Genomic DNA, 56,620 nt, shown 5'->3' with positions numbered 1-56,620 from the left:
CGGTGCTTCACGACCGGGTCGTGGTGCACGATGACGCCGCGGCCGGCGCACACGTCGCACGCCTCGCTGAACGTTTCGAGCAGGCCGAGTCCGAGCTTCTTGCGGGTCATCTGCACGAGGCCCAGCGATGTGACCTCGGCGACCTGGTGCTTCGTCCGGTCGCGGCTGAGGCACTCGATCAGGCGGCGCAGCACGAGGTCGCGGTTCGATTCGAGCACCATGTCGATGAAGTCGACGACGATGATGCCGCCGATGTCGCGCAGACGCAGCTGGCGGACGATCTCCTCCGCGGCCTCGAGGTTGTTCTTGGTGACCGTCTCCTCGAGGTTTCCGCCCGAGCCGACGAACTTGCCGGTGTTGACGTCGACGACCGTCATGGCCTCGGTGCGGTCGATGACCAGCGAGCCACCGGACGGCAGCCAGACCTTGCGGTCGAGCGCCTTCTCGATCTGCTCCGTGATCCGGAACACGTCGAAGGGATCGCTCTCGTCCTCATACGACTCGACGCGCTCGAGCAGGTCGGGTGCGACGCTCTCGAGGTAGGCGCGGATCGTGCGCTGGGCCTCCTCGCCCTGGATGAGCATCTTCGTGAAGTCCTCGTTGAAGACGTCGCGGACGATCTTGACGAGAAGGTCGGGCTCGGCGTGCAGCAGCGCCGGTGCCTGCTGGCTCTCGACCTGCTTGCGGATGTGCTCCCACTGGCTGGTCAGCCGCTGAACGTCGCGCGTGAGCTGGTCTTCGGTGGCACCTTCGGCCGCCGTGCGGACGATCACGCCGGAGGACTCGGGCAGAACCTCCTTGAGGATGCGCTTCAGCCGCGTGCGCTCGTTGTCGGGCAGCTTGCGGCTGATGCCGTTCATCGAACCGCCGGGCACGTACACGAGGTAGCGGCCCGGGAGCGAGATCTGGCTGGTCAGACGAGCACCCTTGTGGCCGATCGGATCCTTGGTGACCTGCACCAGGACGCGGTCGCCCGCCTTGAGCGCGAGCTCGATGCGACGCGGCTGGTTGCCCGTCTCGACGCCGTCCCAGTCGACCTCGCCGGAGTAGAGCACGGCGTTGCGGCCACGGCCGATGTCGACGAACGCGGCCTCCATGCTCGGCAGCACGTTCTGCACGCGGCCGAGGTAGACGTTGCCGATCAGCGAGGCATCCTGGTTGCGCGCGACGTAGTGCTCGACGAGCACGCCGTCCTCGAGGACGCCGATCTGCGTCCGACCGTTCTTGGAACGGACGACCATCTTGCGGTCGACCGACTCACGACGTGCGAGGAACTCGGCTTCGGTGACGACCGGACGCCGACGACCGGCATCCCTTCCGTCACGACGGCGCTGCTTCTTCGCCTCGAGGCGCGTCGACCCCTTGATCGCCTTGGGCTCGGTGATGTACTCGACGACGCGCTGGCGAGGCTGGCGCGGCTCATCACGCTGCTCGCGCGACTCACGCGGCTCACGCTGCTCACGCGGCTCGACGTCGTCGGAACCACCGCGACGGCGACGGCCACGGCGTCCGGCAGGCTCTTCGAGCTCGCGGTCGGCGATGCGGTCGAACACGCGCTCTCGGCCCGGGCGAGCCGGAAGGGGCAGCACCTCGGGGGCGTAGAAGTGCAGCTGCGTCGAGACCTGGGAGACGAAGACCTCGGGCAGCAGCCCCAGCGACACAGCTGTCAGGGGCTTGGGTGCCTCAGGCTTCTCCGGAGCGGACTCGGCGGCGGCCTCTTCGGTAGGAGCGTCAGCAGCAGCGGCGTCCGCAGCAGAAGCGTCCTCAACGGGAGCTGCCTCGGCGGGAGCCTCCTCAGCAGGAGCCTCCTCAGCAGGAGCCTCACCAGCAGGAGCCTCCTCAGCAGGAGCCTCACCAGCAGGAGCCTCGTCAGCAGAGGTCTCAGCGGTCGAACCCGCGCCGTCTTCCGGAGCGTCGGACGTGCCGTCGGCCTCCGGAGCGTCGGCGACTACCTCTGCGGGTGCATCAGCATCCGCAGAGAAGTCGAGGGTAGGGGCGTCGTAGTCATTGTTGTCATCGGCCATCTCTGGCTTGCTCCTCGCGCGGACACTTCGTGTTCCGCTAACTCTCATGCGGCACCCGCAGGTGCCGCGAACTCATTCGGTGTGCGACCGGCTCATGGCTCTGATCACGAGGGGCATACGGCCCCGAAGTCTGCGTCGATGCCCACCGCGACAGGGTCGAGCGATGCATCACAGGCCATTATCGCACCAAGTGCGCCGGTTCGCGGCATCGTCGGGACTCCGCGTCGTTTTCTCCGGCGCGCTCACGCCCGATACATAGCGATCGCTGAGAGAATCCACACATGAGCGAGCAGCGCACCCGCCCCGTCGTCTATGCCGTGTGGTTGATCATCGCGAGCGTCATCGGCTGGTTCGCCGCTTTCCAGCTCACGGTCGAGAAGTTCGTCCTTCTCGAGAACCCGACCGATGCTCTGGCCTGCGATGTGAGCCCCTTCATCCAGTGCAGCAAGAACCTGGGCTCGTGGCAGGGCGAGATCTTCGGATTCCCCAACCCGCTGCTCGGGCTGACCGGATGGATGGCGCCTCTGGTCATCGGCGTCGCGATCCTCGCTGGAGCCCGTTTTCCCCGATGGTTCTGGGCGGCGTTCAGTGCCGGCATCACGTTCGCATTCGGTCTCGTGTGCTGGTTGATCGGCCAGAGCCTGTATGCATCGAATCTCGGGGTGCTGTGCCCGTGGTGCATGGTGACCTGGGCTGTGACCATCCCGACGTTCTTCGCGACGATGCTGCATCTCACTCGCAACGGCACGTTCACGCAGAACGAGAAGGCCCAGGAGCGTGCGGACAAGCTCATGGTCTGGGTTCCGCTGGCGACCATCCTGGCCTACGCGGTCATCATCATGATGGCTCAGCTGCAGGGTCTCGACTTCCTCGGCGAGATGGCCCGCATCATCTTCTGATCCCACGATCCGACGATGAAGCCCGCCGCACGATCTCGCGCGGCGGGCTTCATCGTGAGCGGATCGGTCAGTCGAACCAGATGCCGAGCTCGCGTGCGGCCGACTCGGGGCTGTCCGAGCCGTGCACGAGGTTCTGCTGCACCTTGAGGCCCCAGTCGCGACCGAAGTCGCCACGGATCGTGCCGGGTGCGGCCGTGGTGGGGTCGGTCGTGCCGGCGAGCGACCGGAAGCCCTCGATGACGCGGTTGCCCGCGAGGCGGATCGCGACGGAGGGGCCCGAAAGCATGAACTCGAGCAGGGGCTCGTAGAACGGCTTGCCCTCGTGCTCGGCGTAGTGCTCGGCGAGCACGTCGCGGTCGGGCTCGACCAGGCGGATGTCGACGAGGGAGTATCCCTTCGCTTCGATGCGCGCCAGGATCGTGCCGGTGAGGCCGCGGGCTACACCATCGGGCTTTACGAGGACGAGGGTTTCTTCGGTGGCCATGTCATTCACTCTCTGTCTGAGTCTCAGTCGTGGGCCCGTCAGGACGTCGTGCGTCCAATCGGGCCCCCATGATCGTCGCATACCCCCACATGCCGCCGAAAACGACGACGACGAGCAGGATCGCGGGCACCAGGATAGCCGCCAGAGCGATGACGACCTGCAGGATCCACCCTGCGGTGATCGCCCAGGGCTTCGTGATCATCCCGGCCACGGCGATGCACGCGAGTCCGACGACCGCGCCGCCGACGATCCCCCACCACTGCGGGATGCCGGCAGGCAGCGACTTCAGCCCGAAGACCGTGAGACCTGCGAGGAAGACGACGATGGACTCGAATCCGAGCACGATCGGCGCCAGCTTCTGCACCAGCGTGCGGGGCGGACGCGGAGGACGCGCAGCCGGGGAGGCGGCGGTCACGCGTGCCACCCGGACTTCCAGTCCTCTGCCTCGGCGAGGGCGATCGCCTCGCCTGCGAGCACGACCGACCCGGCGATCACGACGGCTCGGCGGTCGGACGATGCCGCCCACTCCCGTGCGGCATCAGCAGCCTCCGCGAGGGTCGGATGCACGGTCGCCCGCTGTCCCGTCGCTTCGACGAGGTCGGCGATGAGATCTGCGTCGCTGGCGCGGTCGGACTCCGGCGCGGTGGCGAAGACGTGCGCCGCTGCGGGCGCGAGCTTCGCGACGATGCCGGCGGCGTCCTTGTCGCCGAGCACACCCAGCACGACGCCCCACTCGTCGAAGTCGAAGCTGTCGTCCATCGCGAGCACGAGCGCGGCGGCGCCGTGCGGGTTGTGCGCAGCGTCCACGATCACGGTCGGAGCGATCCCCAGCAGTTGAAGGCGTCCGGGCGAGGTCGCCCCCTGGAGCCCCTCGGAGATGATGTCGGCGGCGATGGGCTGCTCGGCACCCCCGATGAGCGATTCCACGGCGGCGACCGCGAGGGCCGCGTTGTGCCCCTGGTGCGCCCCGTACTGCGGCAGGTACTCCTCGACGTAGGCGCCCGCGAGTCCGCGGATGGTCAGCAGCTGTCCGCCGACGGCGAGCTTCTGATCAGCGAGTCCGAACTCCTCGCCCTCGAACGCGATCGTGGCGTTCTTCTCTGCGGCGACGCGACGCAGCACCTCGGCGGCCTCCGCAGGCTGGTGCGCCGAGACGACGGCCGCGCCTTCCTTGATGATGCCTGCCTTGACCTTCGCGATCTCGGCGATCGTGCTGCCGAGACGGTCTGCGTGGTCGATGTCGATGGGCGCGAAGACCGCCACATCGCCGTCTGCCGTGTTGGTCGAGTCCCACTCGCCCCCCATGCCCACCTCGAGCACGAGCACGTCGACAGGGGCATCGGCCACGGCCACGAAGGCGAGCACGGTGAGCAGCTCGAAGAACGTGAGCGGCTCTTCACCCGCGGCCTCGAGCTCGGCGTCGACGATCTCGACGAAGGGCTCGATCTCGTTCCACGCGTCGACGACCTCCGCATCACCGATCGGCTCGCCATCGATCATGATGCGCTCGGTGAAGCGCTCGAGGTGCGGGCTGGTGAAGAGGCCGGTGCGCAGACCGTGGGCGCGCAGCAGCGTCTCGATCATCCGGGCGGTCGACGTCTTCCCGTTCGTGCCCGTGATGTGCACGACGCGATAGGTGCGCTGCGGGTCGTCGAGGTACGTGAGGATGCGCGCGGTGCGCTCCTTGCGCGGCTGCACCCAGCGCTCGCCCGCACGGCTCAGCAGCTTCTCGTAGACGGCATCGGCCTTGTCACGCGCGCTCATGCGGTGGGCTCCTTGATCGTGACGTCGATCGTGACGATGATCGGACGCTTGTCGGCGCCGAGCGCGGTCGCCCCGCTGCGGAAGACGCCGTCGCCCGGGCTGGTGACGTCCTGCACGAGAGTGCTCATCTCGTCGGTGCCGTGCACCGCGAACGCCACAGCGAGGGTCTCCCCCGCGATCAGCTCTGCATGCGCCTGCAGCGCCTCGGCGTCGGCCGGGCTCACGTTGAGCGCGAGCACGATGCGGTCGCTCACGTCGAGATCAGCGTTCTTGCGGGCCTCCTGCACGACGCGGATGGCGTCGCGCGCGAGCCCCTCGGCCTCGAGCTCGGGTGTGGTCTGCGTGTCGAGCAGCACGAATCCGCCGCTCGGCACGATCGCGAGGGCCTCCCCCTCGGGGCGGCCGGTGGTCTCGAGCACGAGGTCGTACTCGCTGGGCTCCAGCGCGATGCCGCCGGCCGTCACGATGCCATCGGTCTCGGACCAGTCGCCGTTCCGCGCGCCCTGGATCGCCTTCTGCACGTCCTTGCCCAGGCGCGGACCCGCCGCGCGGGCGTTCACGCTGAGGCGGTGATCGATGCCGTAGTCGGCTGCCGTAGTCTCGGTCGCCTCGACGAGCTCGACCGACTTGACGTTGAGCTCCTCGCGGAGGATGTCCTCGAACTGGCCCAGCGTCCCGGCCAACGGCGACACGACCGTGAGACGAGCGAGCGGCAGGCGCACGCGCAGCTTCTCCTTCTTGCGCAACGCGTTGCCGACGCTCGACAGTTCACGGACGGCATCCATGGCATCGCGGATCTCGTCGGCGGCGGGGAACGCGGTGTCGTCCGGCCAGTCCTGCAGGTGCACACTGCGTCCGCCTGTCAGGCCCTGCCACACGCGCTCGCTGATGAGCGGCACGAGCGGGGCCGCGACACGGGTCAGCGTCTCGAGCACGGTGTAGAGCGTGTCGAAGGCGTCGGTGCTCGAGCCCTCCCAGAACCGGTCGCGCGAGCGACGGATGTACCAGTTGGTGAGCACCTCGGCGAAGTCGCGCAGACGAGCGGATGCCGTCGTGGAGTCGAGACCTTCGAGATCGGCCCGCACGTCGCGCACGAGATCGCCGAGCCGAGCCAGGATGTACCGGTCGAGCACGTCGGTCGAGTCGGTGCGCCAGGTCGCCTCGTACCCGCCCGGCTTCGCCGCGTTCGCGTACGTCGCGAAGAAGTACCACGAGTTCCACAGGGGAAGCAGGAACTCGCGGACGCCGGAGCGGATGCCCTCCTCGGTGACCGCGAGGTTGCCACCGCGAAGCACCGAGCTCGACATGAGGAACCAGCGCATGGCGTCAGAGCCGTCACGGTCGAGGACCTCGGAGACATCGGGATAGTTGCGCAGCGACTTCGACATCTTGTAGCCGTCGTTGCCCAGCACGATGCCGTGGCAGCTGACACCGGTGAACGCCGGACGATCGAAGAGCGCGGTCGACAGCACGTGCATGACGTAGAACCAGCCGCGCGTCTGTCCGATGTACTCGACGATGAAGTCGGCGGGAGCGTGCGTGTCGAACCACTCCTGGTTCTCGAACGGGTAGTGCACCTGCGCATACGGCATGGAGCCCGAGTCGAACCACACGTCGAAGACGTCCTCGATGCGGCGCATCGTGCTCTTGCCGGTGGGGTCGTCGGGGTTCGGACGCGTGAGGTCGTCGATGTAGGGGCGGTGCAGGTCGATCTCACCCTCGGGGTTGCGCGGCAGCGTGCCGAAGTCGCGCTCCATCTCTTCGAGAGAGCCGTACGCGTCGACGCGCGGGTACTCGGGGTCATCGCTCTTCCAGATCGGGATCGGCGAGCCCCAGTAGCGGTTGCGGCTGATCGACCAGTCGCGCGCGCCCTCGAGCCACTTGCCGAACTGACCGTGCTTGACGTTCTCGGGCACCCAGGTGATCTGCTCGTTGTTCGCGAGCAGGTCGTCCTTGATGTCGGTGACGCGGATGAACCAGCTCGACACGGCCTTGTAGATCAGGGGGTTCCGGCAGCGCCAGCAGTGCGGGTACGAGTGCACGTAGCTCTGCTCGCGCAGCAGACGCCCCTCGGCACGGAGCAGGCGGATCAGCGGCGTGTTCGCGTCCATCCAGAGCTGTCCGGCGACGTCGGTGACGTTCGGCAGGAAGCGTCCTCCGTCGTCGAGCGACAGGATCGTCGGGATGCCGGCGGCGCCGGCGACCCGCTGGTCGTCCTCACCGTAGGCGGGAGCCTGGTGGACGATGCCGGTGCCGTCGCTGACCGTGACGTAGTCGTCGACCAGGATGCGCCAGGCGTTCTCGGTGCCGTAGGTCTCGGCATCGGCGTAGTAGTCGTAGAGCCGGTCGTAGGTGACGTCCGCGAGGTCGGCGCCGCGGACGGTCGCGTCGACTGCGCCGAGCGCGTCGTCGAGGCTCTCGTAACCGAGGTCCTTGACGTAGCCGCCGAGCAGCTCGCGCGCCAGAAGATACCGGTGGGACGACGCCTCGACAGCGGCATCCGTCGTTCCGGCGATCTGGTGCACGTCGGCTGCGCCACCGGGGCCGGCAGGCAGAACGACGTACTCGATGTCGGGCCCCACGGCGAGCGCGAGGTTGGTGGGAAGGGTCCAGGGCGTCGTCGTCCAGGCGAGGGCGCGCACGGCGGTGAGTCCGAGGGCCTCGGCCTTCGCACCGGTCAGCGGGAACGTGACGGTGACAGACGGGTCCTGACGGTCCTGGTAGACGTCGTCGTCCATGCGCAGCTCGTGCGCCGACAGCGGGGTCTCGTCGCGCCAGCAGTACGGCAGCACCCGGTATCCCTCGTAGGCGAGCCCCTTGTCGAACAGGGTCTTGAACGCCCAGAGCACGCTCTCCATGTAGCCGAGGTCGAGCGTCTTGTAGCCGCGCTCGAAGTCGACCCAGCGAGCCTGACGTGTGACGTAGTCCTGCCACTCGTGCGTGTACTTCAGCACCGAGTCCTTCGCCTTCGCGTTGAAGACGTCGATGCCCATCTCCTCGATCTGGCTCTTCTCGGTGATGCCGAGCTGCTTCATGGCCTCGAGCTCGGCCGGCAGACCGTGCGTGTCCCAGCCGAAGACGCGGTCGACCTTCTTGCCGATCATGGTCTGGAAGCGCGGGAACACGTCCTTGGCGTACCCGGTGAGAAGGTGACCGTAGTGCGGCAGGCCGTTGGCGAACGGCGGGCCGTCGTAGAACACCCACTCGTCGTTGCCCTCGCGCTGCTCGATCGAGGCGCGGAAGGTCTGGTCGGTCTCCCAGAAGTCGAGCACCTCACGCTCGATCTGGGGGAACCGAGGGCTCGGTGCGACGGAGGCAGCCTGGTCGGCGGCGGGGCCGAAGGAGGAACGCGGATAGGTCATGTCGTCTCGCAGGAGTCGTGGCGGATGCTGCTGCAAGGACGATCCGTCCGGAATCTCATCCCGGGGAACCGCGGTACCACCTCGCGTGCCGCGCCTCACGGCGGAGCCACTCTCACTGCGGCTGTGACGGGCCTGCCCCGCTCGGTTCTACTGAGCCGGGCCCTTTTCGAGACCGACCGTTCTTCCGAGAGCTCCCCGGTGATGTCCGGATCGATGCTCGTGTCTCCATTGTACGCGCGGCGGCGGGCGTGCGCTCCCGAAGGCCAGATGCACCTCGCAAGGCCGTTCAGCGGCAATCCTGCCTTCCGAAGCGCACACGGCCTTGAGACGCGCACACGGGCGCAAGCTCTGTCGCACCCACCCCCTACCCTCGAAGCATGGCCCGCTCCCCCGCATCCCCCGTGGCTCCCCGCGTCTCGCCGCCCGACCTTCCTCGCGAGTTCGCGCCTGCCGCAGCACATCGCAGCGCGGATCTGATCGCAGCGAGCCTCGACCTCGACGGCACGGTCGACCTCGCCCATGCCTCGCTCGAGCAGTGCACGGTCGCCGCCGACGCCGACACGGTCGACCTGACCGGTGCCACGCTCATCGACGTCGACCTCACCGGCGTCCGCATCGCGTCGCTCAAGATGCGGGATGCGAGCATTCGCCGCGTGCGCATCAGCGGGGGCCGCATCGGCACGCTCGATCTGAGCAGTGCTCGCATTGACGAGCTGCAGCTCAGCGACGTGCGGATCGACTATCTCAATCTCGGGGCAGCGAAGGCCACCGACGTCGAGATCCGCGACTGCGGCATCCGCACTATCGACATGCCTCAGGCCGAGCTCACTCGGATCCGCTTCAGCGGCACTCGGTCTGACGAGGTCGACACCCGAGCGATGCGCGCCACGCACGTCGACCTCCGCGGGCTCGATGCCTCGGCGTTCCTCGATGCGAACAGCCTGCGGGGCACGACGCTCACCGGATTCCAGGTGCAGCAGCTGGCATCGCTGCTCGCCGCGGGGATCGGCATCCAGGTCACGGACTGACGGGGCGGTTCGCCTCGAGCAGCTCCTGGGTGAACGGATGCTGCGGCGAAGCGAACACGTCGGTGACCGCTCCCTGCTCGACGATCACGCCGTTCTGCAGCACGAGCACCTCGTCGGCCACCGCGCCGACGACATCGAGGTCGTGCGACACGAAGATCATCGTCAGCTCTCGTTCTCGCTGGAGGCGCAGCAGCAGCTGCAGCACCTTTTCGCGCACCGAAGGGTCGAGAGCCGACACCGGCTCGTCGAGAACCAGCACCTCGGGGTCGGCTGCGAGCGCCCGTGCGATCGCCGCGCGCTGACGTTGCCCGCCTGACAGGGCGATCGGCCGACGGCCCGCGAGCACGGGATCGAGATCGACTTCGGCGAGAAGCTCCGCGACGCGAGCTGCTCGCAGGTGTCGAGGCACACCCCCGGCGGCGAGCGCCTCTCTCAGCGATCTCCCGATCGTCCACCGCGGATCGAAGGCCCCCAGCGGATTCTGGTGCACGAGCTGCACCCGGTGCTGCCCGATCCACCGCAGGGCGCCGTCATCCGCATCCTCGACGCCCACGATCATGCGCGCCAGCGTCGTCTTGCCGGATCCGGATTCCCCGACGATGCCGAGTGTTCGTCCGGCGGCCACGGAGAACGACGCGTCCTTCACCGCGACGAGGTCGCCGAATGCCTTCGTGACACCGGCGGCCACGAGCACCGGTGCGGGCTCCCCCTCGCGCTCTGCGCGCGGCTCGTGGATCGTGGCCGCGATGAGCTGTCGCGTGTACTCGTGCCGCGGCTTCTTGAGCACCTCATCGACGGGCCCGGACTCGGCGACGATGCCGTTGCGCATCACGAGCACCCGATCGGCGATCCTCCGCACGGCGGCGAAGTCATGACTGATGAACACGATGGCGGTGCCCGCGTCGGCGATGTCCCGCAACAGTCCGAGGATCCGCGCCTGCACGGTGGCATCGAGCGCGGTGGTCGGCTCGTCGGCGACGAGGACTGCAGGTTCGGCGGCGATGGCCGAGGCGATCAGCGCCCGCTGCCTGAGCCCTCCGGATAGCTGATGCGGATACTGACGGGCCCGTCGAGCCGCGTCGGGCATCCAGACGCGGTGCAGCAGGTCCTGCACCCGTTCGCGCAGCACAGCCCTCCCCGATGCGAGCCCGTGGAGGCGAAGCGGCTCGGCGATCTCCGATCCCACGCGTTGCAGCGGGTCGAGTGACACCAGTGCGTCCTGCGACACGAGTCCGATGCGGGCACCGCGCAGCGCCCGCCAGCCGCGCTCGCCGAGGCGGGCGGTGTCCGTGCCGTCGACGACGAGTAGGTCGAACGCCACGTGCGCGCCTGGCGGAGCGAGCCCGAGCAGAGCCCTGGCCGTGAGGCTCTTGCCTGCTCCCGACTCTCCGACGATCGCCACGCATTCACCTCGTGCGACCGACAGCGACACACCGTCGACCACGGGCGTCCCTCCGAAGTCGATGCGCAGACCCTCGAGTTGCAGCACGGCGGTCACGGTGTCAGCCCCTCTGCCCTTGCTCGCAGCACACGACCGACGATCGTCGCCGAGATCACGGTCACCGTGATCGCGATGCCGGGGAAGACGGCGATCCACCAGGCCTGACCGAGCACGTTGCGTCCGCCGGCGAGCATCAGCCCCCATTCGGGCGTCGGCTCCGACGGGCCGAGACCGAGGAAGCTGAGTCCAGCCGCGGCGAGGATGCTCGATCCGATGCCGATCGTCGCCAGGACGCTGAGCGACCCGAGCACACCGGGCACGACGTGCCTCACGAAGGCGGGCACCGGGCGCACTCCGAGGATGCGAGCGGCCTCGACATGCTCTGCGCCGCGCAACGTTCGCGTCTGCACGCGGGCGAGGCGGATGTAGACGGGCACGGCCGCGAGGGTGACGGCGATCGCGATGTTCAGGGGCCCTGGCCCCAGCACCGCCACCACCACGAGCGCGACCAGGAACTCGGGGAACGCCATCAGCACGTCATTCACCCGCATGAGTGCGGCATCGACACCCCGGGGAGCGAGCCCGGCCAGAGACCCGACGAGGAGTCCCGCCGCGAGGGCGACCCCCGTAGCGAGCAAGCCGATGCCGATAGAGCGCCCGGCTCCATAGACCACCCGCGAGTAGACGTCGCGCCCGCTCTGATCGGTGCCGAAGAGGTGGTCTGCGCTCGGCGGCAGCAGCGAAGCCCGCACATCCGTCTGCAGAGGGTCGTGCGTGGCGAGCACGCCCGGGAACACCGCGGCGAAAGCGAGCAAGACAAGCACCGCCGCGGCGCACCACAGCAGCACGATCTGCGCCCGTCTCACCGGGCGCCCCCTCGACCGGCCCGCAGACGAGGATCGATGAGCGGATGCAGCAGCTCGACCACGAGATTCACGACCACGAACACGATCGCGCTGAGCAGGATGATGCCGGTGATGACCGGCAGATCGCGGTTGCTGATGGCGGCGAGAGTCACCCGGCCGAGACCTGCCCTGGCGAAGACCGTCTCGACGAGGACCGCTCCTCCGAGCACGGATCCGGTCAGATAGGCGGCGAGAGTCACCGCATTGGCCGCGCCGTGCCTGAGGCCGTGCCGCAGAGTGAACCACGACGCGCTCGCACCCCGCGCACGCACAGTCTCGGCGAACGGCATCCGCTCGGCCTGCGCGAGGCCGTCGCGCAACACCTGGCTGAGCAGTGCGGCCACCGGCAGCGCGAGCGTGATCGCAGGCAGCACGATCGTCGCGGGGTTGCGCGCACCTGACACCGGGAACCAGCCGAGTCCGAAAGCGAAGACGCTGAGCAGGATCAGGCCGATCCAGAAGACGGGTGAAGAGAGGATGACGAGTTCGATCGCCGCGGCGACCGTGCGCCCGGTGCGACCTCGCACGAGCAGCGCGACGGACAGGGCGAGCACCACCGCCATGAGCAGCGCCAACGCGGAGAGCTGCAGCGTCGACCCCAGCTGGCGACCGATGACCTCGGCCACCGGCATCCGCAGTTGATATGACTCGCCGAGGTCTCCTCGTGCGAGCTGGCCGATGAACGTGACGTACTGCTCGAACGGGGGGCGATCGAGCCCCAGTTCCGCGCGGATGCTGTCTTTGACCTCTTCGCTGACCTGCGCCTGCGGTCCGAGCATGACGGAGACCGGATCACCCGGGATCACGCGGAACGCGAGGAACACCAGCGTCGCCGCACCCCAGAGGACGATGACGACGGATGCCGCGAGTCCGGCGACCCGGGTGACCGCTGCCTTCACCGCTGACGCCCTCTCGACGGATCCTGAGCGCCCCTCGGCTCTTGGCGCGCGCTCACGAAGATATCGCAGTGCTCACGGGAGGGGCGCTCGACGGTTCGGGCGTCAGCCGACGCTCACGTCATAGAACAGCGGCCGGCCGTAGAGGTCGTAGGTGAGCCCGTCCACCCGCTCGCCGACGGCCGTGATCGCCGACGGGCTGTACAGAGGCACGATCGCCGTGTAATCGGCGTTCCACTCCTGCAGCTGGGTGTAGATGTCGTTGCGCTGATCCTGATCGCTCGAGGCGACCGCCTGCTCGAGCAGCGCATCGATCTCGGGGTCCGTGACCTGCGAAGCGTTCTGGAATCCCTCGGTGTGCAGGTGTGCACGGAGGAAGTCGGGGTCGACCCCCGAGAATCCCCAGTCGGTCAGGTCGAAGGTCTTCGGCTCGTACTGCTCGTTGTAGGCACCGGGCTCGAGCGTTTCGCGAACGACCTCGAAGCCGATCGTCTTGAGGTCCGACTGGATCGCATTCGCGAGAGCCGCACGGTCGTCGGGAACCGGGGTCCACGCGATCCAGCGGGCGGAGAGACGTGCGCCGTCCTTCATGCGGATGCCGTCGGAGTCGCGCTCGGTCCACCCCGCCTCATCGAGCAGCGTGTTCGCCGCGTCCGCGTCGAACGGCCGAGCGCCCTCCAGGGAGGCGTCGTACCCGGGCGTCGTGGAGCCGAGCACGCTCCAGGCGCGGGGGAACTGTCCGAAGAAGATCTCCTCGACGGCCGCGTCCACGTCGATGCCCAGAGCGAACGCCTGGCGCACCTTCTCATCGGCAAAGACTCCGTACTTCTCGTTGAGGTACAGCGAGTACGGCAGCCCCGGGTACTCGATCGAGTCGACAGTGATGCCCTCGCTCAGCTCTCCGGCGAGGTTCGGGGGGATGTTGCTCGCCAGATCCGCTTCGCCGCTCTCGATGACTCCGGTACGGACCGACGCCTCCGGCTGGATCTCGACGCGCAGCGTCTCGACCTGCGGAGCCTTCTCGCCGTGCGGACCCCAGGCGTAGTCGTCGTTGCGCGTGTAGACGATCTCCTGATCGGGCGTGTACTCGGTCAGCTCGAACGGGCCGGTTCCCACGGTGATCCCCGGACCGCCGGCCTTGAGCTGGCCGTCGGACTCCTCCAGCGCGGCCGGCGAGTAGAAGCCGAGCTGCGGTGTGCTGGCCGCCTGCAGGAACGGCGCGTACGGCTGGGTGAAGCTCACCTTCACCGTGTGCTCGTCGACGACCTCGGTGCCCTCGTAGAAGTCGGCACCCATCATGCTGGCGGCCTGCGCGGACTTCGTCTCGGGATCGACGATGCGATCGAAGTTCGCCTTGACCGCCTCGGCGTCGAACGGCTCGCCGTCGGTGAAGGTGACGTCGTCTCGGAGTTCGAACGTGTACTCGGTGCTGTCGTCGGAGATCTCCCACGAGGTCGCGAGCCATGGCGTGAAGGAGCCGTCGTCCTCCTGGAACACCAGCGAGTCGAGCACCGCGCGCTGGACCATGCCCGAGACGTCGAGCTGGCTCACCTGCGGATCCATGTGCCCCGCCGAGAGGTTCGCACCCTCGATCGACCAGACGAGCTCACCGCCGTCGGACTCGGATGAGGGCGCGGCGCAGGAGCTGAGCAGGAGTGCGCTCACGGCGACGGTCGCGCCGAGCGGGATCGCGCGGCGCAGGAGGGAGATAGGCATGCTGTTCCTCGGGAGGGAATGCGGGAGATGACGCGGATGCATCAGTTCTTGGACTCGATCCAATTCTAGATCCTCCCCGGCGACGAGGGCGTCGACGTCGAGGGCGATTAGACTGTGGCACACAATCCACACTCAGGCACGCTCACACAGTGCCGCATACATCGCTCGAGGAGAACCTTCATGTCTGCCATTCCCGACAAGCCCGTACTCGAAGGTCTCGAAGCGAAGTGGGGTGAGACCTGGTCTGCACAGGGCACGTATCTGTTCGACCGCATCCGCGCCGCAGAGTCGGGGCGTGACGGCGTCTTCTCGATCGACACTCCCCCGCCGACCGCGTCCGGCAGCCTGCACATCGGCCACGTGTTCTCGTACACGCACACCGACATCAAGGCGCGCTTCGAGCGCATGCGCGGCAAGAACGTGTTCTATCCGATGGGCTGGGACGACAACGGCCTTCCCACCGAGCGTCGGGTGCAGAACTACTACGGCGTGCGCTGCGACCCTTCCCTTCCCTATCAGGATGACTTCACGCCGCCGTTCGAGGGCGGCGACAACAAGTCCAGCCGCGCCGCCGACCAGGTGCCGATCAGCCGCCGCAACTTCATCGAGCTCTGCGAGCGTCTGACGATCGAAGACGAGAAGCAGTTCGAGGCGCTCTTCCGCCAGCTCGGGCTCTCGGTCGACTGGACCCAGACGTACCGCACGATCTCGGATGACACGATCCGCCAGAGCCAGCTCGCGTTCCTGCGCAACCTCGAGCGCGGCGAGGCATACCAGTCGCTCGCGCCGACGCTGTGGGACATCGACTTCCGCTCGGCGATCGCGCAGGCCGAGCTCGAGGATCGCGACCAGCAGGCCGCTTATCACACCATCGATTTCCCGTTCGCCGACGGTTCCGGCTCGATCACGATCGAGACCACCCGCCCCGAGCTGCTGCCCGCGTGCATCGCGATCGTGACCCACCCCGAGGGTCCGCACAAGCACCTGATCGGCACGAAGGTGCGCACGCCCTTCTTCGGCGCCGAGATCGAGATCCACGGCCACCACCTCGCGCAGCCCGACAAGGGCACCGGTGCCGCGATGGTCTGCACGTTCGGCGACGTGACCGACATCATCTGGTGGCGCGAGCTGCGCACGGCTGCGGGCGACCACCTCCCGAACATGACGACGATCGGTCTCGACGGCCGTTTCCTCCCCGCAGCCCCGTCGATCGTGGCCGACGCCGAGGCCATCGACTGGTACGCGGCCGAGCTCGCCGGCAAGACGGTGTTCTCGGCCCGCAAGGCCATCGTCGAGAAGCTGCAGGAGACCGGCGACATGACGGCCGTCGGCAAGCCGTTCAACCACGCCGTGAAGTTCTTCGAGAAGGGTGACCGCCCGCTCGAGATCGTCTCGACCCGCCAGTGGTACATCCGCAACGGTGCGCGTGACGCGAAGCTGCGCGACGAGCTTCTCGAGCGCGGCACGCAGCTGGCCTGGCACCCGGACTTCATGCGCGTCCGCTACGAGAATTGGGTCGGCGGCCTGACCGGCGACTGGCTCGTGTCGCGCCAGAGGTTCTTCGGCGTGCCGATCCCGCTCTGGTACGGACTCGACGAGAACGGCGAGCGCGACTTCGACCGGGTGATCGCTCCCGACCACGCGAGCCTTCCCATCGACCCGACGACGGACGTCCCTGCGGGCTACACCGAAGATCAGCGCGGTGCGGCCGGCGGGTTCGAAGCCGAAGCCGACATCCTCGACACCTGGGCGACCTCGTCGCTCACCCCGCAGCTCGCCGGCGGATGGCAGCGCGACGACGAGCTGTGGCAGCTCACAGCACCGTTCGACCTGCGCCCCCAGGGTCAGGACATCATCCGCACCTGGCTCTTCTCGACCATGCTGCGCTCGACTCTCGAAGACTCCCGCTCGCCGTGGCGCAACGCCGCGATCTCGGGCTTCATCGTCGACCCCGACCGCAAGAAGATGTCGAAGTCCAAGGGCAACGTGGTGACTCCGGCAGACATCCTCGAGACCCACGGATCGGATGCGGTGCGCTACTGGGCCGCATCGAGCCGCCTGGGCATGGACGCCGCCTTCGACCCGCAGAACCCGACGCAGGTCAAGATCGGTCGCCGTCTGGCGATCAAGGTGCTCAACGCCGCGAAGTTCGTGCTGTCGTTCCCGGTGCCCGAGGGTGCTCAGGTCACCCATGCGCTCGACGCGTCGATGCTCACCGGCCTGGATGCCGTGATCGCGGAGGCGACGAAGGCGTTCGAGAACTACGACCAGGCCAAGGCGCTCGAAGTGACCGAGGCGTTCTTCTGGACCTTCTGCGACGACTACCTCGAGCTGGTCAAGGAGCGCGCCTACAACCAGAACGATGTGGGCCAGGCGTCCGCCGCTCTCGCGCTGCGTCTCGCCCTGTCGACGCTGCTGCGCCTGCTCACCCCGATCCTGTCGTTCGCGACCGAAGAGGTGTGGTCGTGGTTCGAAGAGGGATCGGTGCACACCGCGGCGTGGCCTGAAGCACTCGGCATCGAAGGCGACACTGCTGTGCTGTCGGCCGCGAGCGAGGCACTGATCGGCATCCGCCGCGCCAAGACCGAGGCGAAGGCATCGCAGAAGACTCCGGTCTCCCGTGCCGCGATCGCCGCCCCCGCCGCGAAGCTCGAGGCGCTCCGCGCTGCCGCCGACGACCTCCGTGCCGTGGGGCGCATCGCCGACCTCGAGTTCACCGAGGCCGACGAGTTCGCGGTCACCGCGATCGAGCTCGCGCCGGTCGAGGGCGCCTGATGCAGCTGGGCACGCGGTGGGCCACCGGCTCCGAGCCACCGGCATCCGTTCCCGCTGCGCTCCGGCCGGCGATCGCCGAGGTCGAATCGCGAGGTCTCTCCGGACACTGGACGCTCACCTGGCTCGAGGGCCGCGCGATCGCAGAGCTCGATGCGGGCTGGGAGGTCGTGCAGACCGGCTCCGGCGATGTGGTCGCCCGCCCCTTCGAGGACTGAACGCTCTCTGACGACGAAGCCCCCTGTCCGCATCTGCGGCAGGGGGCTTCGGTGCACCCGAGACGGTCAGCGCCGCGAGATCCCCATCTGCGCGAGCATGTGGTCGGCCGCGTGCGGATCCTGCGGCCCGGCCTGCTGCTGACGCAGGAGCTCCAGCATGAGCGTCCGCTTCTCCGCACGCTGTTCGATGCGATGCTCGACGAAGGCCGTGAGGTGTCCGGCGAGACCGAGCAGCTTTCGCTCAGCACGCGTCGGGGCGACGAGGTGGATGGTCGCGCTGGTCATGATTCCTCCGTGTTCACGTCAGCGGCATCGGAGAGCACCGGCCCCGACGCTGCGAGGTCGAAGAGCTCCGTGCGCATCGACACGCGACGCACGTCCGGCCCGGTCTGGCCGCGATAGCGCTCGACCGCTCCGTCGATCAGGGCCATGAGCTCGTCTTTGAGGTCCTCCATCTGCGCGGGGGTCATCTCGAGAAGCGTCGTGGCGATCAGGCCGGCGTCCTTCCATCCCTCGGGCACTTCCGTGTCCGGACGGTTCACGTAGGCCATCAGGGTCTCGTGACGCAGGCGGAAGAACTCGGACGAGACGATCTGAGCGGCGGCGCGGTTGGCTGGCGACATGCTCTGGCTCGGACCGGGGATGTCGATGCGCCCCTGTGGCAGCTCCCACCACCGCTCTCGAGCCGTGCCGCGCCCCTCGACCTCGTGGATCAGATCATGCGCGGAGAGCGTGCGCAAGTGGTAGCTGGTCGACCCCGAGGTCTCCCCCAGCATCGAGGCGAGCGAGCTCGCCGTCTGCGGCCCGTGCGCGCTGAGCAGATCGAAGATCCTCACACGCAACGGGTGAGCGAGGGCTTTCAGCGCCCCCGAGTCGAGCCGCCGCAACTGCTGTTCTTCTTCCATACCTGCGAAGATACTCTTGCAAAGGATTCTTTGCAAGCAAACATTTGCAAAGGATCCTCTGCGTGCAGTGAGAGGTCAGCTCACGGCAGCCCGCGACGTGACGAACGCCGCCACGCACCGCTCGATCTGCTCAGGCATGTGCGCGGCCGAGAGCTGCACTCGAATGCGCGCGAGCCCTCGGGGGACGACGGGAAAGCTGAACGCCGTCACGAAGATCCCCTGCGCCTGCATCTCGGTCGCGATGCGCGCCGTGAGACCGGCATCGCCGAACATGACCGGGACGATCGGATGCTCCCCCGGCAGCAGGTCGAAACCCTCCTCCGTCATGCGCCTGCGGAACAGAGCCGCGTTGTCCCGCAGGCGCGCACGAAGGTCGGCCGACCCCTCGACGAGGTCGAGCGCGGTGAGAGTGCCGGCCACGATGGCGGGGGCGAGCGTGTTCGAGAACAGGTACGGGCGCGAACGCTGGCGCAGCAGCGCGACGATGTCGGCGTGCGACGCGACATACCCGCCGGATGCTCCTCCGAGCGCCTTGCCGAACGTCCCGGTGTAGATGTCCACACGGGCGCCGACTCCGCAGAGTTCCGGAGTGCCTCGTCCGTTCTCACCGATGAAGCCGACCGCGTGAGAATCATCCACGAAGACCAGGGCGTCGTAGCGTTCCGCGAGATCGCAGATCTCAGCGAGGGGCGCGATGTAGCCGTCCATCGAGAAGACACCGTCGGTGACGATCACCCGGAAGCGCGCATCGGATGCCGCCTGCAGCTGGGCCTCGAGATCCGCCATGTCCCGGTTGCGGTAGCGGAGCCGACGAGCCTTCGAGAGTCGGATCCCGTCGATGATCGACGCGTGGTTGAGCTCGTCCGAGATGATCGCGTCCTCAGCGCTGAAGAGCGTCTCGAAGACTCCCCCGTTAGCGTCGAAGCACGACGAATACAGGATCGAGTCTTCGGTACCGAGGAACCCGGCGAGTCGTCGCTCCAACTCCAGGTGCTGCTCCTGCGTGCCGCAGATGAAGCGGACGCTGGCGAGCCCGTAGCCCCACTCCTGCAACGCCGCGGTCGCAGCATTCAGGATCCGCGGGTCATCGGCGAGACCGAGGTAGTTGTTCGCGCAGAAGTTGAGCACCTCCGCACCGTCGGCGGTGATCTCGGCGCTCTGCGGTCCGCGGATGCCGCGCTCGTGCTTCGTGAGCCCCGCCGCCTCGATCCCGGCGAGCTCGTCAGCCACATGCTTCTGGAATGTCCCGTACATCACAGCTCCGTCCAATCGAGGATGATCTTTCCCGTGCCGGCGGACTCGGCCGCGGCAAAGCCCTGTTCCCAATCCCTGGCGGGGATCACATCCGCGATCACCCGTCCGATAGAGTCGCGCAGAGTCGCGCTCGTCTGCAGCATCGCACCCATCGCGTTCCACGTCTCGAACATCTCGCGTCCGTAGATGCCCTTGATGGTGAGCATGTGCGTGACGAGCTTGCCCCAATCGATCTCGAATCCGGTGCTGGGCAGCCCGAGCATCGCTATCCGGCCGCCGTGGTTCATGTTGTCGATCATCGCCGGGAGGGCAGACGCCGCTCCGCTCATCTCGAAGCCGATGTCGAATCCCTCGCGCAGACCGAGTGCCTGCTGGGCATCACGGATCTCGCGGACGGAGACGTCGACGACCTCGTCGGCGCCCATGAGACGTGCCATCTCGAGGCGAGGCGCGCTCACATCCGTCGCCGCGATGAAGCGGGCCCCGGCGTGCCGAGCGACGGCGATCGCCATGAGACCGATCGGGCCGCACCCTGTGACGAGCACGTCCTCGCCGACGAGCGGGAACGTGAGCGCCGTGTGCACGGCGTTGCCGAGAGGATCGAAGATCGCGCCGAGCTCCGGCGCGACGTCGGCGTGATGCACCCAGACGTTCACGGCGGGCAGGGCGAGGAACTCGGCGAAGGCGCCGTCGCGCTGCAGCCCGAGGCCGACCGTGCGGATGCACATCTGGCGGCGTCCTGCCCGACAGTTGCGGCACGTGCCGCACACGATGTGCCCCTCGCCTGACACCCGATCACCGACAGCGATGTCGTGGACGAGCGGCCCGACCTCGACGACCTCCCCGTAGAACTCGTGGCCGGGGATGAGCGGGGCATCGATGGCGGACGCAGCCCAGTCGTCCCAGCGACGAATGTGCAGATCGGTGCCGCAGATCCCCGTGCGCAGCACGCGGATCACGACTTCGTCGGCCGCCGCGGTGGGGTCCGGACGATCCACGAGCTCGAGCCCGGCTGCGCGTTCGGCTTTGAACAGTGCCTTCATGTGTCGATCACATCGCACTCGACCATGTAGAACAATTGCCGAGTTCTGCATGGACTGTGTAGCGAACACTAATCTGAGGGGATGGAACTCCATCAGCTGCAGATTCTGAGAGAGCTCGGCGCGCTGGGAAGCGTCACGGCCGTCGCCGAGACGCTCAACGTCACTCCGTCGGCGGTATCACAGCATCTCGCAGCCCTGCAGCGGAGCTTCCGCACGCCGCTCACCCGCAAGGACGGTCGTCGCCTCACCCTGACCGCAGCCGGGCAGGCGCTCGCAACAGCAGGCGCCGAGGCGATCGACGCGATGGCAGCAGCGCGCAGCGCGCTGGACGACTTCGAGAACGACAGCGCCGGCGTGGTCACGATCAGCGGATTCCACAGCGTCGGGCAGGCGCTCTTCGGGTCGCTGATCCGTGAACTCGACGGTTTTCCCGCTCCACCGACCGTGCAGCTCACCGACGAGGATGTGGCTCAGAGCGAGTTCCCCGCGCTCACCGCCCGGTACGACCTCGTACTCGCGCACCGCATGGAGCATTCACCGCCCTGGCCGACGGATGGGGTGCGCAGCCTGGCGCTCGTGCGGGAACCACTCGACGTCGCCGTCGCGTCCTCCCACACTCTCGCCTCACGCGCGCAGGTGACATCCTTCGATGTCATCGACAGCCCCTGGGTCACGAGTCGCATCGGATACTCGCCCGACGACGTGCTGCGGGCGGTCTCGGCCGTGGCCGGACGTCCCGTCGAGATCCGCCACCGGATCAACGACTACGGCGCGGTCGCCGCAGTCGTAGCGGCGGGCGGGGTCTTGGGCATGCTGCCGCGGTACACGTCCCGCACGGTCGACGACCGTGACATCGTCCGGCTTCCGCTGCGGGGAGTCAGCACTCACCGGATGATCGATGTCCTCGCCAGACCCGAGAACCTGAGGCGGCAGTCCGTGCGCCTCGTCGTCGAGGCCCTGCAGCGGGTGATGGCTAGGCTCAGAGGATGACCGACGCCTCGAACCCTCTGCTTCAGCCGTCTGCGCTCCCCTACGGGCTCCCCGACTTCGCGGCGATCACGCCCGAGCACTATCTGCCCGCGTTCCAGGCCGCGTTCGACGAGCACCTTCATGAGATCTCGCGGATCACGATGGTGCGCTCCATGCCCACCTTCGAGAACACGATCGAGGCGCTGGAGCGCTCCGGAGAGCTGCTCGACCGCGTCGCGCACACTTTCTACACCGTCACATCGGCCGATGCGACACCCGAGATCCAGAAGATCGACGAGCAGCTCGCTCCGCTCATGGCGGCGCATCAGGATGCCATCACTCTCGACGGAGCACTGTACTGGCGCGTGCAGCAGGTGTACGCGCGCCTCGACGATCTCGAACTCGACGACGAGCAGCGGTACCTCGTCGAGCGACACCATCGCGAGATGACGCACGCGGGCGCCGCCCTGGACGACGACGCGAAGAGCCGACTCACCATGCTGAACCAGCAGCTGTCGACGCTGAGCAACACCTTCGAGCGCAACCTGCTCAACGACACGAACGATCTCGCGGTGGTGTTCGACTCCCCCGACGAACTCGAGGGCCTCAGCAGCGGCGAGCTCTCCGCCGCAGCTCGTGCGGCGGCCGATCGAGGCCTCGACGGGCGATTCGTCATCTCGCTTCCGCTGTTCACCGGGCATCCGCATCTCGCTCAGCTCCGCGACCGGGAGTCGCGCCGCCGCATCATGGCGGCCTCACGGTCGCGGGCGTCCCGCCCCAACACGAACGACAACCGGCCGGTGCTCGCAGAGATCGTGCGTCTGCGCGCCGAGCGCGCAGAACTGCTGGGCTACGCCTCGCATGCCGCCTATGTCACCGCAGATGAGACGGCCGGCACCCCTGCCGCCGTGGAGCGGATGCTGCGCGAGCTCGCCGCCCCGTCTGCGCGCAACGCCCGCGCAGAGCGCGAGACCCTGCAGGCGATCGTCGACGAGACCGAGGCCGCACCCTTCACGGTCGAGGCGCACGACTGGGCGTTCTACACCGAGAAGGTGCGCACCGCCCGCTACGCGATCGACACGAGCGCCCTGCGCCCGTGGTTCGAGGCCGAACGGGTGCTGCAGGACGGCGTGTTCTTCGCTGCCACACAGCTCTACGGCGTGACCTTCACAGAGCGGCGCGACCTGCAGGCCTACCACGCGGGTGCGCGTGTGTTCGAGGTGAGCGATGCCGACGGCAGCGCGGTCGGCCTGTATGTGCTCGACCTCTACACGCGCGACTCGAAGCGCGGCGGCGCGTGGATGAACCCCATCGTCAGCCAGTCCCACCTGCGCGGGACTCTGCCCGTCGTGGTCAACAACCTCAATGTGCCGCTTCCCGGCGATGGCGAGCCGACCCTGCTCACGCTCGACGAGGTCACGACGCTGTTCCACGAGTTCGGGCACGCCCTGCACGGCCTCTTCGCCGTGGTGACGTATCCGCACTTCGCCGGCACCAACGTCTTCCGCGACTTCGTGGAGTTCCCGAGCCAGGTGAACGAGATGTGGATCCTCTGGCCCGAGGTGCTCGACAACTACGCCCGTCACCACGAGACGGGTGAGCCGCTCGATCCGGCGATCGTCGAACGGCTGCGCGCGACGGAGACGTTCGATCAGGGCCACGCGACGAGCGAGTATCTCGCCGCGGCGTGGCTCGATCAGGCATGGCACCGCATCGACACGAAGACCTCCGTCGACGACGTGGCCGAGTTCGAGGCGGCCGCCCTCGCCGACATCGGACTCGACGATCCGGTCGTTCCGACCCGCTACTCGTCGACCTATTTCGCGCACGTCTTCTCGGGCGGATACAGCGCCGGCTACTACTCCTACATCTGGAGCGAGGTGCTCGACGCCGACACCGTCGACTGGTTCCGCGAAAACGGCGGGCTCACGCGCGAGAACGGCGACCGGTTCCGCTCACGTCTCCTCGGCGTCGGCGGGTCGAAGGACCCGCTCGACGCCTACCGCGACTTCCGCGGCCGGGATGCGGAGATCGCACCGCTCTTGAAGCGCCGAGGCCTCGAGGCGTGATCGCCCCGCGCGCCGTCGCCTGACGTCAGCGGTCGAGACGCTCCATCGCCTTGTACCAGGTGAGCTGGTGGTAGCTCTGCGCGAGTTGCTCGCCGAGGCCGTCGAGAGACACTCTGTGCACTGCGATCGCCTCGCTGTCGTCGAGCGACTGCTCGGCGACGCGCACGCAGCCTCTGGCGAGGAAGTGATGCACCCGATTGGTGTGGTTTCCGAAGTTCGCCCAGGTGGCTCCGAGATCGAGCATCTCCTCGGCCTCGTACCCGGTCTCCTCGCGCAGCTCTCTGACCGCCGCTGCTTGCGGCGATTCACCAGCCTCCACGCCTCCACCGATCGTACCGATGGCGACGGTCCCCGCGCCGTGACGATACTCTTCGACGACTATCGCGTTGTGATCGCCGTCGAGGGCGAGGACGGAGATCCAATCTCCGTACTCGAGCACGTAGTAGGGCGCGATCCGGTGATCGCTCGCATCACGGCAGTCGTCCGCGCGCACGCGGATCCAGCGATCAGAGACGACGGTCTCGCTGCCGACCACCCGCCAGGGCGACGGAGCGGGACTCACGCGCTCTTGCGCTTGCGCTCCATCACGATCGTCGGCGGAGCGCCCTCGTCGACGGCCGCCTGAGTGACGATGACCTTCGCGACGTCGTCTGCCGAGGGGATCTCGAACATGATCGGACCGAGCACGTCTTCGAGGATCGCGCGCAGTCCGCGAGCGCCGGTCTTGCGATCGACGGCGAGGTCGGCGATCGAGCGCAGCGCCTCTGCTTCGAACTCGAGCTGAACGCCGTCGAGCTCGAACATGCGTTGGTACTGCTTGACGAGCGCGTTGCGCGGCCCCGTGAGGATGTCGATGAGCGCGCTCTGGTCGAGCGGCGAGACCGAGGTGACGACAGGAAGACGGCCGATGAACTCGGGGATCAGGCCGAACTTGTGCAGGTCTTCCGGAAGCACCTCGCTGAAGAGGTCGAGATCCTTGCCCTTGTCGTGCAGTGGGGCGCCGAAGCCGATGCCGTGCTTGCCGACGCGTGCCGACACGATGTCCTCGAGGCCGGCGAACGCACCGGCGACGATGAACAGCACGTTCGACGTATCGATCTGCAGGAACTCCTGGTGGGGGTGCTTGCGCCCGCCCTGAGGAGGAACCGACGCGACGGTGCCCTCGATGATCTTCAGGAGGGCCTGCTGCACGCCCTCACCCGAGACGTCACGCGTGATCGACGGGTTCTCGGCCTTGCGGGCGATCTTGTCGACCTCGTCGATGTAGATGATGCCCTGCTCTGCACGCTTGACGTCGTAGTCGGCGGCCTGGATGAGCTTGAGCAGGATGTTCTCGACGTCTTCGCCGACATACCCGGCTTCGGTGAGCGCTGTGGCGTCTGCGACGGCGAAGGGCACGTTCAGTCGCTTCGCGAGCGTCTGCGCCAGGTAGGTCTTGCCGCAACCCGTCGGGCCGATGAGCAGGATGTTGCTCTTCGCGATCTCGACGCTCTCGGCCTTCTGCTCGGCTGTCTGCAGGGTGCCGTGCGCGCGGATGCGCTTGTAGTGGTTGTACACAGCGACGGAGAGAGCCTTCTTCGCAGGCTCCTGCCCGACGACGTACTCCTCGAGGAACGAGAAGATCTCACGAGGCTTGGGCAGTTCGAAGTCCGCCGTGCCGTCAGCGGAGGACTCCGCCATCCGCTCCTCGATGATCTCGTTGCACAGCTCGACGCACTCGTCGCAGATGTACACACCGGGTCCTGCGATGAGCTGCTGCACCTGCTTCTGGCTCTTTCCGCAGAATGAGCACTTGAACAGGTCAGCGCTTTCGCCGATACGGGCCATGCGCGTCCTCCTAGGGGGATCCTGAGATCGTCTACTGAGCCTAACCTCTGCATCCGACACCGGGACGCATTGGCGCGGGGTCTCCCATCACGAGTCCGCATCGCCCTGCATGCATCGAGGCCCGCCGCCTGCTCTCGCAGATGACGGGCCTCGTACTGCTGACTCGCGTCAGACCATGCTCTTGGTGTGCCAGACCGTCTTGATCTCGGTGAAGGCTCCGATGCGCTCGGGCGATGCGGTGACCGCGCCGGGTGCCAGCACTCGCTTGAGCGTCTCGGCTGCGGCGATCTGCATGTCGATCCACTCGAGGTCGCCGGCGCCTGCCAGGTCGAGCGCGTTGACATCCTGATGCGAGGCGAGCCACGGCGCCATCTCGGCCGGAGACCCGGTGAGCACGTTGACGACTCCTCCGGGCACGTCGCTTGTGGCGAGCACCTCGGCGAGGCTGATGGCGGACAGCGGGAACCGCTCGCTCGCGATCACGACCACCGTGTTGCCTGCCACCAGTGCGGGGGCGACCACCGATACGAGGCCGAGAAGGGCGGAGTCCTGAGGTGCGACGATCGCGACCACGCCGGTCGGCTCCGGCACCGAGATGTTGAAGTACGGCCCTGACACGGGGTTGGCGTTGCCCGCGACCTGCGAGTACTTGTCGCACCAGCCGGCGTACCAGACCCAGAGATCGATGGCCTCATCGACCTGCGCGGCGGCAGCGGATGACGAGACACCCTCCTGCGCTGCGATCTCGTCGATGAACTGCGCACGGCGCCCTTCGAGCACCTCGGCGACCCGGTAGAGCACCTGACCGCGGTTGTACGCGGTCGCACCCGACCAGCCCTTCACTGCCGCACGCGCTGCGACGACGGCGTCCCGTGCATCCTTGCGAGATCCCTGTGCCGCGTTCGCGAGGAACGCGCCCTTGGCCGAGAGCACCTCATAGGTGCGCCCCGACTCGCTGCGAGGGAACGCCCCGCCGATGGCGAGCTTGTAGGTCTTCGGAACGGTCAGACGCTTGCTCATGCTGCGGCTCCCTTCAGGTACGCGGTGAGCCCCTGGCGTCCGCCTTCGCGGCCGTATCCGGACTCCTTGTATCCGCCGAACGGGCTCGACGGGTCGAATCGGTTGAAGGTGTTCGCCCAGATGACGCCCGCCCGAAGGCGGTCAGCCACGGCGAGGATGCGCGATCCCTTGTCCGACCAGATACCTGCGGACAGACCGTACGGGGTGTTGTTCGCCTTCGCGATCGCCTCGGCCGGAGTGCGGAACGTGAGCACGGAGAGCACCGGACCGAACACCTCGTCACGGGCGATCCGGTGCGACGCCTCGACGCCGGTGAAGATCGTCGGAGCGAACCAGAAGCCCTTGTCGGGGATCGCGCAGTCCGCGGTCCAGCGCTCTGCGCCCTCGGCCTCGCCGATGTCGCTGAGCTCGCGGATGCGGGCGAGCTGGGCCGCCGAGTTGATCGCACCGATGTCGGTGTTCTTGTCGAGCGGATCGCCGAGGCGCAGCGTCGACAGACGGTTCTTCAGGCGGTCGATGACCTCGTCGTGGATCGACTCCTGCACGAGCAGGCGACTTCCGGCGCAGCAGACATGGCCCTGATTGAAGAAGATGCCGTTGACGATGCCCTCGATGGCCTGATCGATCGGCGCGTCGTCGAACACGATGTTCGCCGCCTTGCCGCCCAGCTCGAGCGTGACCTTCTTGTCGGTTCCTGCGACGGCCCGAGCGATGTCGCGTCCGACACCGGTCGAACCGGTGAACGCGACCTTGTCGACGTCGGGGTGGCGCACGAGAGCCGCACCGGTGGCACCGGCACCCGTCACGATGTTGACGACGCCGGCGGGGAGGTCGGCCTGCTGCAGGATCTCGGCGAAGATCAGCGCCGTCAGCGGCGTGGTCTCCGCGGGCTTCAGCACGACGGTGTTCCCTGCGGCGAGAGCCGGTGCGAGCTTCCACGCGAGCATCAGCAGCGGGAAGTTCCACGGGATGATCTGTCCGGCGACGCCGAGGGCGCGCGGGTTCGCGCCGAGTCCGGCGTAGTCGAGCTTGTCGGCCCACCCTGCGTAGTAGAAGAACCAGGATGCGACCAGAGGAACGTCGACATCACGACTCTCCTTGATCGGCTTGCCGTTGTCGAGGCTCTCGGCGACGGCGAGCTCGCGAGCGCGCTCCTGCACGAGACGGGCGATGCGGAACAGGTACTTGCCCCGATCGCGACCGCTCATCTTCGACCAGGTCTTCTCGTAGGCACGACGCGCGGCAGCGACCGCACGGTCGACGTCGTGGTCGTTCGCCGAGGCGATCTCGGCGATGTGGCTCTCGTCGGCCGGCGAGATCGTCGCGAAGCTCGAGCCAGAGCCGTCGACGAACTCTCCGTCGATGAACAGGCCGTAGCTGTCCTTGAGGTTCAGGACCGCCTTCGACTCCGGGGCCGGAGCGTATTCCAGGAATGACATATGCGGGGCTCCTAGTCGATCGTGACGTAGTCGGGGCCGGAGTAGTGGCCGGTGGTGAGCTTCTGACGCTGCAGAAGCACGTCGTTCAACAGGCTCGAGGCACCGAAGCGGAAGAGGTGCGGCTGAAGCCACTCCTCCCCCACGGTCTCGGCGACCGTGACGAGATACTTCACCGCGTCCTTGGATGCGCGGATGCCGCCGGCGGGCTTCACGCCGACGCGCTCGCCCGTTCCGCGATGCCAGTCGCGCACCGTCTCGAGCATGAGCAGAGTGGTCGGAAGCGTCGCCGCCGGCTGCACCTTGCCCGTGGACGTCTTGATGAAGTCGCCGCCGGCGAGGATGCCGAGCCACGAGGCGCGCTTGATGTTGTCGTACGTGTTGAGCTCGCCGGTCTCGAGGATCACCTTGAGCGAGGCTGACGAGCCGTCGGCGCGACGGCAGGCTTCCTTGACCTGGGCGATCTGGTCGTAGACGAGCCCGTATCGACCCGAGAGGAATGCTCCTCTGTCGATCACCATGTCGATCTCGTCGGCGCCTGCCGCGACTGCTTCCGCCGTGTCGGCGAGCTTGATCGCCAGCGACGACCGACCACTCGGGAAAGCCGTGGCGACGGCCGCGACCGAGATCAGGCCGTCATCGGGGTCACCGTGCAGCGCGCCCAGCGCCTCGACCGCGTCCCCCACCATGTCGCCGTACACGCACACGGCGGCGACCTTCGGGGTCGACGGATCGGCGGCATCCGGGTTCTTGGCCTTCGCGACCAGTGACCGCACCTTGCCCGGGGTGTCCGACCCCTCGAGCGTGGTCAGGTCGATCAGCTTGATGATCGTGTCGAGTGCCCAGGCCTTCGACGTCGTCTTGATCGACCGCGTGCCGAGGCCGGCAGCTCGCTGCTCGAGGCCGACGGCGTCGACGCCCGGGAGTCCGTGCAGGAAACGGCGGAGCGTGGCGTCATCCGGCTCACCGCCGAGAACGTCCACCGCCGTCCTGCGGCTGAGTTCTTGGGTCGTCATCGTTCCTCCAACAATGCTCGTGCTGTGGTCTCATCTGTCACCAGAACGCTGCACAGTCCGCTGGTGACGACTGTGCGCGCGATGTCATGTTTGGCGTCACCGGCGGTGACGAAGATCGAGCGCTTCGCCGCACGCAGGCGTCCGAGGTCGACTCCGACCGTCCGGGCGTCGAGCTGCGGGTCGACGATGTTCCCGTCGGCGTCGATGTAACGGCCGAGCACATCGCCCACGGCACCTCGACGCGCGAGCTCCTCGACATCGGATGCCGACAGGTAGCCGTTCTCGACGTGCGCGGAAGTCGCATCGCATGGGCCCGCGGTGAACAGGAACGCCTGCGCTTCGGCCGCTTCGACGAGAACGGCCGCGACGGTGCGGTCGGCTTCGATCGCCTGTTTGGTCTCGACGCGTTCGAGGATCGCCGGGCTCGGCAGGAGGGAGACGTGTCCGGATGCCCGCTGGGCGATGGTGACGGCGAGGCCAGCCGCCCCGCCGGAACGACGGTTGAGGCTCACTCCCCCGTTGAGCTGCACGACCGTGACTCCGGTCGCCCAGCCGTCCGGCAGCGATTCGGCCACGGCACGCAGCGTGCGCCCCCAGCTGACGCCGAGGGTGCGCGGCACGGGCCGCATCGCGGTGAGATAGTCGGCGGCGGCCTGAGCGACGCGCTCGAGCGTTCCATCATCGCCGTCCGGAGAGGGAACGACCACCGCGGCCGTGAGCCCGTGACGTTCGACGAGCTGGCGCTCGAGTCCGAGCCGACGCGCACGCGGGTGCACGATCTCGATCCGGACGATCCCGCGCTCGCGGGCCTGTGTGAGAAGCCGGCCCACCTTCCAGCGGGAGAGTTTGAGGAGGGCGCCGATCTCGTCCTGCGTCTTGTCCTCGTCGTAGTACAGCTCGGCGACGCGGACCATGATCAGTTCTTCTTCCATGGCATCCTCCTTCCTGCTGTCAGTTTACGTCGGCATCCCCGTTCGCGCATCAATCTGCTCATATGAGCATCTTGCCTCACAGTCGTCGCACATTCGCCGGAGACGACGAAAGGACGCCGACCCCGAGGGGTCGACGTCCTTTTCGCAGCGAGATGCTTACATGCGCTTGCGCGACGTGAGCACCTGGTCGACGAGGCCGTAGTCCAGCGCCTCGGCGGCCGACAGGATCTTGTCGCGGTCGATGTCGCGGTTGACCTGCTCCACCGGCTTGCCGGTGTGGCGGGCCATGGCCTCCTCGAGCCAGGTGCGCATGCGGAGGATCTCCGCCGCCTGGATCTCGATGTCGGACGCCTGACCGTGTCCGGCCTCACCCATCGCCGGCTGGTGCATCAGCACACGGGCGTTGGGCAGAGCGAGACGCTTGCCGGGGTGGCCGGCCGCGAGCAGCACGGAGGCAGCGGATGCCGCCTGGCCGAGCACGACGGTCTGGATCTGCGGCGCGACGTACTGCATCGTGTCGTAGATCGCCGTCATCGCGGTGAAGGACCCACCGGGCGAGTTGATGTACATCGTGATGTCACGCTCGGAGTCCTGGCTCTCGAGAACGAGAAGCTGGGCCATCACGTCGTCGGCCGACGCGTCGTCGACCTGGACGCCGAGGAAGATCACGCGATCTTCGAACAGCTTGTTATAGGGGTCCTGGCGCTTGAAGCCATAAGCCGTGCGCTCCTCGAACTGCGGGAGCACGTAGCGGCTGGAGGGCAGGTCGCCGGCAGAGCGGAAGGTGGGTGCGTACATGGGAGTCCTTTCGCTTTCCGTTACTTGATGTCCTGGTCGGTTCCGCCGCCACCGACGACGTCGGTGGCCGAGTCGCGGATGTGGTCGACGAAGCCGTACTCGAGGGCCTCGTCGGCGGTGAACCAGCGGTCGCGGTCACCGTCGGCGTTGATCTGCTCGACCGACTTGCCGGTCTGCGCCGCCGTGATCTCGGCGAGGCGGTTCTTCATCGAGGTGATGAGCTGCGCCTGCGTCTGGATGTCGCTCGACGTGCCGCCGAAGCCACCGTGCGGCTGGTGCAGCAGCACGCGGGCGTTGGGCGTGATGTACCGCTTGCCCTTCGTGCCTGCCGTCAGCAGCAGCTGACCCATCGATGCGGCCATGCCGATTCCCACGGTGACGATGTCGTTCGGAACGAACTGCATCGTGTCGTAGATCGCCATGCCCGCGGTGATCGATCCGCCGGGCGAGTTGATGTAGAGGTAGATGTCCTTCTCGGAGTCCTCTGCGGCGAGAAGGAGGATCTTCGCGCAGATCTCGTTCGCATTGTCGTCGCGCACCTCCGATCCCAGCCAGATGATGCGGTCTTTCAACAGTCGGTCGAAGACGCTCGTAGCGAGGAGGGGTTCTGCAGCCATGTCAGCTCCTGATTCCGTGTTTCAGTGATTCGAATCTACCGGCGACAACGCAGCGCTCAGGCCGTGTTCGCCGTCGGCATATCAGCCGTCGAGTTCGGCGATCTCATGGGCGTATGCGGTCATCGAGCGGTGGTATCGCGGGAGGTGCGGCACGAGTGCCAGCAGCGCTACCGAGAGTCCCTGCGACGGCTTTCCCGAACTCGCCAGGATCAGCGCATGCACGGTGGCGACGGCGTCGCGATAGGGGCCGTCGGCAGATCGCTCCTGTTCCGCGAGGATCACGGCGAGAGCGTCGTCGTAGGCGCCGAGGTTGCGCAGCGAGCTCGCCAGCTGGATGACGCACTGCGGGCGGTGCTCGTCGTCGAGTCCGAGAGCGAGAGCATGCCTGTAGAGCTCCACGGCCTCGGCGGGACGCCCGGCGGAGTCCCTGGCGCCGGCACGCTCGAACTGCGCTCGCGCGTCGTCGAACCCGCGCTCGGCAGCCAGCGCGTCGATCCGCGCGATCGTCTCTTCGCCGACTTCGTCACCCGATGCGTCAGCCCACACCTCATCGATGCGTTCGTCCCAGGTCTTCATCGTGTCCTCACTGTCGGGGTGTCGTCTTTCACGAGAAAGGGGCGGATGCCGCAGCATCCGCCCCTCTCATCGAGATCGTGTTCGATCACTCAGCCTTGTCGGCAGCCTTCTTGGCCGGGGCCTTCTTCGCTGCGGGCTTCTTCGCGGCCGGCTTCTCAGCGGCGTCGGCGTCGTCGGCCTTCTTCGCGGGAGCCTTCTTCGCAGCGGGCTTCTTCGCGGCCGGCTTCTCAGCGGCGTCGGCGTCGTCAGCCTTCTTCGCAGCGGCCTTCTTAGCCGGAGCCTTCTTGGCCGGCTTCTCGTCAGCAGCTGCGTCGGACTCAGCCTCGGCCTCGTCGTCGGTCACGACGAAATCGGACAGGTCGACCGGCTTGCCGTTGGTGTCGACGACCTTGACCTTGCCGAGCGCGATCGCGAGGGCCTTGTTACGGGCGACCTCACCGACGAGCGCGGGAAGCTGGTTGGACGACTGCAGAGCCTCGACGAACTCCTGCGGAGCCATGCCGTACTGCGATGCGGACTGGATGAGGTACTGCGAGAGCTCCTCCTGCGAGACCTGCACGTCGGCCTGCTCGGCGATCGTGTCGAGCAGCACCTGCGTGCGGAACTGCTTCTCGCTGGCCTCGGTCACCTCGGCGCGGTGCACGTCGTCCTCGAGGCGGTTCTCGCCCTCGAGGTGGTTGTGCACCTCGTCCTCGATGAGCTTCGGCGGCACGGGGATGTCGATCTGCTCGAGCAGCGTCTCGACGAGCTTGTCGCGCGCTGCGGAGCCCTGTGCGAAGACACCCTGCTGCGAGACGCGCTCGGCGAGGCTCGCACGGAGCTCGGCGATCGTGTCGAACTCGCTGGCGATCTGCGCGAAGTCGTCGTCGGCCTCAGGAAGCTCGCGCTCCTTGACGGCCTTGACGGTCACGGCGACCTCGGCCTCGGAGCCGGCGTGGTCGCCGCCCACGAGTGCCGAGCGGAACGTGGTGTCCTCGCCCGCGGTGAGCGACTCGATCGCGTCGTCGATGCCCTCGAGCAGCTCGCCGGAGCCGACCTCGTAAGAGACACCCTCTGCGCGGTCGATCTCGGCGCCGTCGATCGTGGCGACGAGGTCGAGCTCGACGAAGTCACCCTTCGCTGCCGGGCGGTCGACGGGAACGAGCGTGCCGAAACGGGCGCGCAGGTTCTCGAGCTCTGCGTCGAGCGCCGCTTCGTCAGCCTCGACGGCGTCGACAGTGACCGTGATGCCGTCGTACGACGGAATCTCGATCTCGGGACGGACGTCCACCTCGATGTCGACGAGCAGGTCGCCGGAGAAGTCCTTCTCGTTCGGCCACTGCGTGATGTCGGCGGCCGGACGTCCGACGACGCGGAGCTTGTGCTCGACGGTCGCGTCGCGGAAGAACTTGTCGAGGCCCTCGTTGACCGCGTGCTCGATGACCGCACCGCGCCCGATGCGCTGGTCGATGATCGGAGCGGGGACCTTGCCCTTGCGGAAGCCGGGGATCTGCACGTCCTGAGCGATGTGCTCGTAGGCGTGCGCGATGCTGGGCTTGAGGTCGTCGGGGGTGACCGTGATGCTGAGCTTGACCCGGGTCGGGGTCAGCTTCTCGACGGTGCTGTTCGCCATTCTGGTGTGCTCTCCTTGTGATTTCCGCGCTGAATCGCGGCTGTCAGGCCGTTGAAGCCATGTCGGGGCGACAGGAGTTGAACCTGCGACCTCCCGCTCCCAAAGCGGGCGCTCTACCAAGCTGAGCTACGCCCCGGGGAATCCGCTTGCAGATTCAGCCCCACCGAGTCTAACGGACACGAGCACCCGCGTCAGTCCGCTATGATCGATGAGTCGGGACAGACCACCACGTCTGGTCCGACATCGGGGCTGTAGCTTAGTGGTAAAGCCTCTGTCTTCCAAACAGATGATGCGAGTTCGATTCTCGTCAGCCCCTCACTCGACAAGGCCCCCGCGATCAGCGGGGGCCTTTGTTCTTCCCCGGGAGTTCTTCTGCGAGGCGACGCACTCATTAGAGTCGTGGTACGCCGGTTCCCCACGGAGGTCCCCACCGCATGACTGCACCCGTCGACGTGGCTTCCTCCGCCATCGGAGGCCACGCGCTCCCCCCGCGATTCGCCAGCGCGCCGAAGGCGACACCGAGGGGCCGGCAGCGACGCCCCGGGCTGATTCTGGGCGCTGTCGCGGTCATGGTCGTCGCAGTGACGGTCGGGCTGCTCCAGATCACTGCGAGCCTCGGCTATGACGAAGCGCGCGCCGACTTCGACGCCAGCCGAGCCACGACCGCGAGCACCGGGGAGGCGCTCCGACAGGAGCTCGGCGCGCTCGAATCCACTCTCGGTATCGCCGACACGCTCGTGCAGACCGACTCGGGCGTCCTCGTCGCTCCAGCAGCGCGAGATGCGCTGTCGTCCGCCGCGACCGATGCCCGCGAGGTCGTGACCCCCGCGGAGGATCTTCTCGACCAGGACCTGCCGGCTGCAGAAGCGAAACCCGGCGCCTTCTGGGAGCTCTTCGCAGCATCCGGAGAACTCGCCGCGCAGACGCGCGACCTCGACGATCTGGCTGCCGACCTCGACAGCGCGACGCCCCCGCTGACGGCCGCCGGTACGGCAGTGACCGACGCCGGCGCGGCCGTCCTCCGTTCTGCGGCCGATTCCGCACCGGCATTCGAGTCCGCGCATCTCTCCGCCAAGAACGATGCGGTGATCGCGCTGCGCGACGCCGCATCACGAGCATCCGACACGACAATCCTCGACCGATCGGCGGTCGAGACGCTGGTGTCGCTGCAGGACGCCGCGGCACAGGTCGTGGCGACCGAACAGATCGAACTCGCCGAGAAGGCAGGACCTCTGCAGACCGCGCGCACGGAGATCGAGGCGTTCGCTCGCTCGCTCGCCCCCGGCGTGCTGCTCGAGTTCGACTGGAACCAGGTCGTCAACAACGCGGGCTACAACGGCAGCATGGGCGGGCTCACGACGTGGTGGTGGGACGACCCCGACCGCGCAGCCATCGAGCTGTCGAACTCGGTCGCGGAGCAATGGCCCGCCGACCGCAGCAAGGCTCTCGTCGCCCACGAGGTCGGCCATGCGATCAGTGTGAAATGCGAGGACATGTACGACTCGTCGACCCAGGACAGCATCGAGAAATGGGCGACCGCCTGGGCGATCAGCATGGGCTTCACCGACGACGCCAACGGCGTCTGGGCCTACGGCTACCCGCCCCAGTCCTATATTGACGCCGCGTACGGGTGCCGGTGAGCACGCACGCCGCAGACGAGAGAAGCGGCCGCGATCGGATCGCGGCGGCTTCTGTCAAGAGATCAGATCGAGGTCACTGACCTCGACGCTCACGAAGCTGGGTGAGCGCATCCTCGAGAAGCTGGACGGCTTCTGCGTCGGTGCGACGCTCCTTCACATACGCGAGGTGGGTCTTGTACGGCTCCGGCTTCGCGAGCGCAGGCGGGTTCGCCTTGTCGCGACCGGCCGGCAGGCCGGACTGGGGGTGGTCGATCGTCTCGGGGATCTCCTCTTCAGGAAGCCCCGCGGCGAAGTAGCGGACCGTCTCATTGCCGAGACCGTCCCAGTACGAGACCGCGATGCGGTCGGCGTGGTAGCCGTGGTCCTGCTCGCCCATGGGGCCGGAACCGACACGGGTTCCTCGGATCGCATTGCCGCCGGTAGCCATCAGATCACCTCGAACTTCGTGATGAGACCGAGCGCCACGATCGCCACGAACCACGCCAGAGCGAGGACCACGGTGAAGCGGTTGAGATTGCGCTCAGCGAGACCCGACGAGCCGACAGCCGACGTCATTCCGCCACCGAACATGTCGGAGAGGCCGCCACCGCGACCCTTGTGGAGGAGGATGAGGAGAGTCAGCAGGACGCTGGTTATGCCCAGCACCACCTGCAGGACGAACTCGAGAATTTCCACGAGGAAGAGCCTTTCGCTGGGGCAGGATTGCCCCGGTAACGGTCAAGTATACGGTGCGGCGGGGCCGAAGCCCCGCCACACTCACACGCCTACGTGCTTCTCGAAGCGGATGATCGCGGCGAACTCGTCGACCACGAGGCTCGCGCCTCCGACCAGCGCGCCGTCGACATCGGGCTCACGCATGAAGCTGGCGATGTTGGCCGCCTTGACCGATCCGCCGTACAGGATCCGGGTGCGCGCCGCAGCGTCGCCACCGAGGACCTTGGCGATCACCTTGCGCAGCGCGGCGCAGACATCCTGCGCCTGCTGAGGCGTCGCGGCCTGTCCGGAGCCGATGGCCCAGACGGGCTCGTACGCCACCACGATGTCGGCATCCTTCGAGAGCCCCTGCAGAGCGGCTTCGAGCTGCCCGGCCGGAACCGCACTGGCGCCGAACTTCTCGAGGTCCTCAGCGGTCTCACCGACGCAGATGACCGGCGACAGGCCGTGCTTGAGCGCGGCCTTCGTCTTGGCCGCCACGACGTCGTCAGACTCCGCGTGGTACTCGCGACGCTCGGAGTGCCCGATGATGACGTACTTCACGTCGAGCTTCGCCAGGAACGCTCCCGACACCTCGCCGGTGTACGCACCGGAGTCGTGTGCCGAGATGTCCTGCGCGCCCAGCGCGAACGGGATCTTGTCCGCGTCGATCAGCGTCTGCACGCTGCGGATGTCGGTGAAGGGCGGGAACACCGCCACCTCGACCGATCCGTCCTCGTGCTTGGCATCCTTGAGAGTCCAGTGCAACTTCTGCACGAACGCGACCGCCTGCAGGTGGTCGAGGTTCATCTTCCAGTTTCCCGCGATCAGCGGGGTGCGGGTCTTTACGCCCATCCGAGCACCTCCAGGCCGGGTAGTTTCTTGCCCTCGAGGAACTCGAGGCTTGCGCCGCCACCGGTCGAGATGTGACCGAACTGGTCGTCGGTGAAGCCGAGCTGACGCACGGCCGCGGCAGAGTCACCACCGCCGACGACGCTGAGGCCGTCGACCTCGGTGAGCGCCTGCGCGACGGTCTTCGTGCCGCCGGCGAACGCCGGGAACTCGAACACGCCCATCGGTCCGTTCCAGAACACCGTCTTCGATTCGCGGATGACCTCCGCGAACCGCGCGGCGGTCTCCGGACCGATGTCCAGGCCGATGCCCGAGGTTCCGAAAGCTGTGCTCTCGATGGCATCAGCGGCCGTCACCTCGTGGTCGGCATCTGCCGAGAACGAGGATGCCACCACGACGTCGGTCGGGAGCACCAGCTCCACGCCGCGCTCCTGAGCCTCGGCGATGTAGCCGCGCACGGTCTCGAGCTGGTCTTCTTCGAGGAGGCTGGATGCCACGGCGTGGCCCTGCGCCTTCAGGAAGGTGAACAGCATTCCGCCACCGACGAGGATGCGATCCACGCGAGGCAGCAGGTGCGAGATGACGCCGAGCTTGTCGCTCACCTTCGACCCGCCGAGCACCACCGCATACGGGCGCTCGGGGTTCTCGGTGAGACGGTCGAGCACATCGAGCTCGGCCGCGATGAGCAGACCGGCAGCCGAAGGCAGCAGTTCGGCGAGGTCGTAGACGCTCGCCTGCTTGCGGTGCACGACACCGAATCCGTCGGAGACGAGCACGTCTCCGAGCTCTGCGAGCTGGGCCGCGAAGGCGCCGCGCTCGGCATCGTCCTTCGAGGTCTCCCCCGGGTTGAACCGCAGATTCTCGATGACGACGATGCCGCCGTCCTCCAGCGAGGCCACGGCCTCCTGCGCCGACTCGCCGACGGTGTCGCGCGCGAACGCGACCGGCTTGCCGAGCAGCTCGGACAGGCGCTGGGCGACCGGCTCGAGGCTGTACTGCGGGTCGGGCGCACCGTCGGGGCGTCCGAGGTGCGAGCACACGACCACGCGGGCGCCCGCGTTGATCAGTGCGTTGAGGGTAGGCAACGAGGCGCGGACACGGCCATCGTCCGTGATGATCCCATCCCGCAGGGGGACGTTGAGATCACAACGGACGATGACGCGCTTGCCCTCGAGCGAACCCAGTGAATCCAGGGTGCGCAGAGTCATGGGAGGTGTCTCAGAGACGCTCGGCCACGTACTCGGTCAGGTCGACGAGACGGTTGGAGTAGCCCCACTCGTTGTCGTACCAGCTCGAGACCTTGACCAGGTTGCCGCTGACGTTGGTCAGCGTCGAGTCGAAGATCGACGAGTGCGGGTTGTGCACGATGTCGCTCGAGACGATCTGGTCTTCGTTGTACTGCAGGAAGCCGGCGAGGCGTCCCTCGGCAGCAGCCTTCTTGTACGCCTCGTTGACCTCTTCGACCGTGAGGTTCTCGCGGTCCGTGATCAGCGTCAGGTCGACGATCGAGCCGGTGGGAACCGGAACGCGGTACGACGAGCCGCTCAGCTTGCCCTGGAGCTCGGGCAGAACCTCGCCGATCGCCTTGGCGGCACCGGTCGAGGCGGGCGTGATGTTGATCGCAGCGGCGCGTGCACGGCGCAGGTCGCTGTGCGGGCCGTCCTGCAGGTTCTGATCTGCGGTGTAGGCGTGAGCGGTCATCATGAAGCCGCGGTCGATGCCGAACGCGTCGTTGAAGACCTGGGCCAGCGGCGCGAGGCAGTTCGTGGTGCAGGAGGCGTTGGAGATGATGTGGTGCGTCTCCGGGTCGTACTTGTCCTCGTTCACGCCCATGACGAACGTGCCGTCGACGCCGGTGCCCGGAGCCGAGATGAGGACCTTCTTGGCGCCCGCATCGATGTGCTTCTTGGCCGCCTCGGCCTTGGTGAAGAAGCCGGTCGACTCGATGACGATGTCGACGCCCAGCTCGCCCCACGGGAGGCCTGCGGGGTCGCGCTCTGCGAACGCCTTGATCGTCTTGCCGTTGACAGTGATGCTCTCGTCGTCGTAGCTGATGTCAGCGTCGAGGACACCGCCCACAGAGTCGTACTTCAGAAGGTGGGCAAGGGTCTTGTTGTCGGTGAGGTCGTTGACAGCGACGATCTCGATGTCCGCTCCCTGCGCGAGAGCCGCGCGGAAGTAGTTGCGTCCGATGCGGCCGAAGCCGTTGATACCGATCTTGACAGACACTCAGGTCTCCCTGTTTCTCGTGCGCTGTGCGCAGCAAAAGTGCTTACGCGATGCGCGGGGGTTTTTGGCTGAGATGGCGTCCCGACGAGACTTGGCCCGTCGGGACGCGACCCGATTACGACAGTACCAGCAGGCCGTTCGTCTTCTCGCGGGCGACCTCGAAGCGCTGCGCGACGTTCTCCCAGTTGGCGATGTTCCACGCGGCCTTGACGTAGTCGGCCTTGACGTTGAGGTAGTCGAGGTAGAAGGCGTGCTCCCACATGTCGAGCTGGAACAGCGGCACGGTGCCGGCCGCGGTGTTCGACTGCTGGTCGAAAAGCTGCTGGATGATCAGACGCTGGCCGATCGAGTCCCAGCTGAGCACCGACCAGCCGGAGCCCTGGATTCCGAGGGCGTTCGCGGTGAAGTGCGCCTGGAACTTCTCGAACGAGCCGAAGAACTCATCGATGGCGGCCTTGAGCTCGCCTTCGGGCTGTCCGCCACCGGTCGGCGAGAGGTTGGTCCAGAAGATGGAGTGGTTGACGTGACCGCCGAGGTTGAACGCGAGGTCCTTCTCGAGCTTGTTCACGTTCGCGAGGTTGCCGCTGTCGCGGGCCTCGGCGAGCTGCTCGAGGGCGGTGTTGGCGCCGGCGACGTAGGTCGCGTGGTGCTTGTCATGGTGCAGCTCCATGATCTTGCCGCTGATGTGCGGCTCGAGGGCTGCGAAGTCGTAGGGAAGGTCGGGGAGCGTGTAAGTCGCCATGTCGCTTTCATCCAATCCGCGCCGCGCCGCGGCGCTTGCCGATCCTCTGCGCCGCCGATGTGCGGCGAAGAGCGGACGTAACTCATCCTAGTGACGACAACGCACGGCTGTCCCGGATCCTTCCTCCGTATGACGAAGCGAGGCGGCCCCTGATCGGGGCCGCCTCGCTTCTGAGAGTTCTGTGCTGGTCAGACGTCGAGCCCTGCGGGGACGGCGGCCTCGGTTCCCGGGATGCCCTCCTGCTGGGCGCGCTTGTCGGCCATGGCCAGAAGGCGGCGGATGCGGCCGGCGACGGCATCCTTCGTCATCGGCGGGTCGGCGTGGTGACCCAGCTCGTCGAGGCTCGCATCCCGGTGCGCGAGGCGCAGCTCGCCGGCGACCTTGAGGTGGTCGGGCACCTCGTCGGCGAGGATCTCGAGAGCGCGCTCGACGCGGGCGCAGGCGGCGACTGCGGCCTGCGCGGAACGACGCAGGTTGGCGTCATCGAAGTTCACGAGACGGTTCACCCCCGCCCGCACCTCGCGGCGCTGGCGCATCTCTTCCCAGGCGACAGCGGTCTTCTGCGCACCCATCTCGCTGAGGATGGTGCGGATGGCCTCACCCTCGCGGACGACGACGCGGGGCATACCGCGCACCTCGCGTGCCTTCGCAGCCACTCCGAGGCGGTGTGCGGCGCCGACGAGTGCCATCGCGGCCTCAGACGACGGGCAGGCGACCTCGAGCATGGCCGAGCGACCCGGTTCGCTCAGGGTTCCCGCGGCGAGGAACGCTCCACGCCACAGACCGGCCACCTCGGCGCGAGAGCCGGTGGTGAGACGGTTGGGGAGGCCACGGACCGGGCGACGACGCTGGTCCAGCAGACCGGTCTGGCGTGCGAGGGTCTCCCCCGACGCGATCACCCTGACAGCCCACCGCGCTCCGTCGTTCGCCGTGCTCGACTGCACCTGGGCGATCTCGGGCCGAACACCGTAGATCTCTGCGAGGTCGCGCGCGACACGCTGCGCGAGGATCTCGGCATCCACCTCCGCCTCGACGGCAACCCGCCCGGCGATCGAGTGCAGCCCTCCGGCGAACCGAAGGATAGAGGTGACCTCCGCGACACGCACCGTCGGGGGTGCATTACGGATGCTGACAAGCTCAGCTTTGACGTCGGTGGTTAGTGCCACGACACTCCTCTACGCTCACGCGCCGGATCGCGGCGCAAACCTCCAGCCTACTCTGACGGAGGCTCCTGCTATTCCCTGCCGAGGTCCCGGTGACGCACGTTGACGGCCACTCCGGGCACGGACGCGAGCCGACGAACGAGCTCCTCCACCATGGCGACGGATCGGTGCTTTCCGCCGGTGCAGCCGATCGCGATCGTCGAGTGGCTCTTGTTCTCGCGCTGGTACCCCTCGAGCACCGGGGTGAGCGCCGCGGTATAGGCGTCGAGGAACTCTGCGGCGCCTTCACGCGAGAGCACGTAGTTCTTCACCGATTCGTCTTGACCCGTCAGGCCGCGGAGCTCTTCGTTCCAGAAGGGATTGGGCAAGAAGCGCATGTCGGCGACCATGTCGACATCGGTCGGAAGACCGTACTTGAATCCGAAGCTCATGAGCGTCACACGGTGCCGCGCTGCACCCTCTTCAGAGAAGAGGTCGGACACCTGCGTGGCGAGCTGATGGATGTTGAGCGCTGAGGTGTCGACCACGAGGTCGGCCGACTCGCGGATCGGCGCGAGTCGGAGGCGCTCGATACGGATGCCGTCGAGCAGGGTGCCATCTCCCTGGAGCGGATGCGGCCTGCGGACCGCCTCGAATCGACGCACGAGCACGTCGTCGGACGCGTCGAGGAACAGCACACGCACTGAACCGCGCGATCGCAACGCCCGCGCCACGCCGGGGAAATCGTCGAAGAGGTTGCGTCCTCGGACATCGACCACCGCGGCGACCTTGGGCAAGGCGTTGCCGCCCATGTCGGTGAGATCCAGCAACGGACGGAGAATCTGCGGCGGAAGGTTGTCTACGACATACCAGCCGAGGTCCTCGAGTGCGTTCGCGACCGTCGTGCGCCCTGCGCCCGACATGCCCGTGACGATGAGGAACTCGCCTTTGTCCCCGTCAGTCATGGTTACTCCTTCTCCCCCGCTTGCCCCAGCCTAGCGAGTGGAGAGATGCGTATGGATGTTCTCAGCGAGCACGGGCCCGATGCCCTGCACCTCTTGGATCACCTCAGGCGGTGCAGACCGCAGTGCGGTGACGGATCCGAAGTGCTTGAGAAGGACCTTGATCCGCGATGCACCGAGCCCCGGCACCTCGGCGAGGATCGACGTGATGTCGTTCCTGCGCCGCTTGCGCTGGTGCGTGATCGCGAATCGGTGGGCTTCGTCTCTCAGCCGCTGGAGCAGGTAGAGCGACTCGCTGGTGCGCGGCAGGATCACCGGGAAGTCGTCCCCTGGGAGCCAGATCTCCTCGAGCCTCTTGGCGATGCCGCACACCGCGATCTCGGTGTGACCGGCGTCTCGGAGTGCGCGCGCGGCTGCCTCGACCTGCGGCTGCCCGCCGTCGACCAGCAGCAACTGCGGCGGGTAGGCGAAGCGGGGCTTGCGCTTGACCTCGACGACGACCTCCTCGAGGTCGTCTCCCGCTTCTCCGGGGATCACCACGGCTGCTGCGGGCTCTTCGGCCTCCTCAGGACGATCGAGGTAGGCGAGACGACGACGCAGCACCTGGTACATAGAGTCGGTGTCGTCTGTGGTCTCGGCGATGTTGAACGAACGGTACTGGTCTTTTCGAGGCAGCCCGTCTTCGAAGACCACCATCGATGCCACCACGTTCGTGCCGCCGAGGTGCGAGATGTCGAAGCACTCGATGCGCAGCGGCGCCTCCGACATCCCCAGCGCCTCCTGCAGATCCGTCAGAGCCTGCGTGCGCGCGATGTAGTCGCTCGTGCGACGGGTCTTGTAGCGGATCAGCGCCTGCTGCGCGTTGAGTGTCGCGGTGCGCATCAGGTCGGCGCGCTGACCCCGCTGGGCGACGGCGATCTCGACCTTCTTGCCTCGCCGCTCGCGCAGCCACACCTCGAGCTCGGCCGCGTCGTCTGGCAACGTCGGCACGATGATTCGCCGCGGCACATCTTGAGCATCTCCATACGCGCGCTGCAGCACCTGATCGACGAGGTCGGCGGTCGAGATGTCGATCTCCTTCTCGATCGTCATCGCACGGACGCCTCGCACGCGCCCGCCGCGGATCACGAAGTGCTGCACGGCCGCGGCGAGCTCGTCTTCCGCGATTCCGAACAGGTCGGCATCCTCGTCGGTCGCGAGCACCAGCGCGCTCTTGCCGAGCACCGCCTCGATCGCTGTGAGCTTGTCGCGGAATCTGGCCGCGGCCTCGTAGTCCATCGCGGCGGAGGCGGCCAGCATCCGCTTCGTCAGCTCCCGAGTGAAGCGCTCGTCGCCTCCGGCCATGAACGCGACGAAGTCGTCGACCATCGCACGGTGCTCTTCTATGGTGACCGTCATCGAGCATGGTCCGCCGCACTTGCCGATCTGCCCCGGAAAGCACGGACGCCCCGTCTGCATCGCGCGCTTGTAGCTGGAGTCGCTGCAGGTGCGGATCGGGAACGCCTTGACCATCAAGTCGATCGTCTCGTGCACGGCCCAGACCTTCGGGTAGGGACCAAAGTAGCGCGCACCAGGAATCTTGCGGTTTCTGGTGACGATCACGCGCGGCGCCTCATCGCCCAGTGTCACGGCCATGAACGGGTAGGACTTGTCGTCCTTGTAGCGGACGTTGAAGGGCGGATCGAACTCCTTGATCCACATGTACTCCAGCTGCAGCGAGTCCACATCGGTCGGGACGACGGTCCACTCGACCGAAGACGCCGTGGTGACCATGCGCCGCGTGCGCTCGTGAAGCGTGCGCAGCGGCGCGAAGTAGTTCGACAGACGCTGACGCAGGTTCTTCGCCTTGCCGACGTAGAGCACGCGTCCGTCGGCGTCGCGGAAGCGGTACACGCCGGGGTTGGTGGGGATCTCACCGACCCGCGGCTTGTACGGCAGGACGTCGGCCATCAGCTGGCCTTCCGCGCAGAGCGCCCCTCACCCAGGATCTCGGCGAGGAACTGGCCCGTGTGGCTGTCCTCGACTCGCGCGATCTGCTCGGGGGTGCCGGTCGCCAGGATCTCTCCACCACCTGACCCGCCCTCCGGTCCGAGGTCGATCACCCAGTCGGCGGACTTGATGACATCGAGGTTGTGCTCGATGACGATCACGGTGTTGCCCTTGTCGACGAGTCCGTTCAGCACCTCGAGGAGCTTGCGCACGTCTTCGAAGTGCAGCCCCGTGGTCGGCTCGTCGAGCACGTAGATGCTGCGCCCGTTGCTGCGACGCTGGAGCTCGGTGGCGAGCTTGACGCGCTGCGCCTCGCCACCGGACAGGGTCGTCGCCGACTGACCGAGACGCACGTAGCCGAGGCCCACGTCGACGAGGGTCTTCATGTAGCGGTGGATCGCCTGGATGGGCTCGAAGAACTCCGCAGCCTCGGCGATCGGCATCTCGAGGACCTCGGCGATGTTCTTGCCCTTGTAGTGCACCGACAGCGTGTCGCGGTTGTAGCGCTTGCCGTGGCAGACCTCGCAGTCGACGTAGACGTCGGGCAGGAAGTTCATCTCGATCTTGATCGTGCCGTCTCCCGAGCACGCCTCGCAGCGCCCGCCCTTGACGTTGAAGCTGAAGCGTCCGGGCTGGTACCCGCGGACCTTCGCCTCGGGCGTCTCGCTGAAGAGCGAACGGATGCGATCGAAGACGCCGGTGTAGGTGGCCGGGTTCGAGCGCGGGGTGCGACCGATCGGCGCCTGGTCGACGTGCACGACCTTGTCGAGATTGTCGAGACCGGAGACGCGGGTGTGCTTTCCCGGAACCGTGCGGGCGCCGTTGAGCCGTGAGGCGAGCACCTGGTACAGGATGTCGTTGACCAGCGAGGACTTGCCCGATCCGGACACTCCGGTGACCGCAGTGAGAACACCCAGCGGGAAGTTCACGCTGACGTTCTTCAGGTTGTTCTCGCGGGCGCCGACGACGCTGAGCATGCGCTTCTTGTCGAGCTTGCGACGCTTCGCCGGGGTCGGGATCTCGCGACGACCGGAGAGGTATTGTCCCGTCATCGAGTTCGGCTCGTTCAGGAGTGCCTCGTACGACCCGGAATGCACGACCTCGCCGCCGTTCACTCCCGCGCCAGGCCCGATGTCGACGACCCAGTCGGCCGATTCGATGGTCTCCTCGTCGTGTTCGACGACGATGAGCGTGTTACCGAGGTCGCGGAGCTTCAGAAGGGTGTCGATCAGTCGACGGTTGTCACGCTGGTGCAGACCGATCGAAGGCTCGTCGAGCACGTACAGCACACCGGTGAGGCCCGAGCCGATCTGCGTGGCGAGGCGGATGCGCTGTGCTTCACCACCCGAGAGCGATCCGGCCGAGCGGCTGAGGTTGAGATACGAGAGCCCGACCTGCAGCAGGAAATCGAGTCGCAGGCGGATCTCGCGCAGCACCTGGGCTGCGATCTTCGCCTCGCGATCGGTGAGAGTGAGTGTCTCCATGAACGAGCGCGCATCGGCGAGGCTGAGGTGCGAGACCTCAGCGATCGAGTGGCCGTGCACCTGCACCGCGAGCACCTCGGGCTTGAGCCGGTTGCCGTCGCACACGGGGCACGGAACCTCGCGGAGGTACTCGCCCCAGCGCGAGCGCTGCGTGTCGGACTCGGCCTGCGCATACTGCCGCTCGATGTAGGGGACGACGCCCTCGAAGCCGGATGCGTAGCGCATCTCGCGCCCGTACCGGTTCTTGAACTTGACAGTGACCTTGTAGTTGTCGCCGCGGAGGATCGCATCCTGCACGTCGACCCTGAGGTCCTGCCACGGGGTGTCGAGCGAGAACTTGAGGTCGTCGGCGAGCCCCTCGAGCAGACGCTCGTAGTACTGGAAGAGGCCCTTGCCCTGAGTGGTCCAGGGCACGATCGCGCCCTCGCGGATGGAGAGCTCCTCGTCGCCGAGCATCAGGTCGATGTCGACCGACATCCGGGTGCCGAGACCCGAGCAGGCGGGGCAGGCACCGAACGGCGCGTTGAAGGAGAAGGTGCGCGGCTCGATCTCGGTGAGGGACAGAGCGTGCCCGTTCGGGCATGCGAGCTTCTCGGAGAACGACTGCCAGGCGTCGTCGCCCTCTCCGTCGACGAAGTTCACCTGCACGACGCCGCCGGCGAGTCCGAGTGCGGTCTCGACGGAGTCGGTGACGCGACCGAGGATGTCGTCGGCCGCGACCAGACGGTCGACGACCACTGCGATGTCGTGCTTGTAGCTCTTCTTCAGCGTGGGCGGCTCGGCGAGCTGGATCAGATCTCCGTCGACGATCGCGCGGGAGTACCCCTTGGCCCCCAGTTCGCGGAACAGATCGACGAACTCCCCCTTCTTCTGGGAGACGATGGGCGCGACGATCTGGTAGCGCGTGCGCTCGGGCAGCTCCATCAGCTGGTCGGCGATCTGCTGCACGGTCTGTCGCTGAATGCGCTCACCGCACTCTGGGCAGTGCGGAATGCCGATGCGCGCCCAGAGCAGACGCATGTAGTCGTAGATCTCGGTGATCGTGCCGACCGTCGACCGCGGGTTGCGGTTGGTCGACTTCTGATCGATCGAGACCGCGGGGCTGAGCCCCTCGATGAAGTCGACGTCTGGCCGGTCGACCTGGCCGAGGAACTGGCGCGCGTAGGCGCTCAGCGACTCGACGTAGCGACGCTGCCCTTCGGCGAAGATCGTGTCGAACGCGAGACTGGACTTTCCCGAACCGGACAGGCCGGTGAACACGACGAGGGAGTCGCGTGGGATGTCGATGTCGACATTCTTCAGATTGTGTACGCGGGCACCGCGAACGCTGAGTTTTCCTGGGGTTGCAACCGGGACGATAGGCACTGATCAAGTCTACGAGGGGCCACCGACATTGGCTCCGTGAGGGCTCACAGGGAAGGCATCACCTCACGGTGCTCGGCGGTTCGCCCTCACGAGCAGGGTCGCCGTGAGCGCGACGACGGCTCCGGCACCGGCCACCGCTGCCCACGGCACGGTCGACGTCGATCCTTGCGCGGCGACTCCGCCGACGACCATCACGACGACGGTCACCGGCTGAGCGATCACCTGGACGACGAGCAGCCGCAGCCCACTGGGCCGGAGCGCGGCGATCACCACGCGGGACCCTGCGGGGATCACGAGAGAGAGCGACATCAGCACGTGGATCAGCTGCACGACGAGCACCGCGATCATCGCCCGCCCGAGATCGGGCTCCGAGATCAGCATCCCGATCACGAGGCAGCCGACTGATCCCCACGCAGCGAACGTCTGCGGAAGAACAGCAGCGACGATCGCGAGCACGACCGCGGCCACCTGCCACCCGATCACCGGACACAGCGCGGCAGCGCCGACGGCGACAGCGGCGACGAGCGCGCCCCGCACGACGAGCCAGGAGACCGCAGGATCGGTCTGCAGCGAGTCGTTCGCCCTCATCGGCGCGCCCTCGCGATCGCGAGCAGCGCCGATGACGGATCATCGGCCCAGGTGATCACATCGACTCCGGCGCCGTGCAGATCGGCGAACACGTTCTCCCTCTCGGCCAGCACGGTGCGAAGCCCGATGAGCTGCGCGCGCGTGAGACGCGTGCGGTCGAGCGGCGGGAGCACGTCGATCGCGACGACTCGATGGCCGCTCGCCCTCCACATCAGCGCCGTCTGTGCCGCCGCGCCCTCGAAGAAGGTCGACAGCACGAAGACGACGGAGCCGTGCGGCACCGGGGGCGTCCGGCGGAAGGTCGCGTCGTCTCGCGCCTGCCCGGTCGCGGCGATGGCCGCCACCAGGCGAGAGAGGTGCCTCGATCCGCTGCCGCTGCGCAGCGACCGGCCCCCGTGCACGAGCACGTGCAGCGCGACGCGGTCGCCTGCGCCGATGGCGGAGTCGGCGATCGCGCGGGCGGCCTCCCGCGCGAGGTCGAGAGATGTCACGCCGCTGCGTTCGAAGTCGCCGCTCCCCCACGACGAGACCACTTCGCCGAGGTCTTCCGACGTGTCCATCGCGATCACGACGGAGGAGTCGCTGAGGGTGTTGGTCCGTCGAACCAGCAGATCCCCTGGCCTGCGGGCCATCCGCGCCGTGGCCCGCCAGTCCACGCGGCGGAGCTCGTCGCCCGGAGCGAAAGCGTGGATGTCTCTGAAGTCGCCACCCTGGCCCTGACGGCGGCCCTCGTGAGCACCGTGCGCCCCGGTCAGCCGTCGGGGCAGCGGCAGCGCATCGAGCGGTCGACGGGGCGGTGCCACCTGGCGTCCGGCGGCGACGACAGCTGACGTCGTCGCGAGCGCCGCCCCCTCGACAGAGAACCCTCTCGCCGAGGCTTGCACGGGAATCGCCGGCCCGGAGTGCAAGACCCTGCTGCGTGCCGTCACGGATGAGCCGCCACCGGGCACGATCACGCGCCTGGTGCGACGTTCCGACTGAACGATCACCATCTCGACGGCCTCCGCATCACTCTCGACGGCGATCGAGGTGAGCAGCTCGCCCTCCGGCCCCGGCATCGCAACGATCGAGACCTTCGCCTCGCCGCCCGCGGTGCCTCGTGCGATGGCGAACCCGCTCCAGAGAGCGAGGGGCAGCCCCATGGCCGCGATGTCGGGGCGGGCCGACAGCAGGCCGACGACGGCGAGGAGCACAGCGCCGCCGATCGCCACCGGCAGGACCGGCCCACGACGCCCCCCGTCGGGAGCACCCGTCATCCGAGCACCCCGACAGTCGGTGGCACCGCCACCTGACCGACGACCGATCGAACCACATCCGACGCCGAAGCGCCCTGAGCCCACGCCTGCGGAGTGAGGGTGAGCCGATGGGCCAGCACAGGCACGGCGATGCGCTTGATGTCGTCAGGGCGCACGAAGTCGCGGCCGTCCAACGCTGCCAGAGCTCGTCCGAGCAGCAGCAGACCGAGCGAACCTCGCGGCGAGGCCCCGACCTCGACGTTCGGCGCATTCCGCGTGGCGCGCGTGATCTCGACGCAGTAGCGGGAGATGTCCTGATCGACGTGGATGGCTTCGACCGCGTCCTGCAGGGCGACGAGCTGCGCGGCGTCGATCACCGGGGCGACGTGGGTCGCCTCCTGTCGTCGGCTCAGCCGATTCTCCAGGATCCGCGCCTCGTTCTCCGCCCCCGGATAGCCGACGGACAGCCGCACCATGAACCTGTCGAGCTGCGCCTCGGGAAGCGCGTAGGTGCCCTCGTACTCGATCGGATTCGATGTCGCGATCACATGGAACGGTGCCGGGAGCGCGAAGCTGTTGCCCTCGACCGTCACCTGTCGCTCCGCCATCGCCTCGAGCATCGCCGACTGGGTCTTCGGGGTGGTCCTGTTGATCTCGTCGGCGAGCAGCAGACCGGTGAAGATCGGTCCCGGCCGGAAGACGAAGTCCCCTGAGTCCGGTGCGTACACGTATGACCCGGTCACGTCGCCCGGAAGCATGTCAGGGGTGCACTGCAACCGGCGGAACGACAGCCCCAGGGCAGAGGCGAGACTGCGCGCGGCGAGGGTCTTGCCCAGACCGGGCACGTCCTCGAACAGTACGTGACCACCTGCGAGGATCGTCGCGAGCGCGATCTCGACAGGGTCGTCCATGCCCACCACGACGGTCCTCACTGCATCGAGGATCCTGGCTCCGGTGTCGGCGATCTCTGCGGCGGTCGTCATGTCATCTCCTTGATCGACGGAACAGCGAGGGCCGCCCCTGGCCGATGGTCGGGGCGTGCGGCGCGAGCGACGGCGCGCCGGGTGATTCGGGGTTCAGTCGATCGACGGCATCCAGCGCACGTTCGATGTCGACGATCGTCGGCGCGGGACCTGTCAGCCGGTCCCAGAGCTCGGGTCCGATCAGCGCGGTGAGGTGCGCGCTGTCTTCCGGGTCTTCAGGATCGACTCCCCGGCGCAGCAGCCGATGGCGCAGGATCGCGCTCACGCGGCGGGTGATCTGCTGTCCGGCGATGCCGGTGCGCGTGTTCAGCGCCCACGCCATCCGGGAGATCTCGGTCGGCCGACGATGGCGTTCCGCCTCAATGCGCGGGGCGTCGACGCCCGGCTCGAGCGGCATCACGAGTTGTCCGAGCAGACCGACCGCACAGACGAGCAGACTCCAGCCGATGACGAACGGCCAGGCGAAGCCGAAGCCGAGCAGGGCGAGAGCCGCGACGACCGCCGCCCCTATCGAGAGAAGTGTTCTCGGGGCGCTCATCGCCACACCTCCTCGATACACCGCAGGGACCGACGAGCCGAGGCCCGATCATCTTCGTCGGCCACCCGGGTTCCGAAGCGGACGCTCTCATAGAGGCGCAGCAGCGCCGCGGCCTCGCCGGCGACACCCGGCCGCAGAGTGATGATCCGCACCACGAACTCCCCCGGGGTCTCGCTCGCGGCTCGTGTCACCCCCGCGTCCGCCGCGCTCTCCTCGAGCCCGATCCACGCGGCGATGATGGAATCGGATGCCGTGACACGCTCATCGATCGTCGCCAGCGCCCCGGCGATCCCTCGTCGCATCACCCCTGCCGCGATGTCAGCCGTCGGCGTCGACGCGAGCTGATCGACCTCGGATGCGACCACGGATGCGTCGCGGCGCCGGAGCGGGCGCTCTCGCCATGCGCGAAGCAGGGTTCTGGCGACGATCACGAGGAGCGCGATGATCCCGGCCGCCACCAGCACCATCAGGATCCCGGTGAGAATCTGCGCGACCGCGGCGCTCGTGGGTTCGGTCTCCACCGGCTTGGGGAGTCCTGTCCCACCCGGTTCGACCGTGGGCAGAGGCTCCGCTGTGCCAGCCGGAATCGGCTCGGCGGGGCGGAACGTCGGCCGGCCCTGGATCGCGGAAGCGATCATCGCCACGACGAAGAGGACGACCACGGCGAGAGGCAGCACCAGCCGATCGACACTCCGGCGCGCAGGACGCGTCTGGTGTTCGATCGGCATGCCCACACCCTATGACGCGGTCACTCCTGGGCTGAACGGCGCCCCGCGAACGCCGACAACCCGTCGCGGAGTGCCGCGATCTGCTGCAGGTCCATTCCCACTGCGGCCATCACCTGGTGAGGAACGTCGAGGGCTCGGTCACGCAGAGCCCGACCGGCGTCCGTGAGCGTGATGTCGAGACGCCGCTCGTCCTCGGCACTGCGCTGTCTCGCCACCAGACCGTCGGCCTCCAGCCGCTTCACCAGCGGCGACGCCGTCGCAGGCTCGAGCGCGAGATCGGCCGCGAGGTCGTTCAGTGGTCTCGGCGCCCGTTCCCAGAGCGCCAGCATCACGAGATACTGCGGATGCGTGAGCCCGAGGGGTTCGAGAATCGGCCGGTAGATCGCCACGACGTTGCGCGCTGCGGTCACCAGAGCGAAGCAGAGCTGGTTGTCGAGCTTGAGCAGGTCGTCCGTTGCGGTCACGGATTCGAATATACATTGACACTAATAGTTAGTACACTAAGCAACATGGCCAGTTCTGATGATCGTCCTCCGCTCCGCACTCGGATCCGCGAGGCCGGAGGTCTGTATGCCTGGTTCAACTCGAATCTGATCCGCTTCGCGGGCCCGGCCTCGGTCGGCCCCTACGAGAAGACTCCCCCGCCGACCCCGTCCGAACGCGCCGAACGCGCCTGTCCGCTGTGCGGCGCGCCGATGAGCGACCACGAGATCGACCGGTCGGGTCCGAAGACTCTCGTCCACTGCCCCTGAGACGCGCTCTCAGTCGTCTCGCGCTGCGTCTTCACGTGCGATGTCGAGCCAGGCAGCAAGGTCAGCATCGTCGGCGAGCACGCTGGGGGACACGTCGAGCCAGCCGGTCCCCATCGTCCGCGGACCCATGACCGCGGGCGCGACCCCAGGCCGGGTGATCAGCGAGGCCCCGTGCTCTTCATCGACACGAACGAGCAGCACCCCGCCTGCGCGCGCACCGACGAGGATGTGACCGCCGAGAAGAAATGCGCGCGTGCCGAACATCCGCTTCTCCTCGACGTTCCCGTCGAGCGTCAGAAGGGCTCTCACTCGATCGGCGAGCTCTTCTCCTGATGCGTCCATCCTGGTCGCTCCCGTGCCGTCAGGCGTGGCCGGCCTTCTCCATGGCCCGCAGCTCCTTCTTCATGTCCTGCACCTCGTCACGCAGTCGTCCGGCGAGCTCGAACTTGAGCTCAGCGGCCGCTGCCAGCATCTGGTCGGAGAGGTCCTGGATGACGGCTTCGAGCTGCTGAGCGCCCTCGGCGGCGATACCGGTGCGCCGGAGGTTGGGCGTCGGCGACTTGCCCTTACCTGTCGCACGCCCGCGGCCGGACATCATCGCAGCGGTGTCGGCGCCTTCGCGGGCGAGCACCTCGGTGATGTCGGCGATCCGCTTGCGCAGCGGCTGCGGGTCGATTCCGTGCTCGACGTTGTAGGCGACCTGCTTCTCGCGTCGTCGATCGGTCTCTTCGATCGCCTTGGCCATCGAGTCGGTGATCCTGTCGGCGTACATGTGCACTTCGCCCGAGACGTTGCGCGCCGCTCGGCCGATCGTCTGGATCAGCGACGTGCCCGATCGCAGGAAGCCCTCCTTGTCGGCGTCGAGGATCGCGACGAGCGACACCTCGGGCAGATCGAGTCCTTCACGCAGCAGGTTGATTCCGACGAGGACGTCGTAGACGCCTGCCCGCAGCTCACTGAGCAGCTCGACTCGTCGCAGGGTGTCGACGTCGGAGTGCAGGTACCGCACGCGCACGCCGTGCTCGCCGAGGAAGTCCGTGAGCTCTTCGGACATCTTCTTGGTGAGCGTCGTCACGAGCACTCGCTCGTCGCGCTCGACACGCAGCCTGATCTCTTCGAGAAGGTCGTCGATCTGGCCCTTGGACGGCTTCACGACGATGTGCGGGTCGACCAGACCGGTCGGGCGGATGATCTGCTCGACCACGGCGTCGGCGATGCCCATCTCGTACTTGCCGGGGGTCGCCGACAGATACACCGTCTGCCCGATCCGGTTCTTGAACTCGTCCCACCGGAGTGGCCGGTTGTCCATCGCGCTCGGCAGCCGGAAGCCGTGGTCGACGAGTGTGCGCTTGCGGGAAGCGTCTCCCTCGTACATCGCGCCGATCTGCGGCACCGTGACGTGCGACTCGTCGATCACGAGCATGAAGTCGTCGGGGAAGAAGTCGAGCAGCGTGTGCGGTGGCTCGCCGGGCTGACGGCCGTCCATGTGCCGGGAGTAGTTCTCGATTCCCGAGCAGAAGCCGAGCTGCTGCAGCATCTCGAGGTCGAAGGTCGTGCGCATCCGCAGGCGCTGGGCCTCGAGAAGCTTCCCCTGACGCTCGAACTCCTTGAGCCGCTCTTCGAGCTCGTGCTCGATCGTGCCGATGGAGCGCTGGATCACGTCGGTGCCCGCGACGTAGTGCGAGGCGGGGAAGATCGGCACGGAGTCGAGCTTCTCGATGACCTCGCCGGTCAGCGGGTGCAACGAGTAGAGCGCTTCGATCTCATCCCCGAACAGCTCGATGCGGATCGCATGCTCTTCGTAGACGGGGATGATCTCGATGGTGTCGCCCCGCACGCGGAAGTTACCCCGGGAGAAGTCGACGTCGTTGCGGTTGTACTGCATCGAGATGAACTGCCTGATGAGCGCGTCGCGGTCGTACCGCTCACCCACCTGGAGCGCGACCATCGCTCTGAGGTACTCCTCCGGCGCGCCGAGGCCGTAGATGCAGGACACCGTGGAGACCACGATCACGTCTCGCCGACTCAGCAGGGAGTTGGTGGTCGAGTGGCGCAGTCGTTCGACCTCGGAGTTGATCGAGGAGTCCTTCTCGATGAAGGTGTCGGTCTGGGGCACGTACGCCTCAGGCTGGTAGTAGTCGTAGTAGGAGACGAAGTACTCGACGGCGTTGTTGGGCATCAGCTCGCGGAACTCGTTCGCGAGCTGTGCGGCGAGCGTCTTGTTGTGCGCGAGGACGAGCGTCGGGCGCTGCACCTGCTCGACGAGCCAGGCGGTGGTCGCGGACTTTCCCGTGCCGGTCGCTCCAAGCAGGACGATGTCGGTCTCGCCGGCGTTGATGCGCGATGCGAGTTCGGCGATGGCCTTGGGCTGGTCGCCGGCGGGCGCGTAATCGCTGATGACCTCGAAAGGGCGGACGCTGCGCGTAGGTTGCATACCACCAGCGTATGCCGGGCCACCGACATCGGGGCCACGAGCGGCGTCCGCCTAGAGTGGGGGCGTGATCGAGTTCCTCATCGGCACCAGTCTCGCCGCGTCCGCTGGCCTCAACGCCTGGATGCCGCTGTTCCTGCTCGGTCTGGCCGATCGGCTGCTGCCCGCCGTGGTGCTGCCGTCGTCGTGGTCATGGCTCTCGAGCGACCTCGCACTCTGGATCCTCGGAGGTCTCCTGCTGCTCGAGATCATCGCCGACAAGATCCCTGCGCTCGACTCGGTGAACGACGTGATCCAGAGCATCCTTCGTCCGGCATCCGGAGGTATCGCCTTCGGCGCGGGCTCGGGTGCGCAGACGATCGCGGTCGACGACCCTGCCGCTTTCTTCACCGACAACGCCTGGGTGCCGGTGGTCTCCGGCATCGCGATCGCCCTGGTCGTGCACATCGTGAAAGCGACGGCGCGAGTCGCCGCCAACACCGTGACCGGCGGCCTTGCGGCTCCTGTCCTGAGCACGGCTGAGGACGGGGCGTCATTCATGCTCGCGTTCACGGCGATCGTCATCCCCGTCGTGGCCGCCCTGCTGCTGGTGGGCCTCGTCATCGTCGTCATCGTGGGTGTGCGCCGTCTGGCGCGCAGGCGTCGAGAGGGCGGCGCCGATCAGTCAGTCGGCCGCGTCCACACGTAAGGAGTGGTGGTCGAGACCTTGACGAGTCCTGCGCGCTCGAGGATCGGCCGCGAGAACTCGGTGCAGTCCGACTGCAGGTACAGCTTGCCGAGTGCGAGGGCGGATCGCGCGCGCTCTGCCGTCAGCGCTCGGTAGATCCCTCGCCCCCGCCACTCGGGCAGCGTCGCTCCGCCCCACAGGCCGGCGAAGCGGGTGCCTGCCACGGGCTCCAGGCGTCCAGCGCTGATCACCTCTCCGTCAGCCACGGCCGTCCAGACCTCCACGGTGTCATCCTCCCGAATGCGCTGCAGCGTCGTCTCGACGCGCACGCGCCACCGCGGGTCGCCGAAGACCCTCCCCTGCATCTCCTCCATCGCGAACACCTCGGCCTCGGTGCGCGCGCGCCGGAGCTCCACCTCTGCGGGAAGGTCCACGGGGTGGGCGAGCGCTGCCGCTTCGCCGATCATCACCGACTCCTCCTCCTCCGGCACGAATCCACGGTGCTCCAGAGCCTGGCCGAGCCCTGGGGCACGATCATGCCCTCGCGTCTTCCACTCGATCGAATCGATGCCGCTGAGGGTCGCGAAGTGCGCGAGCGCGACGTCGATGAGCTCCTCGATGTCGGCTGAGTCGCGGCCATCGAGGTCGGAGTACGACACGAACCCCCGACCGCCAGGGAAGACGGCGAGTCGCAGCGGGCCGTGCGCCGCCACGCTGAGCGCGTGCGCCACCTCGGCATCCGTGCGCAGCTCACGATCGTAGGCGGCGAGATAGGTCATGCGCATGAGGGCGATCCTCCCGGTCGGCAGCGGCAGCGGCAGCGGCAGCGAATGACGATGACGATGCGCCGCTTCGCGATCATACGCGGCCGGTCGGCGTCGACCGCAGGGCGCGTGCGGCCAGCGCGGCGGACACCGCGCACATCGCCACGATCGCCGCCACGAACCACGCCCAGTCAGCCGTGCCGAACACGAACCCCAGCGCCCATCCGAAGAGACTCGAGCCCGCGTAGTAGCCGAAGTAGTAGAGCGACGATGCCTGCGCCCTGCTGTCAGGAGCGGCTGCGACGGGAGCCCACCCCGAGGCGACGGCATGCGCGCCGAAGAAGCCGCCGGTGAAGAGCAGCAGCCCGACGATCACCACGAAGAGGCTCTGGCCGAGCATCGCGAGGGCGCCGAGAGCCATCACTGCGATCGAGAACAGCAGCACCGGATACCGACCGAAGCGGGATGCGAGCGCGCCCGCCGTCGGTGACGACACGGTGCCCGCGAGGTAGGCCAGGAAGAGCAGCGTGACCACCCAACCCGGAAGGGCGAACGGCGCGTCGATCAGGTGGAACCCGAGGTAGTTGTAGACCGCGACGAAGGCCCCCATGAGAAGAAAGCCCTGCATGTACAGCGCGAGCTGCGGCAGGGAGCGCAGCGGCACCGCCAGCCGTGCGAGCATCCCCGGTGTCGCGTCGTCGCGAAAACGACCGGGCACGAATCCCTGCGCCTTCGGGGTCAGCCAGAGGAACAGGACGGCTGCCACCGCGCACACACCGGCGACGGTCCAGATGCCCGCGCGCCATCCCCACGGCTCACCCACGATTCCGGACAGAACACGACCGATCAGGCCGCCCACGGTCGTGCCGGCGATATAGCTCCCCGCCGCTGTCGCGGCATCGCGTGCTCTCACCTCCTCGCTGAGATACGCGAGCGCCACTGCGGGCACAGCACCGAGCGCCACGCCCTCGAGCAGACGCAGTGCCAACAGCATCTCCATGCCGGTGCTCAGCGGCGCGAGAAGCCCCAGAGCGGTCGCAGTGAGGATGCCGATCCCCATGGCGAGGACCCGTCCGATGCGATCTGCCACCATGGACCACGGAATGACGGCTGCCGCCAGTCCGAGCGTCGCAGCCGACACCGCCAGTGCCGCGCTGGCAGGCGTGATCCCGAGGTCCGACGAGAGCTGCGGCAGGACGGCCTGCGGCGAATACAGCTGCGCGAACGTCGCGATGCCGGCGAAGAACAGTCCG

At 67.4% G+C, this 56,620-nt stretch carries 52 protein-coding genes and 2 tRNA genes (2 of these 54 only partly in view); 10 read left to right on the top strand and 44 right to left on the bottom strand.

Translation table 11 applies throughout. The features are described from left to right. Positions 1 to 2,024, bottom strand: the 5' portion of a protein-coding gene (locus RQG82_RS11995; protein ID WP_311259304.1) for an Rne/Rng family ribonuclease. The gene continues 457 nt to the left of window position 1, outside the view; only the first 2,024 of its 2,481 coding nucleotides appear in the window; the start codon lies at positions 2,022 to 2,024; its stop codon lies off the left edge, out of view. Positions 2,025 to 2,305: 281 nt separating this feature from the next. Between RQG82_RS11995 and RQG82_RS11990 the strand changes: the two genes are divergently transcribed. Further along, a complete protein-coding gene (locus RQG82_RS11990) occupies positions 2,306 to 2,923 on the top strand; it encodes a vitamin K epoxide reductase family protein (protein ID WP_311259303.1) in 618 nt (205 codons plus the stop codon). A gap of 67 nt (positions 2,924 to 2,990) precedes the next feature. Here the strand turns inward: RQG82_RS11990 and ndk are convergent, their stop codons facing one another. From ndk to ileS, 4 genes are read right to left on the bottom strand one after another with little or no spacing between them, the layout of a single operon-like run. After that, positions 2,991 to 3,407, bottom strand: a complete 417-nt coding sequence (ndk, locus tag RQG82_RS11985) for a nucleoside-diphosphate kinase (RefSeq protein WP_028501598.1) — start codon at positions 3,405 to 3,407, stop codon at positions 2,991 to 2,993. A 1-nt stretch (position 3,408) separates the two neighbouring features. Continuing rightward, entirely contained in the window at positions 3,409 to 3,822 is a 414-nt protein-coding gene (locus RQG82_RS11980; RefSeq protein WP_311259302.1) for a DUF4233 domain-containing protein, read from the bottom strand. Further along, positions 3,819 to 5,171, bottom strand: a complete 1,353-nt coding sequence (locus RQG82_RS11975; RefSeq protein WP_311259301.1) for a folylpolyglutamate synthase/dihydrofolate synthase family protein — start codon at positions 5,169 to 5,171, stop codon at positions 3,819 to 3,821. Before RQG82_RS11975 ends, RQG82_RS11980 begins: the two co-directional genes overlap by 4 nt. Then, positions 5,168 to 8,533, bottom strand: a complete 3,366-nt coding sequence (gene ileS / locus RQG82_RS11970; RefSeq protein WP_311259300.1) for an isoleucine--tRNA ligase — start codon at positions 8,531 to 8,533, stop codon at positions 5,168 to 5,170. The genes RQG82_RS11975 and ileS overlap by 4 nt, the downstream gene beginning before the upstream one ends. 377 nt (positions 8,534 to 8,910) lie before the next feature. Here ileS and RQG82_RS11965 point away from each other — a divergent pair, with 377 nt between their 5' ends. Next, complete coding sequence (locus RQG82_RS11965) at positions 8,911 to 9,561, top strand: pentapeptide repeat-containing protein (RefSeq protein ID WP_311259299.1); 651 nt, start codon at positions 8,911 to 8,913, stop codon at positions 9,559 to 9,561. Here the strand turns inward: RQG82_RS11965 and RQG82_RS11960 are convergent. The 4 genes from RQG82_RS11960 to RQG82_RS11945 form a co-directional block, all read right to left on the bottom strand. Next, positions 9,551 to 11,059, bottom strand: a complete 1,509-nt coding sequence (locus tag RQG82_RS11960; RefSeq protein ID WP_311259298.1) for an ABC transporter ATP-binding protein — start codon at positions 11,057 to 11,059, stop codon at positions 9,551 to 9,553. The genes RQG82_RS11965 and RQG82_RS11960 overlap by 11 nt on opposite strands. After that, positions 11,056 to 11,868, bottom strand: a complete 813-nt coding sequence (locus RQG82_RS11955; protein ID WP_311259297.1) for an ABC transporter permease — start codon at positions 11,866 to 11,868, stop codon at positions 11,056 to 11,058. The genes RQG82_RS11960 and RQG82_RS11955 overlap by 4 nt, the downstream gene beginning before the upstream one ends. Next, positions 11,865 to 12,806 (bottom strand): ABC transporter permease, encoded by a 942-nt coding sequence (locus RQG82_RS11950; protein ID WP_311259296.1) that lies wholly within the window; start codon positions 12,804 to 12,806, stop codon positions 11,865 to 11,867. The genes RQG82_RS11955 and RQG82_RS11950 overlap by 4 nt, the downstream gene beginning before the upstream one ends. Before the next feature lie 102 nt (positions 12,807 to 12,908). Continuing rightward, a complete protein-coding gene (locus RQG82_RS11945) occupies positions 12,909 to 14,519 on the bottom strand; it encodes an ABC transporter substrate-binding protein (RefSeq protein ID WP_311259295.1) in 1,611 nt (536 codons plus the stop codon). A 180-nt stretch (positions 14,520 to 14,699) separates the two neighbouring features. Between RQG82_RS11945 and valS the strand changes: the two genes are divergently transcribed. Further along, complete coding sequence (gene valS, locus RQG82_RS11940) at positions 14,700 to 17,294, top strand: valine--tRNA ligase (protein ID WP_311259294.1); 2,595 nt, start codon at positions 14,700 to 14,702, stop codon at positions 17,292 to 17,294. Next, a complete protein-coding gene (locus tag RQG82_RS11935; RefSeq protein WP_311259293.1) occupies positions 17,294 to 17,509 on the top strand; it encodes a hypothetical protein in 216 nt (71 codons plus the stop codon). The genes valS and RQG82_RS11935 overlap by 1 nt, the downstream gene beginning before the upstream one ends. Before the next feature lie 66 nt (positions 17,510 to 17,575). On the opposite strand, the gene RQG82_RS11930 is transcribed toward RQG82_RS11935, so the two are convergent. The 4 genes from RQG82_RS11930 to tdh all read right to left on the bottom strand — a co-directional run bounded on the left by RQG82_RS11930 (position 17,576) and on the right by tdh (position 20,711). Continuing rightward, the gene (locus RQG82_RS11930) at positions 17,576 to 17,794 is read right to left on the bottom strand and encodes a hypothetical protein (protein ID WP_311259292.1); all 219 of its coding nucleotides are present in this window, start codon (positions 17,792 to 17,794) and stop codon (positions 17,576 to 17,578) included. Beyond that, positions 17,791 to 18,414, bottom strand: coding sequence for a helix-turn-helix domain-containing protein (locus RQG82_RS11925; protein WP_311259291.1), 624 nt, complete (start codon positions 18,412 to 18,414; stop codon positions 17,791 to 17,793). Before RQG82_RS11925 ends, RQG82_RS11930 begins: the two co-directional genes overlap by 4 nt. Positions 18,415 to 18,489: 75 nt before the next feature. After that, positions 18,490 to 19,668 carry a glycine C-acetyltransferase gene (locus RQG82_RS11920; RefSeq protein WP_311259290.1) on the bottom strand — a complete coding sequence of 393 codons (1,179 nt, stop codon included), beginning with the start codon at positions 19,666 to 19,668 and terminating at the stop codon, positions 18,490 to 18,492. Next, a complete protein-coding gene (tdh, locus tag RQG82_RS11915; RefSeq protein ID WP_311259289.1) occupies positions 19,668 to 20,711 on the bottom strand; it encodes an L-threonine 3-dehydrogenase in 1,044 nt (347 codons plus the stop codon). The genes RQG82_RS11920 and tdh overlap by 1 nt, the downstream gene beginning before the upstream one ends. A gap of 81 nt (positions 20,712 to 20,792) precedes the next feature. Here tdh and RQG82_RS11910 point away from each other — a divergent pair, with 81 nt between their 5' ends. Together RQG82_RS11910 and RQG82_RS11905 are read left to right on the top strand one after the other, a co-directional pair. Then, positions 20,793 to 21,701 (top strand): LysR family transcriptional regulator, encoded by a 909-nt coding sequence (locus RQG82_RS11910; protein ID WP_311259288.1) that lies wholly within the window; start codon positions 20,793 to 20,795, stop codon positions 21,699 to 21,701. Then, positions 21,698 to 23,749, top strand: coding sequence for a M3 family metallopeptidase (locus RQG82_RS11905; protein WP_311259287.1), 2,052 nt, complete (start codon positions 21,698 to 21,700; stop codon positions 23,747 to 23,749). Before RQG82_RS11910 ends, RQG82_RS11905 begins: the two co-directional genes overlap by 4 nt. 25 nt (positions 23,750 to 23,774) lie before the next feature. Here RQG82_RS11905 and RQG82_RS11900 read toward each other — a convergent pair whose 3' ends face one another. The 11 genes from RQG82_RS11900 to RQG82_RS11850 all read right to left on the bottom strand — a co-directional run bounded on the left by RQG82_RS11900 (position 23,775) and on the right by RQG82_RS11850 (position 33,719). After that, entirely contained in the window at positions 23,775 to 24,311 is a 537-nt protein-coding gene (locus RQG82_RS11900) for an NUDIX hydrolase (protein WP_311259286.1), read from the bottom strand. Further along, the gene (gene clpX, locus RQG82_RS11895; RefSeq protein ID WP_311259285.1) at positions 24,308 to 25,576 is read right to left on the bottom strand and encodes an ATP-dependent Clp protease ATP-binding subunit ClpX; all 1,269 of its coding nucleotides are present in this window, start codon (positions 25,574 to 25,576) and stop codon (positions 24,308 to 24,310) included. Before clpX ends, RQG82_RS11900 begins: the two co-directional genes overlap by 4 nt. A 168-nt stretch (positions 25,577 to 25,744) precedes the next feature. Further along, a complete protein-coding gene (locus RQG82_RS11890) occupies positions 25,745 to 26,596 on the bottom strand; it encodes an aldehyde dehydrogenase family protein (RefSeq protein WP_311259284.1) in 852 nt (283 codons plus the stop codon). Next, complete coding sequence (locus RQG82_RS11885) at positions 26,593 to 28,035, bottom strand: aldehyde dehydrogenase family protein (protein WP_311259283.1); 1,443 nt, start codon at positions 28,033 to 28,035, stop codon at positions 26,593 to 26,595. The genes RQG82_RS11890 and RQG82_RS11885 overlap by 4 nt, the downstream gene beginning before the upstream one ends. A gap of 11 nt (positions 28,036 to 28,046) precedes the next feature. Next, the gene (gene deoC / locus RQG82_RS11880; protein ID WP_311259282.1) at positions 28,047 to 29,048 is read right to left on the bottom strand and encodes a deoxyribose-phosphate aldolase; all 1,002 of its coding nucleotides are present in this window, start codon (positions 29,046 to 29,048) and stop codon (positions 28,047 to 28,049) included. Further along, a complete protein-coding gene (locus RQG82_RS11875) occupies positions 29,045 to 29,980 on the bottom strand; it encodes a sugar-binding transcriptional regulator (protein ID WP_140037391.1) in 936 nt (311 codons plus the stop codon). The genes deoC and RQG82_RS11875 overlap by 4 nt, the downstream gene beginning before the upstream one ends. 156 nt (positions 29,981 to 30,136) lie before the next feature. Continuing rightward, a complete protein-coding gene (locus RQG82_RS11870) occupies positions 30,137 to 30,778 on the bottom strand; it encodes an ATP-dependent Clp protease proteolytic subunit (protein ID WP_311259281.1) in 642 nt (213 codons plus the stop codon). Between the two features lie 20 nt (positions 30,779 to 30,798). Continuing rightward, positions 30,799 to 31,395 carry an ATP-dependent Clp protease proteolytic subunit gene (locus RQG82_RS11865; RefSeq protein WP_056516636.1) on the bottom strand — a complete coding sequence of 199 codons (597 nt, stop codon included), beginning with the start codon at positions 31,393 to 31,395 and terminating at the stop codon, positions 30,799 to 30,801. A gap of 81 nt (positions 31,396 to 31,476) precedes the next feature. Then, a complete protein-coding gene (locus RQG82_RS11860; RefSeq protein WP_311259280.1) occupies positions 31,477 to 31,971 on the bottom strand; it encodes a tetratricopeptide repeat protein in 495 nt (164 codons plus the stop codon). A gap of 85 nt (positions 31,972 to 32,056) precedes the next feature. After that, positions 32,057 to 33,583, bottom strand: coding sequence for a trigger factor (gene tig / locus RQG82_RS11855; protein WP_311259279.1), 1,527 nt, complete (start codon positions 33,581 to 33,583; stop codon positions 32,057 to 32,059). Positions 33,584 to 33,645: 62 nt separating this feature from the next. After that, a tRNA-Pro gene (locus tag RQG82_RS11850) sits at positions 33,646 to 33,719 on the bottom strand. Positions 33,720 to 33,828: 109 nt separating this feature from the next. Between RQG82_RS11850 and RQG82_RS11845 the strand changes: the two genes are divergently transcribed. Together RQG82_RS11845 and RQG82_RS11840 are read left to right on the top strand one after the other, a co-directional pair. Further along, positions 33,829 to 33,899, top strand: a tRNA-Gly gene (locus RQG82_RS11845). A 118-nt stretch (positions 33,900 to 34,017) separates the two neighbouring features. Then, positions 34,018 to 35,223: a hypothetical protein gene (locus RQG82_RS11840; protein ID WP_311259278.1), complete on the top strand. Its 1,206-nt coding sequence runs from the start codon at positions 34,018 to 34,020 to the stop codon at positions 35,221 to 35,223. Positions 35,224 to 35,296: 73 nt separating this feature from the next. Here RQG82_RS11840 and RQG82_RS11835 read toward each other — a convergent pair whose 3' ends face one another. From RQG82_RS11835 to RQG82_RS11760, 16 genes are all read right to left on the bottom strand, one after another. Beyond that, the gene (locus RQG82_RS11835) at positions 35,297 to 35,650 is read right to left on the bottom strand and encodes an RNA polymerase-binding protein RbpA (protein ID WP_042540778.1); all 354 of its coding nucleotides are present in this window, start codon (positions 35,648 to 35,650) and stop codon (positions 35,297 to 35,299) included. Continuing rightward, positions 35,650 to 35,898 (bottom strand): preprotein translocase subunit SecG, encoded by a 249-nt coding sequence (secG, locus tag RQG82_RS11830; RefSeq protein WP_042540779.1) that lies wholly within the window; start codon positions 35,896 to 35,898, stop codon positions 35,650 to 35,652. Before secG ends, RQG82_RS11835 begins: the two co-directional genes overlap by 1 nt. 81 nt (positions 35,899 to 35,979) lie before the next feature. After that, positions 35,980 to 36,771, bottom strand: coding sequence for a triose-phosphate isomerase (gene tpiA / locus RQG82_RS11825; RefSeq protein WP_311259277.1), 792 nt, complete (start codon positions 36,769 to 36,771; stop codon positions 35,980 to 35,982). Continuing rightward, positions 36,762 to 37,976 carry a phosphoglycerate kinase gene (locus RQG82_RS11820; protein ID WP_311259276.1) on the bottom strand — a complete coding sequence of 405 codons (1,215 nt, stop codon included), beginning with the start codon at positions 37,974 to 37,976 and terminating at the stop codon, positions 36,762 to 36,764. The genes tpiA and RQG82_RS11820 overlap by 10 nt, the downstream gene beginning before the upstream one ends. A 10-nt stretch (positions 37,977 to 37,986) precedes the next feature. Beyond that, positions 37,987 to 38,997, bottom strand: coding sequence for a type I glyceraldehyde-3-phosphate dehydrogenase (gene gap, locus RQG82_RS11815; protein ID WP_311259275.1), 1,011 nt, complete (start codon positions 38,995 to 38,997; stop codon positions 37,987 to 37,989). Positions 38,998 to 39,112: 115 nt separating this feature from the next. Continuing rightward, positions 39,113 to 39,739, bottom strand: coding sequence for a superoxide dismutase (locus tag RQG82_RS11810; protein ID WP_311259274.1), 627 nt, complete (start codon positions 39,737 to 39,739; stop codon positions 39,113 to 39,115). A gap of 188 nt (positions 39,740 to 39,927) precedes the next feature. After that, a complete protein-coding gene (whiA, locus tag RQG82_RS11805; protein ID WP_042540784.1) occupies positions 39,928 to 40,905 on the bottom strand; it encodes a DNA-binding protein WhiA in 978 nt (325 codons plus the stop codon). Between the two features lie 68 nt (positions 40,906 to 40,973). Beyond that, positions 40,974 to 41,846, bottom strand: coding sequence for an RNase adapter RapZ (rapZ, locus tag RQG82_RS11800; protein WP_311259273.1), 873 nt, complete (start codon positions 41,844 to 41,846; stop codon positions 40,974 to 40,976). Positions 41,847 to 41,876: 30 nt separating this feature from the next. Beyond that, on the bottom strand, positions 41,877 to 43,793 hold the full coding sequence (uvrC, locus tag RQG82_RS11795) for an excinuclease ABC subunit UvrC (RefSeq protein ID WP_311259272.1): 1,917 nt from the start codon (positions 43,791 to 43,793) through the stop codon (positions 41,877 to 41,879). After that, positions 43,793 to 46,681: an excinuclease ABC subunit UvrA gene (gene uvrA / locus RQG82_RS11790; RefSeq protein WP_311259271.1), complete on the bottom strand. Its 2,889-nt coding sequence runs from the start codon at positions 46,679 to 46,681 to the stop codon at positions 43,793 to 43,795. Before uvrA ends, uvrC begins: the two co-directional genes overlap by 1 nt. Before the next feature lie 63 nt (positions 46,682 to 46,744). Then, positions 46,745 to 47,269 (bottom strand): hypothetical protein, encoded by a 525-nt coding sequence (locus RQG82_RS11785; protein ID WP_311259270.1) that lies wholly within the window; start codon positions 47,267 to 47,269, stop codon positions 46,745 to 46,747. Further along, positions 47,266 to 48,525 carry a DUF58 domain-containing protein gene (locus RQG82_RS11780; RefSeq protein WP_311259269.1) on the bottom strand — a complete coding sequence of 420 codons (1,260 nt, stop codon included), beginning with the start codon at positions 48,523 to 48,525 and terminating at the stop codon, positions 47,266 to 47,268. The genes RQG82_RS11785 and RQG82_RS11780 overlap by 4 nt, the downstream gene beginning before the upstream one ends. After that, positions 48,522 to 49,487, bottom strand: coding sequence for a MoxR family ATPase (locus RQG82_RS11775; protein ID WP_311259268.1), 966 nt, complete (start codon positions 49,485 to 49,487; stop codon positions 48,522 to 48,524). The genes RQG82_RS11780 and RQG82_RS11775 overlap by 4 nt, the downstream gene beginning before the upstream one ends. Position 49,488: 1 nt before the next feature. Next, positions 49,489 to 50,025 (bottom strand): hypothetical protein, encoded by a 537-nt coding sequence (locus RQG82_RS11770; RefSeq protein ID WP_311259267.1) that lies wholly within the window; start codon positions 50,023 to 50,025, stop codon positions 49,489 to 49,491. Continuing rightward, positions 50,022 to 50,753 carry a DUF4129 domain-containing protein gene (locus tag RQG82_RS11765; protein WP_311259266.1) on the bottom strand — a complete coding sequence of 244 codons (732 nt, stop codon included), beginning with the start codon at positions 50,751 to 50,753 and terminating at the stop codon, positions 50,022 to 50,024. The genes RQG82_RS11770 and RQG82_RS11765 overlap by 4 nt, the downstream gene beginning before the upstream one ends. Before the next feature lie 20 nt (positions 50,754 to 50,773). Further along, positions 50,774 to 51,217 (bottom strand): MarR family transcriptional regulator, encoded by a 444-nt coding sequence (locus RQG82_RS11760; RefSeq protein ID WP_311259265.1) that lies wholly within the window; start codon positions 51,215 to 51,217, stop codon positions 50,774 to 50,776. A gap of 45 nt (positions 51,218 to 51,262) precedes the next feature. Between RQG82_RS11760 and RQG82_RS11755 the strand changes: the two genes are divergently transcribed. Continuing rightward, complete coding sequence (locus tag RQG82_RS11755; RefSeq protein WP_311259264.1) at positions 51,263 to 51,505, top strand: hypothetical protein; 243 nt, start codon at positions 51,263 to 51,265, stop codon at positions 51,503 to 51,505. A 9-nt stretch (positions 51,506 to 51,514) separates the two neighbouring features. Here the strand turns inward: RQG82_RS11755 and RQG82_RS11750 are convergent, their stop codons facing one another. Together RQG82_RS11750 and uvrB are read right to left on the bottom strand one after the other, a co-directional pair. Further along, a complete protein-coding gene (locus tag RQG82_RS11750; protein WP_311259263.1) occupies positions 51,515 to 51,847 on the bottom strand; it encodes a TfoX/Sxy family protein in 333 nt (110 codons plus the stop codon). Positions 51,848 to 51,866: 19 nt separating this feature from the next. Then, the gene (uvrB, locus tag RQG82_RS11745; protein WP_311259262.1) at positions 51,867 to 53,939 is read right to left on the bottom strand and encodes an excinuclease ABC subunit UvrB; all 2,073 of its coding nucleotides are present in this window, start codon (positions 53,937 to 53,939) and stop codon (positions 51,867 to 51,869) included. Between the two features lie 64 nt (positions 53,940 to 54,003). Between uvrB and RQG82_RS11740 the strand changes: the two genes are divergently transcribed. Then, positions 54,004 to 54,624 (top strand): DUF4126 domain-containing protein, encoded by a 621-nt coding sequence (locus RQG82_RS11740; protein WP_311259261.1) that lies wholly within the window; start codon positions 54,004 to 54,006, stop codon positions 54,622 to 54,624. Here RQG82_RS11740 and RQG82_RS11735 read toward each other — a convergent pair. Both RQG82_RS11735 and RQG82_RS11730 read right to left on the bottom strand, forming a co-directional pair. Continuing rightward, positions 54,597 to 55,388: a GNAT family N-acetyltransferase gene (locus RQG82_RS11735; RefSeq protein ID WP_311259260.1), complete on the bottom strand. Its 792-nt coding sequence runs from the start codon at positions 55,386 to 55,388 to the stop codon at positions 54,597 to 54,599. The genes RQG82_RS11740 and RQG82_RS11735 overlap by 28 nt on opposite strands. Before the next feature lie 73 nt (positions 55,389 to 55,461). Next, positions 55,462 to 56,620, bottom strand: the 3' portion of a protein-coding gene (locus RQG82_RS11730) for an MFS transporter (RefSeq protein ID WP_311259259.1). The gene runs 74 nt beyond the window's last position; 1,159 of the gene's 1,233 nt are visible here — the last part of the coding sequence; its start codon lies beyond the right edge, outside the window; it ends in the stop codon at positions 55,462 to 55,464.

Source organism: Microbacterium sp. WCS2018Hpa-9, from assembly GCF_031843745.1.
Lineage (GTDB): Bacteria > Actinomycetota > Actinomycetes > Actinomycetales > Microbacteriaceae > Microbacterium.
The sequence above is the reverse complement of the archived record's forward strand: the minus strand, read 5'-3'. Positions and strand labels throughout refer to the sequence as shown.

Bases quoted from the DNA above. Each gene is read 5' to 3' on its own strand.
- RQG82_RS11750 (WP_311259263.1), bottom strand. From the start codon at position 51,847: ATGGACGCATCAGGAGAAGAGCTCGCCGATCGAGTGAGAGCCCTTCTG.
- RQG82_RS11990 (WP_311259303.1), top strand. From the start codon at position 2,306: ATGAGCGAGCAGCGCACCCGCCCCGTCGTCTATGCCGTGTGGTTGATC.
- RQG82_RS11930 (WP_311259292.1), bottom strand. From the start codon at position 17,794: ATGACCAGCGCGACCATCCACCTCGTCGCCCCGACGCGTGCTGAGCGA.
- RQG82_RS11935 (WP_311259293.1), top strand. From the start codon at position 17,294: ATGCAGCTGGGCACGCGGTGGGCCACCGGCTCCGAGCCACCGGCATCC.
- deoC (WP_311259282.1), bottom strand. From the start codon at position 29,048: ATGACGACCCAAGAACTCAGCCGCAGGACGGCGGTGGACGTTCTCGGC.
- RQG82_RS11885 (WP_311259283.1), bottom strand. From the start codon at position 28,035: ATGTCATTCCTGGAATACGCTCCGGCCCCGGAGTCGAAGGCGGTCCTG.
- RQG82_RS11890 (WP_311259284.1), bottom strand. From the start codon at position 26,596: ATGAGCAAGCGTCTGACCGTTCCGAAGACCTACAAGCTCGCCATCGGC.
- uvrC (WP_311259272.1), bottom strand. From the start codon at position 43,793: ATGGCCGACGTCCTGCCGTACAAGCCGCGGGTCGGTGAGATCCCCACC.
- RQG82_RS11735 (WP_311259260.1), bottom strand. From the start codon at position 55,388: ATGCGCATGACCTATCTCGCCGCCTACGATCGTGAGCTGCGCACGGAT.
- tig (WP_311259279.1), bottom strand. From the start codon at position 33,583: ATGGCGAACAGCACCGTCGAGAAGCTGACCCCGACCCGGGTCAAGCTC.
- RQG82_RS11820 (WP_311259276.1), bottom strand. From the start codon at position 37,976: ATGACTCTGCGCACCCTGGATTCACTGGGTTCGCTCGAGGGCAAGCGC.
- tpiA (WP_311259277.1), bottom strand. From the start codon at position 36,771: ATGGGCGTAAAGACCCGCACCCCGCTGATCGCGGGAAACTGGAAGATG.
- RQG82_RS11755 (WP_311259264.1), top strand. From the start codon at position 51,263: ATGGCCAGTTCTGATGATCGTCCTCCGCTCCGCACTCGGATCCGCGAG.
- RQG82_RS11765 (WP_311259266.1), bottom strand. From the start codon at position 50,753: ATGCCGATCGAACACCAGACGCGTCCTGCGCGCCGGAGTGTCGATCGG.
- RQG82_RS11860 (WP_311259280.1), bottom strand. From the start codon at position 31,971: ATGAAGACCTGGGACGAACGCATCGATGAGGTGTGGGCTGACGCATCG.
- RQG82_RS11870 (WP_311259281.1), bottom strand. From the start codon at position 30,778: ATGTACGCACCCACCTTCCGCTCTGCCGGCGACCTGCCCTCCAGCCGC.
- RQG82_RS11965 (WP_311259299.1), top strand. From the start codon at position 8,911: ATGGCCCGCTCCCCCGCATCCCCCGTGGCTCCCCGCGTCTCGCCGCCC.
- RQG82_RS11780 (WP_311259269.1), bottom strand. From the start codon at position 48,525: ATGACGGGTGCTCCCGACGGGGGGCGTCGTGGGCCGGTCCTGCCGGTG.
- RQG82_RS11840 (WP_311259278.1), top strand. From the start codon at position 34,018: ATGACTGCACCCGTCGACGTGGCTTCCTCCGCCATCGGAGGCCACGCG.
- uvrB (WP_311259262.1), bottom strand. From the start codon at position 53,939: ATGCAACCTACGCGCAGCGTCCGCCCTTTCGAGGTCATCAGCGATTAC.
- RQG82_RS11775 (WP_311259268.1), bottom strand. From the start codon at position 49,487: ATGACGACCGCCGCAGAGATCGCCGACACCGGAGCCAGGATCCTCGAT.
- RQG82_RS11910 (WP_311259288.1), top strand. From the start codon at position 20,793: ATGGAACTCCATCAGCTGCAGATTCTGAGAGAGCTCGGCGCGCTGGGA.
- RQG82_RS11905 (WP_311259287.1), top strand. From the start codon at position 21,698: ATGACCGACGCCTCGAACCCTCTGCTTCAGCCGTCTGCGCTCCCCTAC.
- RQG82_RS11770 (WP_311259267.1), bottom strand. From the start codon at position 50,025: ATGAGCGCCCCGAGAACACTTCTCTCGATAGGGGCGGCGGTCGTCGCG.
- clpX (WP_311259285.1), bottom strand. From the start codon at position 25,576: ATGGCCCGTATCGGCGAAAGCGCTGACCTGTTCAAGTGCTCATTCTGC.
- RQG82_RS11785 (WP_311259270.1), bottom strand. From the start codon at position 47,269: ATGAGGGCGAACGACTCGCTGCAGACCGATCCTGCGGTCTCCTGGCTC.
- RQG82_RS11925 (WP_311259291.1), bottom strand. From the start codon at position 18,414: ATGGAAGAAGAACAGCAGTTGCGGCGGCTCGACTCGGGGGCGCTGAAA.
- ileS (WP_311259300.1), bottom strand. From the start codon at position 8,533: ATGACCTATCCGCGTTCCTCCTTCGGCCCCGCCGCCGACCAGGCTGCC.
- RQG82_RS11945 (WP_311259295.1), bottom strand. From the start codon at position 14,519: ATGCCTATCTCCCTCCTGCGCCGCGCGATCCCGCTCGGCGCGACCGTC.
- RQG82_RS11865 (WP_056516636.1), bottom strand. From the start codon at position 31,395: ATGGCTGCAGAACCCCTCCTCGCTACGAGCGTCTTCGACCGACTGTTG.
- RQG82_RS11975 (WP_311259301.1), bottom strand. From the start codon at position 5,171: ATGAGCGCGCGTGACAAGGCCGATGCCGTCTACGAGAAGCTGCTGAGC.
- RQG82_RS11875 (WP_140037391.1), bottom strand. From the start codon at position 29,980: ATGGAAGAAGAACTGATCATGGTCCGCGTCGCCGAGCTGTACTACGAC.
- RQG82_RS11810 (WP_311259274.1), bottom strand. From the start codon at position 39,739: ATGGCGACTTACACGCTCCCCGACCTTCCCTACGACTTCGCAGCCCTC.
- RQG82_RS11920 (WP_311259290.1), bottom strand. From the start codon at position 19,668: ATGTACGGGACATTCCAGAAGCATGTGGCTGACGAGCTCGCCGGGATC.
- valS (WP_311259294.1), top strand. From the start codon at position 14,700: ATGTCTGCCATTCCCGACAAGCCCGTACTCGAAGGTCTCGAAGCGAAG.
- tdh (WP_311259289.1), bottom strand. From the start codon at position 20,711: ATGAAGGCACTGTTCAAAGCCGAACGCGCAGCCGGGCTCGAGCTCGTG.
- RQG82_RS11835 (WP_042540778.1), bottom strand. From the start codon at position 35,650: ATGGCTACCGGCGGCAATGCGATCCGAGGAACCCGTGTCGGTTCCGGC.
- rapZ (WP_311259273.1), bottom strand. From the start codon at position 41,846: ATGACTGACGGGGACAAAGGCGAGTTCCTCATCGTCACGGGCATGTCG.
- ndk (WP_028501598.1), bottom strand. From the start codon at position 3,407: ATGGCCACCGAAGAAACCCTCGTCCTCGTAAAGCCCGATGGTGTAGCC.